At 32.1% G+C, this 57,671-nt stretch carries 53 protein-coding genes (1 of these 53 only partly in view); 21 read left to right on the top strand and 32 right to left on the bottom strand.

Annotated elements, in window-relative coordinates; translation table 11 throughout:
• Nucleotides 1-63: 63 nt before the first annotated feature.
• Complete coding sequence (locus EAH81_RS19130; RefSeq protein WP_140510148.1) at nucleotides 64-618, bottom strand: RNA polymerase sigma factor; 555 nt, start codon at nucleotides 616-618, stop codon at nucleotides 64-66.
• A 179-nt stretch (nucleotides 619-797) separates the two neighbouring features.
• Between EAH81_RS19130 and EAH81_RS19125 the strand changes: the two genes are divergently transcribed.
• The 12 genes from EAH81_RS19125 to EAH81_RS19070 all read left to right on the top strand — a co-directional run bounded on the left by EAH81_RS19125 (nucleotide 798) and on the right by EAH81_RS19070 (nucleotide 16,641).
• The gene (locus tag EAH81_RS19125; protein ID WP_140510146.1) at nucleotides 798-1,808 is read left to right on the top strand and encodes a DUF6252 family protein; all 1,011 of its coding nucleotides are present in this window, start codon (nucleotides 798-800) and stop codon (nucleotides 1,806-1,808) included.
• Between the two features lie 294 nt (nucleotides 1,809-2,102).
• Complete coding sequence (gene lon, locus EAH81_RS19120; RefSeq protein WP_140510144.1) at nucleotides 2,103-4,556, top strand: endopeptidase La; 2,454 nt, start codon at nucleotides 2,103-2,105, stop codon at nucleotides 4,554-4,556.
• Between the two features lie 222 nt (nucleotides 4,557-4,778).
• Nucleotides 4,779-5,798, top strand: a complete 1,020-nt coding sequence (porQ, locus tag EAH81_RS19115) for a type IX secretion system protein PorQ (RefSeq protein ID WP_140510142.1) — start codon at nucleotides 4,779-4,781, stop codon at nucleotides 5,796-5,798.
• Between the two features lie 4 nt (nucleotides 5,799-5,802).
• Nucleotides 5,803-6,405: a murein L,D-transpeptidase catalytic domain-containing protein gene (locus tag EAH81_RS19110; protein ID WP_140510140.1), complete on the top strand. Its 603-nt coding sequence runs from the start codon at nucleotides 5,803-5,805 to the stop codon at nucleotides 6,403-6,405.
• 133 nt (nucleotides 6,406-6,538) lie between these two features.
• Complete coding sequence (locus EAH81_RS19105) at nucleotides 6,539-7,141, top strand: murein L,D-transpeptidase catalytic domain-containing protein (RefSeq protein ID WP_140510137.1); 603 nt, start codon at nucleotides 6,539-6,541, stop codon at nucleotides 7,139-7,141.
• 46 nt (nucleotides 7,142-7,187) lie between these two features.
• On the top strand, nucleotides 7,188-7,880 hold the full coding sequence (gene cmk / locus EAH81_RS19100; protein WP_140510135.1) for a (d)CMP kinase: 693 nt from the start codon (nucleotides 7,188-7,190) through the stop codon (nucleotides 7,878-7,880).
• 68 nt (nucleotides 7,881-7,948) lie between these two features.
• Nucleotides 7,949-9,211 (top strand): nucleoside permease, encoded by a 1,263-nt coding sequence (locus tag EAH81_RS19095; protein WP_140510133.1) that lies wholly within the window; start codon nucleotides 7,949-7,951, stop codon nucleotides 9,209-9,211.
• Nucleotides 9,212-9,323: 112 nt separating this feature from the next.
• Entirely contained in the window at nucleotides 9,324-9,656 is a 333-nt protein-coding gene (locus EAH81_RS19090) for a type II toxin-antitoxin system RelE/ParE family toxin (RefSeq protein WP_140510130.1), read from the top strand.
• 10 nt (nucleotides 9,657-9,666) lie between these two features.
• Complete coding sequence (locus EAH81_RS19085) at nucleotides 9,667-9,993, top strand: helix-turn-helix domain-containing protein (RefSeq protein WP_140510128.1); 327 nt, start codon at nucleotides 9,667-9,669, stop codon at nucleotides 9,991-9,993.
• Between the two features lie 183 nt (nucleotides 9,994-10,176).
• Nucleotides 10,177-11,394, top strand: a complete 1,218-nt coding sequence (locus EAH81_RS19080; RefSeq protein ID WP_140510126.1) for a TPR end-of-group domain-containing protein — start codon at nucleotides 10,177-10,179, stop codon at nucleotides 11,392-11,394.
• Between the two features lie 630 nt (nucleotides 11,395-12,024).
• Nucleotides 12,025-13,803 carry a 30S ribosomal protein S1 gene (gene rpsA / locus EAH81_RS19075; protein WP_089480965.1) on the top strand — a complete coding sequence of 593 codons (1,779 nt, stop codon included), beginning with the start codon at nucleotides 12,025-12,027 and terminating at the stop codon, nucleotides 13,801-13,803.
• A gap of 138 nt (nucleotides 13,804-13,941) precedes the next feature.
• Complete coding sequence (locus EAH81_RS19070; protein WP_140510123.1) at nucleotides 13,942-16,641, top strand: T9SS type A sorting domain-containing protein; 2,700 nt, start codon at nucleotides 13,942-13,944, stop codon at nucleotides 16,639-16,641.
• Nucleotides 16,642-16,933: 292 nt separating this feature from the next.
• Here the strand turns inward: EAH81_RS19070 and EAH81_RS19065 are convergent, their stop codons facing one another.
• On the bottom strand, nucleotides 16,934-17,455 hold the full coding sequence (locus EAH81_RS19065) for an ExbD/TolR family protein (protein ID WP_140510189.1): 522 nt from the start codon (nucleotides 17,453-17,455) through the stop codon (nucleotides 16,934-16,936).
• A 93-nt stretch (nucleotides 17,456-17,548) separates the two neighbouring features.
• Nucleotides 17,549-18,481, bottom strand: coding sequence for a cation diffusion facilitator family transporter (locus EAH81_RS19060; protein ID WP_161595833.1), 933 nt, complete (start codon nucleotides 18,479-18,481; stop codon nucleotides 17,549-17,551).
• Nucleotides 18,482-18,691: 210 nt separating this feature from the next.
• Here EAH81_RS19060 and EAH81_RS19055 point away from each other — a divergent pair, with 210 nt between their 5' ends.
• Nucleotides 18,692-19,246, top strand: a complete 555-nt coding sequence (locus EAH81_RS19055) for a fasciclin domain-containing protein (protein ID WP_140510118.1) — start codon at nucleotides 18,692-18,694, stop codon at nucleotides 19,244-19,246.
• Between the two features lie 434 nt (nucleotides 19,247-19,680).
• Here EAH81_RS19055 and EAH81_RS19050 read toward each other — a convergent pair whose 3' ends face one another.
• The 7 genes from EAH81_RS19050 to EAH81_RS19020 form a co-directional block, all read right to left on the bottom strand.
• Nucleotides 19,681-20,526, bottom strand: coding sequence for an EamA family transporter (locus EAH81_RS19050; protein ID WP_140510116.1), 846 nt, complete (start codon nucleotides 20,524-20,526; stop codon nucleotides 19,681-19,683).
• Nucleotides 20,527-20,639: 113 nt separating this feature from the next.
• Nucleotides 20,640-20,780 (bottom strand): SsrA-binding protein, encoded by a 141-nt coding sequence (locus EAH81_RS19045; protein ID WP_140510114.1) that lies wholly within the window; start codon nucleotides 20,778-20,780, stop codon nucleotides 20,640-20,642.
• Between the two features lie 147 nt (nucleotides 20,781-20,927).
• On the bottom strand, nucleotides 20,928-22,682 hold the full coding sequence (locus EAH81_RS19040; protein WP_140510112.1) for a M56 family metallopeptidase: 1,755 nt from the start codon (nucleotides 22,680-22,682) through the stop codon (nucleotides 20,928-20,930).
• 5 nt (nucleotides 22,683-22,687) lie between these two features.
• The gene (locus EAH81_RS19035) at nucleotides 22,688-23,056 is read right to left on the bottom strand and encodes a BlaI/MecI/CopY family transcriptional regulator (RefSeq protein ID WP_140510110.1); all 369 of its coding nucleotides are present in this window, start codon (nucleotides 23,054-23,056) and stop codon (nucleotides 22,688-22,690) included.
• Between the two features lie 27 nt (nucleotides 23,057-23,083).
• Nucleotides 23,084-24,667, bottom strand: coding sequence for a M56 family metallopeptidase (locus tag EAH81_RS19030; protein WP_140510107.1), 1,584 nt, complete (start codon nucleotides 24,665-24,667; stop codon nucleotides 23,084-23,086).
• Between the two features lie 5 nt (nucleotides 24,668-24,672).
• A complete protein-coding gene (locus EAH81_RS19025) occupies nucleotides 24,673-25,041 on the bottom strand; it encodes a BlaI/MecI/CopY family transcriptional regulator (protein ID WP_140510105.1) in 369 nt (122 codons plus the stop codon).
• A gap of 514 nt (nucleotides 25,042-25,555) precedes the next feature.
• On the bottom strand, nucleotides 25,556-26,773 hold the full coding sequence (locus tag EAH81_RS19020) for an MDR family MFS transporter (protein ID WP_140510103.1): 1,218 nt from the start codon (nucleotides 26,771-26,773) through the stop codon (nucleotides 25,556-25,558).
• A gap of 97 nt (nucleotides 26,774-26,870) precedes the next feature.
• On the opposite strand from EAH81_RS19020, the gene EAH81_RS19015 reads away from it, so the two are divergent.
• From EAH81_RS19015 to EAH81_RS18985, 7 genes are all read left to right on the top strand, one after another.
• Complete coding sequence (locus tag EAH81_RS19015; RefSeq protein ID WP_140510101.1) at nucleotides 26,871-27,470, top strand: DUF1684 domain-containing protein; 600 nt, start codon at nucleotides 26,871-26,873, stop codon at nucleotides 27,468-27,470.
• Nucleotides 27,470-28,117 (top strand): TatD family hydrolase, encoded by a 648-nt coding sequence (locus EAH81_RS19010; protein WP_140510098.1) that lies wholly within the window; start codon nucleotides 27,470-27,472, stop codon nucleotides 28,115-28,117. The genes EAH81_RS19015 and EAH81_RS19010 overlap by 1 nt, the downstream gene beginning before the upstream one ends.
• A 73-nt stretch (nucleotides 28,118-28,190) precedes the next feature.
• Nucleotides 28,191-28,907, top strand: a complete 717-nt coding sequence (locus EAH81_RS19005) for a ThiF family adenylyltransferase (RefSeq protein WP_140510096.1) — start codon at nucleotides 28,191-28,193, stop codon at nucleotides 28,905-28,907.
• Nucleotides 28,908-29,103: 196 nt separating this feature from the next.
• A complete protein-coding gene (locus EAH81_RS19000) occupies nucleotides 29,104-29,766 on the top strand; it encodes an HAD family hydrolase (protein ID WP_140510094.1) in 663 nt (220 codons plus the stop codon).
• A gap of 69 nt (nucleotides 29,767-29,835) precedes the next feature.
• Nucleotides 29,836-30,678 carry a DUF2911 domain-containing protein gene (locus EAH81_RS18995; protein WP_140510092.1) on the top strand — a complete coding sequence of 281 codons (843 nt, stop codon included), beginning with the start codon at nucleotides 29,836-29,838 and terminating at the stop codon, nucleotides 30,676-30,678.
• A gap of 300 nt (nucleotides 30,679-30,978) precedes the next feature.
• Complete coding sequence (locus EAH81_RS18990; protein ID WP_140510090.1) at nucleotides 30,979-31,503, top strand: TetR/AcrR family transcriptional regulator; 525 nt, start codon at nucleotides 30,979-30,981, stop codon at nucleotides 31,501-31,503.
• A 2-nt stretch (nucleotides 31,504-31,505) separates the two neighbouring features.
• Nucleotides 31,506-31,919 (top strand): nuclear transport factor 2 family protein, encoded by a 414-nt coding sequence (locus EAH81_RS18985; RefSeq protein ID WP_140510088.1) that lies wholly within the window; start codon nucleotides 31,506-31,508, stop codon nucleotides 31,917-31,919.
• Here EAH81_RS18985 and EAH81_RS18980 read toward each other — a convergent pair whose 3' ends face one another.
• The 19 genes from EAH81_RS18980 to EAH81_RS18890 form a co-directional block, all read right to left on the bottom strand.
• Entirely contained in the window at nucleotides 31,920-32,549 is a 630-nt protein-coding gene (locus tag EAH81_RS18980; protein ID WP_140510086.1) for a hypothetical protein, read from the bottom strand. It abuts the gene before it with no gap.
• Nucleotides 32,550-32,628: 79 nt separating this feature from the next.
• Nucleotides 32,629-33,108, bottom strand: coding sequence for a hypothetical protein (locus EAH81_RS18975; RefSeq protein WP_241676595.1), 480 nt, complete (start codon nucleotides 33,106-33,108; stop codon nucleotides 32,629-32,631).
• 193 nt (nucleotides 33,109-33,301) lie between these two features.
• Nucleotides 33,302-33,805 carry a hypothetical protein gene (locus tag EAH81_RS18970; RefSeq protein WP_140510082.1) on the bottom strand — a complete coding sequence of 168 codons (504 nt, stop codon included), beginning with the start codon at nucleotides 33,803-33,805 and terminating at the stop codon, nucleotides 33,302-33,304.
• Nucleotides 33,806-34,085: 280 nt separating this feature from the next.
• Nucleotides 34,086-34,574, bottom strand: coding sequence for a hypothetical protein (locus tag EAH81_RS18965; protein WP_140510080.1), 489 nt, complete (start codon nucleotides 34,572-34,574; stop codon nucleotides 34,086-34,088).
• Nucleotides 34,556-35,056 carry a hypothetical protein gene (locus EAH81_RS18960; protein ID WP_140510078.1) on the bottom strand — a complete coding sequence of 167 codons (501 nt, stop codon included), beginning with the start codon at nucleotides 35,054-35,056 and terminating at the stop codon, nucleotides 34,556-34,558. The genes EAH81_RS18965 and EAH81_RS18960 overlap by 19 nt, the downstream gene beginning before the upstream one ends.
• An 8-nt stretch (nucleotides 35,057-35,064) precedes the next feature.
• Nucleotides 35,065-35,376 carry a DUF805 domain-containing protein gene (locus EAH81_RS28140; RefSeq protein ID WP_410501111.1) on the bottom strand — a complete coding sequence of 104 codons (312 nt, stop codon included), beginning with the start codon at nucleotides 35,374-35,376 and terminating at the stop codon, nucleotides 35,065-35,067.
• A 35-nt stretch (nucleotides 35,377-35,411) separates the two neighbouring features.
• A complete protein-coding gene (locus EAH81_RS18950) occupies nucleotides 35,412-36,098 on the bottom strand; it encodes a hypothetical protein (protein WP_140510074.1) in 687 nt (228 codons plus the stop codon).
• 12 nt (nucleotides 36,099-36,110) lie between these two features.
• Complete coding sequence (locus EAH81_RS18945; protein WP_140510072.1) at nucleotides 36,111-37,835, bottom strand: sodium:solute symporter; 1,725 nt, start codon at nucleotides 37,833-37,835, stop codon at nucleotides 36,111-36,113.
• Nucleotides 37,836-37,960: 125 nt separating this feature from the next.
• A complete protein-coding gene (locus EAH81_RS18940) occupies nucleotides 37,961-40,492 on the bottom strand; it encodes a PIG-L family deacetylase (RefSeq protein ID WP_140510070.1) in 2,532 nt (843 codons plus the stop codon).
• Between the two features lie 206 nt (nucleotides 40,493-40,698).
• Nucleotides 40,699-42,336, bottom strand: coding sequence for a hypothetical protein (locus tag EAH81_RS18935; protein ID WP_140510068.1), 1,638 nt, complete (start codon nucleotides 42,334-42,336; stop codon nucleotides 40,699-40,701).
• Between the two features lie 218 nt (nucleotides 42,337-42,554).
• Nucleotides 42,555-43,082 (bottom strand): hypothetical protein, encoded by a 528-nt coding sequence (locus tag EAH81_RS18930; RefSeq protein WP_140510066.1) that lies wholly within the window; start codon nucleotides 43,080-43,082, stop codon nucleotides 42,555-42,557.
• 190 nt (nucleotides 43,083-43,272) lie between these two features.
• Nucleotides 43,273-45,084 carry a hypothetical protein gene (locus tag EAH81_RS18925; protein WP_140510064.1) on the bottom strand — a complete coding sequence of 604 codons (1,812 nt, stop codon included), beginning with the start codon at nucleotides 45,082-45,084 and terminating at the stop codon, nucleotides 43,273-43,275.
• A gap of 85 nt (nucleotides 45,085-45,169) precedes the next feature.
• The gene (locus tag EAH81_RS18920) at nucleotides 45,170-46,270 is read right to left on the bottom strand and encodes an AI-2E family transporter (protein WP_140510062.1); all 1,101 of its coding nucleotides are present in this window, start codon (nucleotides 46,268-46,270) and stop codon (nucleotides 45,170-45,172) included.
• Nucleotides 46,271-46,380: 110 nt separating this feature from the next.
• The gene (locus tag EAH81_RS18915; RefSeq protein ID WP_140510060.1) at nucleotides 46,381-46,911 is read right to left on the bottom strand and encodes a mechanosensitive ion channel family protein; all 531 of its coding nucleotides are present in this window, start codon (nucleotides 46,909-46,911) and stop codon (nucleotides 46,381-46,383) included.
• A gap of 10 nt (nucleotides 46,912-46,921) precedes the next feature.
• The gene (locus EAH81_RS18910; protein ID WP_140510058.1) at nucleotides 46,922-47,506 is read right to left on the bottom strand and encodes a Maf-like protein; all 585 of its coding nucleotides are present in this window, start codon (nucleotides 47,504-47,506) and stop codon (nucleotides 46,922-46,924) included.
• A complete protein-coding gene (locus tag EAH81_RS18905) occupies nucleotides 47,499-48,425 on the bottom strand; it encodes a geranylgeranylglycerol-phosphate geranylgeranyltransferase (RefSeq protein ID WP_140510056.1) in 927 nt (308 codons plus the stop codon). Before EAH81_RS18905 ends, EAH81_RS18910 begins: the two co-directional genes overlap by 8 nt.
• 135 nt (nucleotides 48,426-48,560) lie before the next feature.
• A complete protein-coding gene (locus tag EAH81_RS18900) occupies nucleotides 48,561-49,088 on the bottom strand; it encodes a KdsC family phosphatase (RefSeq protein ID WP_140510054.1) in 528 nt (175 codons plus the stop codon).
• Nucleotides 49,072-49,833, bottom strand: coding sequence for a Rossmann-like and DUF2520 domain-containing protein (locus EAH81_RS18895; protein WP_140510052.1), 762 nt, complete (start codon nucleotides 49,831-49,833; stop codon nucleotides 49,072-49,074). Before EAH81_RS18895 ends, EAH81_RS18900 begins: the two co-directional genes overlap by 17 nt.
• Nucleotides 49,834-50,012: 179 nt before the next feature.
• Entirely contained in the window at nucleotides 50,013-51,701 is a 1,689-nt protein-coding gene (locus tag EAH81_RS18890; RefSeq protein ID WP_140510050.1) for a glycoside hydrolase family 28 protein, read from the bottom strand.
• A gap of 312 nt (nucleotides 51,702-52,013) precedes the next feature.
• On the opposite strand from EAH81_RS18890, the gene ccsA reads away from it, so the two are divergent.
• On the top strand, nucleotides 52,014-55,220 hold the full coding sequence (gene ccsA / locus EAH81_RS18885; protein WP_140510048.1) for a cytochrome c biogenesis protein CcsA: 3,207 nt from the start codon (nucleotides 52,014-52,016) through the stop codon (nucleotides 55,218-55,220).
• Nucleotides 55,221-55,722: 502 nt separating this feature from the next.
• On the opposite strand, the gene EAH81_RS18880 is transcribed toward ccsA, so the two are convergent.
• From EAH81_RS18880 to EAH81_RS18870, 3 genes are all read right to left on the bottom strand, one after another.
• Nucleotides 55,723-56,451, bottom strand: a complete 729-nt coding sequence (locus EAH81_RS18880; RefSeq protein ID WP_140510046.1) for a DUF3667 domain-containing protein — start codon at nucleotides 56,449-56,451, stop codon at nucleotides 55,723-55,725.
• A 40-nt stretch (nucleotides 56,452-56,491) separates the two neighbouring features.
• Entirely contained in the window at nucleotides 56,492-56,875 is a 384-nt protein-coding gene (locus tag EAH81_RS18875; protein WP_140510044.1) for a DoxX family protein, read from the bottom strand.
• A 90-nt stretch (nucleotides 56,876-56,965) separates the two neighbouring features.
• Nucleotides 56,966-57,671: the 3' portion of an anti-sigma factor domain-containing protein gene (locus tag EAH81_RS18870; protein WP_140510042.1), read on the bottom strand. The gene runs 83 nt beyond the window's last position; only the last 706 of its 789 coding nucleotides appear in the window; its start codon lies beyond the right edge, outside the window; it ends in the stop codon at nucleotides 56,966-56,968.

Here is a 57,671-nt window from a genome sequence, read left to right as displayed (position 1 = left end):
TATATAGTATCGTCTTTTTATTTATTGGGGTTTGTTTACACAAACTTTTTTTTAGTGGCGATTTCATATTTCCTCTAGTTTTTTTCTTAAATTCTCTTTAGCTCTGCTTAAAGTTGTTCGGCAATTGGCATAACTAATATTCAAAATTTCGCAAATCTCTTCCTGATCATAACCTTCAATATAAAAGAGCGTCAAAACCATACGATAATTATCCTTTAATGATAAAATGGCGTCCAAAACCTGTTTCACTTTAAGGGAATTCAAATCTATATTCTCAGAAAAAAAGCTGTCATTTTCTTCTATTTTGTAAAGTGTTTTACTCAAATCCTCGACTTGAAAAGCGTTGTTTCTTTTATAAAAATCAATACTGTAATTGATAATTATTTTTTTTAGCCACGCTCCAAATGCAACTTCTTGTTTATAGTCGTTAATTTTTGTAAATGCCTTCAAAAAGCCTTCCTGCATGACGTCTTGTGCAAAATGTTCGTCCTTCACAATACGGTACGCTACGTTATACATAGCTTTACAGTAACGATTGTAAACTTCGAATTGAGCCTTTTGATTGTTTTCTTTACAAAGAGCGATTAATTCTTCGATATTTTGATTGGTTATGTTCAAGTTTTGATTGCTAGTTTTTTATAATGACTTTGCTTTTTTTGGTTTGTTACACTTTTTAGAAAAATTATTTTTTTTAATTTTAATATACGGGTCAGTTTGTTAAAATTACATAAAATGTAAGAATTGTAATTCAAAAATGAATAAAAGACCTTATGTTTGCAATTAATTTAAACCAAATTATGAAAAAATTTAGTATTTTTTTTATTTCAATTTTAACTTTAGCATTATGTTTTAGTTCGTGTACTGATGAGCCTGTTGGTTTTAATCCTGTTATGGATAAGCCGATTGTCGATGTTGACCCTACTCCTGGAGTTGATCCCATTCCAGAAGTTAAACCTAGTGCCGGATCCGGTAAATTGCAGGTCGATTTTGATGGTGAAACTTTTGTTTCTACTTCTGTGCAGTCAATAGTAACGGATGATTACATTTCTATTATTGGCTTAAGATCGTCAAAAGGAGATGTTATTACGCTTACTATACCTTCGAATAAAACAGGAACATATACTTGGAAAAATATAAGTGTAACCCAAATGGGTGTATTAGGATTAGCTTATAATGTTTCATCTGATAAAAATGGTGCTTTTATATCTGGTTCAGATGATGATCCAGATTTTTTGTATCCGGATTATAAAGATACGGCGACTATAACTATTGTATCTATTAACACTACAACAAAAAAAATATCAGGAACTTTCCAATTTACAGGAGGAAGATATAATCCCAGCAATAACAAAAATGAAACAAAAGTTTTCACAAAAGGTTCCTTTACAGATATTAGTTTTGCGGTAGATATACCTACAGATAGTAATAATACTTTTTCTTTAAAATTAGATGGAACAGATTATATTCCTACTTCTGTAACTGCTTTGTCTGTATCTTATGGAAAACTACAGCAAATAAGTATTAGTGGTGCCAGAGGAGGTCTTGAAAGTGTTGGAATTGTAGTACCAAAGAATGTTAAACCGGGCACATACACTGTTGAAACCTTAGGATCAGATTATGTTGTAATTTACAACAAAAGTTTTAAAGCAGAGGACATGTTTAGTGGTAAATCCGGATCTATTACGGTGCTAAGTCATGATATTGCAAAAAAAACAATTAGCGGGACATTTAGTGCCTCACTATGGTGTTATTTATCAACTGATATACCTCAAGTAAGCGAAGGAGCTTTTAATGTTACATATAAATAAAAATCTTTGATTTTACTAAAATCCGCCTTTAGCGGATTTTTTTTATAGATACTAATTCGTAAATTGATTTTAATTATTCTTTTCAGCTTTATAATTATCCTTGTCTAAGAAGTTAAAATATCAAAACTTACATTTCAAAACTTTCTTTTTTGCTTTTGGCATAATCATTGTCTATTTTTACAGCCTATGATGTAAATCAAACACTTAATGAAGTTGTTCCAAAAGCTGCAAAGTGTATGGCTAAATTTAAGGATAGGATTAAAAATTTAATGACAAAACGACTTATATATTATTATGTCAGACCATAAAATACTTACCATTGACAATCTGTCACTTCAAGAATTTGATTCAGAAGCCGAATTAATTCCATTATTAACTCCAGAAGACGAAGAAGAAATGAACAACGAAGAGCTTCCGCTTTCGTTGCCAATTTTACCTTTACGTAATACGGTTCTTTTTCCGGGAGTTGTAATTCCAATTTCAGCAGGAAGAGACAAGTCAATCAAACTAATTAATGATGCTAATGCCGGTGGAAAAATCATTGGAGTAGTTTCGCAAATTAATGAAGAAGACGAAGATCCATCAAAAGATGATATTCATAAAATAGGAACTGTAGCCCGAATTTTGCGCGTTTTGAAAATGCCTGACGGAAACGTTACGGTTATTTTACAAGGAAAAAAACGTTTTGAAATTGATACCGTAGTTTCAGAAGAACCTTATATAACGGCAACAATCAAAGAAGTTGCAGAAGAGCGTCCGGAAGAAGATGATACGGAGTTTACCGCTATTTTAGATTCTGTTAAAGAGTTGGCAATTCAAATTATAAAGGAAAGTCCAAATATTCCATCAGAAGCTACTTTTGCGATTAAAAACATTGAAAGTCAATCGTTTTTAATCAATTTTGTTTCTTCTAATATGAATTTATCCGTAAAAGAGAAGCAAGGTTTGTTATCAATAAACGGATTAAAAGACAGAGCGCTTGAAACCTTACGTTATATGAACGTGGAGTTGCAAAAATTAGAATTGAAAAATGACATTCAGTCAAAAGTTCGTTTTGATTTAGATCAGCAACAACGTGAATATTTCTTACATCAGCAAATGAAAACCATTCAGGAAGAATTGGGAGGCGTTTCGCAAGAGGAAGAAATGGACGAAATGGGACTGAAAGCGAAGACCAAAAAGTGGGACGAAAAAACGCAGAAACATTTCGAAAAAGAATTGTCTAAAATGCGTCGTATGAATCCGCAATCGCCTGATTTTGGAATTCAACGTAACTATTTAGAGTTGTTTTTAGAATTGCCTTGGGGTGAATATTCTAAAGATAAATTTGATTTAAAACATGCTCAGAAAATTTTAGATAAAGATCATTTTGGACTTGAAGAAGTTAAGAAAAGAATGATTGAACATTTGGCAGTATTGAAACTTCGTAACGATATGAAATCGCCAATTATATGTTTGACAGGACCTCCGGGAGTTGGTAAAACATCTATCGGACGTTCAGTTGCTGAAGCTCTAGGACGTGAATATGTACGTATTTCTTTAGGTGGTTTACGTGACGAAGCGGAGATTCGCGGACATAGAAAAACGTATATCGGAGCAATGCCAGGGCGAATCATTCAAAGTTTGAAAAAAGCCGGAACTTCAAATCCTGTTTTTATTCTGGATGAAATCGATAAATTATCAAACGGAAATAGCGGTGATCCGTCATCAGCTTTATTAGAAGTTTTAGATCCGGAGCAAAACAGTTCTTTTTATGATAATTTCCTTGAAATGGGTTATGATTTATCAAAAGTGATGTTTATTGCAACGTCAAACAATATGTCAGCTATTCAGCCTGCATTGCGCGACAGAATGGAAGTAATAAAAATGTCAGGTTATACAATTGAAGAGAAAGTTGAAATTGCAAAAAGACACCTTTTTCCAAAACAATTAGAAGCTCACGGATTAACTAATAAAGATTTGACAATTGGTAAAAAACAATTGGAGAAAATTGTAGAAGGTTATACACGTGAATCCGGTGTACGTAACTTAGAAACTAAAATCGCACAGGTGATTCGTAATGCTGCAAAAGCAGTTGCAATGGAGGAGGAGTACAATAAAAAAGTAACAGACGAAGATATTGTAACCGTTTTGGGTGTGCCAAGATTAGAACGTGATAAATATGAGAATAATGATATTGCAGGAGTTGTAACAGGTCTTGCGTGGACAAGTGTTGGTGGTGATATTTTGTTTATTGAATCTTTAATTTCCGAAGGAAAAGGTTCTTTGACAATCACTGGAAACCTTGGGAATGTCATGAAAGAATCAGCAACAATTGCTTTAGAATACATTAAGGCTAATGCTAAAAAATTAGGTTTAAATGTTGAACTTTTCCAAAAGTATAATATTCATTTACACGTTCCGGAAGGAGCAACGCCAAAAGACGGACCAAGTGCAGGTATTGCAATGTTGACTTCTTTAGTGTCTTTGTTAACTCAAAAGAAAGTAAAGAAAAGCTTAGCAATGACAGGAGAAATCACGCTTCGTGGAAAAGTGTTGCCAGTTGGTGGTATCAAAGAGAAAATCTTAGCTGCAAAAAGAGCCGGTATTAAGGAAATTATTTTATGTCATGAAAATAAAAGTGACATTGATGAAATAAAAGCAGAATATCTGGAAGGCTTAACTTTTCATTATGTAAAAGAAATGAGTGAAGTTTTAGCTTTAGCATTGACAGATCAAAATGTTAAAAACGCAAAGACTTTGAAATAAAATTTCAAAGTTAAATTCCAATCCCGAAGCTTCGGGATAAAATTCCAAATTCCAAAAAACTGATTTTTTTTCAGATTGGAATTTGGAATTTTTGTATTAGAATTTCTATTCTATTGGAATTTGGAATTTTTTTATTGGAATTTAATTTTAATTTTATTTTATCCGTTATATAATTTTATCTTCGCATTTGCGTTATTCCCATATAGGAATCGCCCCAAAAGCATGTTAAAACGATTTGTTTTACTTTTTTTTAGTTTAGTTTGTTCAGTTTCTTTCGGGCAAATTGGAGGTCGATATACTTATCAGTTTTTAAATTTAACGACTTCACCGCGACAAGCTGCTTTGGGAGGTGAAACGATTACAATATATGATGAAGACGTGAATCAGGTAATGTCTAATCCCGCAGCTTTAAATGAAGATATGGATAATCATTTGGCAATGAATTATGGCAGTTACTACGGAGAGGCTTCTTATGGAACCGCTTCGTACGCGTATACTTACGATAGACACGTTCAAACATTTTATGCCGGAATGAGTTATGTAAATTATGGTTCATTTGAAGGATATGATGAAAATGGTCAGGCAACATCCAGTTTTACAGGAAGCGAAGGCGCGCTATCATTGGGATACGCTTATAATATTCCTTTTACAGATTTGCATATTGGTGCTACTGCCAAGCTAATAACTTCAACTTTAGAAAGTTATAATTCAATTGGTGGTGCAATTGATGTGGGAATTATGTATCAAATTGAAAAAAATGATGTAAATTTGGCACTGGTATTTCGTAATATAGGAACACAGTTTACAACATATTCAGGAATACAGGAAAATTTACCGTTTGAAATCATTGCAGGAGTTTCTCAGGAATTAGAACACGTTCCAATTCGTTGGCATCTTTCGTTAGAAAATTTGCAACAATGGAATATTTCTTTTTCAAACCCCGTTCGCGGAGAAACAAATATTGATGGGTCAACAAACAACGAGAAGGTTTCGTTTGTGAATAATGCTTTGCGACATGTTGTTTTCGGTGTGGAGCTTTTCCCCAAAAGAGCATTTAATTTGCGTTTAGGATATAATTTTAGAAGAGGAGAAGAATTAAGAGTGGCAGATCAACGCAATTTTTCAGGAGTTTCATTAGGATTTGGATTAAAAATGAATAAGTTAAAATTTAACTATTCATATTCTAGATATACATTGGCAGCAAATACGAGTCTTTTTGGTCTAATTTTAAATTTTCAATAGTTATATGAAAATATTTAGTATGTTTTTGTTTATGACAGTAGGGTTTTTAACGGGTTCAAAACACTACTACAAAGAAGAAACTTCTATTACCACTATGGAAATAGAAAGGATTAATACAAGAGTTAGCGAAATAAGAAACATGATGAGTATTGATCCCAAATACAATACTAAAATCGCTTTTTTTGTAGACATGAGAATACCTTCTGGTAAAAATCGTTTTTTTGTTTACGATCTGGTAAACAATAAAATAATTGACCAAGGACTTGTGGCTCACGGTTCAGGATCTGAAACCGGAATAAAAGGAAGTTTAAGATTTAGCAATACACCAAACTCAAACTGCACAGCTTTGGGCAGATATTCTGTAGAAAAATGCTATAAAGGATGTTTTGGAAAATCGTATAAGTTAAGCGGTTTAGACGAAACAAATAATAATGCCTTAAAGAGAGCTATAGTTTTACATTATTATTCAGCGGTTCCTTATGAAGAACAAGATTATTATATCAGTAATAGTCACGGTTGTCCAATGGTTAATGAGCAATTCTTTAAACGAATCGAAAAAATAATTGATAGTTCTAAGTCGAATATCATCCTTGATATTTATTACTAGAAAGTTTATAACATACAATTTCAATTGAATTAAAATATTCAGCTGTTGTTAAATTTTTTCAACAGCTTTTTTTTTTGAAATTATTCAGCTTTTTTAACCTTAAATTTTATCTCATCAAAATAAATAATGCCATATGAAGAAGATCTTTTTTGTTTTTCTTGTATTGCTGCTGTTTTTTATTGGTTATAAAACGCTGTGGGAAGAGAAAGAAAACATTTCTTTAGTTGAAGAGAAAATTGATCTGGCAAGAATCAATGAAGTTAAGAAAGTAATAAAAGGTAATTCAAAGTACAATAAAAGAATAGCCTTTTTTATAGATATGAAAATTCCTTCGGGTAAGAATCGCTTTTTCGTTTATGATTTAAAACAGAATAAAATTATTGATAAAGGTTTAGTTGCTCATGGTTCGGGATCTGAAACCGGAATTAAAGGAAAATTAAAATTTAGTAATGTTCCCAATTCGCTTAGTACTTCATTAGGGAAATATGCTATAGGAAATCATTATATTGGAAAGTTTGGAAAAGCGTATAAACTATACGGATTAGACAAAACTAATAGTAATGCATTTAAGCGAGATATTGTTTTTCATCACTATTTTGATGTTCCGTATAAAGAGAAAGATGGTTATATTTGCAACAGCTACGGTTGCCCTATGGTCAATAAAAAATACTTCGATAGGATGGCAGAAATAATTGATAACTCTGAGTCAGATATTGTGATGAGTATTTATTATTAAAATCGGGCTAAAGCATAAAATAAATTAAAATTTAAAAAATAAAAAATTGAAAAAAATTACCATTGCAATTGATGGATTCTCATCAACAGGAAAGAGCACTTTGGCCAAACAATTAGCAAAAGAGTTAGAATATGTTTATGTAGACACTGGTGCAATGTACCGCGCCGTTGCATATTTTGCAATGCAGAATCAATTTATTGGACCTGATTTTTTTGATAAAAAAAGTTTGATTGATTCAATTCCACAAATTCAATTAGAATTTAAATTTAATGCAGATTTGGGTTTTGCTGAGATGTATTTGAATGGTGAAAATGTCGAAAAACCAATCAGAACTATTGAAGTTTCTAATTTTGTAAGTAAAGTAGCCGAAGTTTCAGAAGTGCGTTCCAAACTTGTACAACAACAACAGGAAATGGGAAAAAACAAAGCTATTGTCATGGACGGAAGAGATATAGGAACTGTAGTTTTTCCTGATGCAGAACTTAAAATCTTTATGACTGCCAGCGCCGAAACCCGTGCACAAAGACGTTTTGATGAGTTACAGCAAAAAGGTGACAATGTATCTTATGAAGATGTTTTGAAAAACGTTGTAGAAAGAGATTATATAGATACGCACCGTGAAGATTCTCCTTTGGTAATTGCTGATGATGCAATAGAAATAGATAATTCTTACTTAAATAAAGAGGAACAATTTTCAGCTGTTTTAGAATTAGTAAATGACGTTGTTAAAACTGTTTAATTTTTTGTAGATATCATTTTTAATGGTAGTTTTACCGCTTCATTTTTACTAAAAGACAATTTCATCATATGGGAATTAAATTAAGGCTGACAATTATGAATTTTCTCCAATTTTTTGTTTGGGGAGTATGGTTGATTTCATTGGGAGGTTACATGGGACAGGTTTTTGGCCCATTAGAAGGAGGTAGTGTTGGTTTGTCGATTGGAAGAACATATGGTTCAATGGGCTGGGCAAGTTTATTTATGCCGGCATTGCTAGGTATAATTGCTGATAAGTACTTTAGTGCTCAAAAAGTTTTAGGTATTGCTCATATAATTGCTGGAATAGCAATTTTCTTCGCTACAAAAGCAACTAACTCAACCGAAATGTATTGGGTTATTTTTGCAACTAGTTGTTTCTATATGCCAACTATAGCTTTAAATAATTCTGTTAGTTATGCGGTTTTAAATAAATTCAAATTTAATGTACAAGAAGCATTTACTCCAATTCGTGTTTGGGGTACAGTAGGTTTTATAATAGCAATGTGGGTTACTGATTTAACAGATTGGAAATCAAATACAAATCAATTTGTTTTTGCTTCAGTAGCAATGATTATTACTGGTTTCTTTTCTTTTACAATGCCTGATGTTCCTGCAGAAAATAAAAATTCAAATCAATCTTTGTCAAGTAAATTTGGATTAGATGCTTTTGTATTGTTTAAACAAAAAAAAATGGCGGTATTTTTTGTTTTTGCAATGTTATTAGGCGCGGCACTACAAGTTACAAATATGTTTGGTGATACGTTTATTAGAGATTTTGGTTCTAATCCAGAATACCATGGTACTTTTGGAGTTGAGCATTCTGTTTTTATAATTTCATTGTCTCAAATTTCTGAAACATTATTTATTTTAACTATACCATTTTTCTTAAAGAGATTCGGAATCAAACAAGTGATGGTATTTAGTATGATTGCATGGGTGTTACGTTTTGCTTTATTTGGAATTGGAAATCCTGGCTCGGGAGTAATTTTTCTTATTTTATCAATGATAGTGTACGGAATGGCTTTTGATTTCTTTAATATTTCTGGTTCTTTATTTGTTGAGAGAGAAACTGATAGTAAAATAAGATCAAGTGCGCAAGGACTATTTATGTTGATGACCAATGGAATTGGCGCTATTTTAGGTGGTGAATTTGCAGGAAGAACAGTGAGTTATTTTACTATTGGAAAAAGAGTTCAGTGGCCAGAGGTTTGGTTTTCATTTGCTGGATATGCTTTTGTAATTTTAATTTTATTTATATTTTTATTTAAATACAAACATGATCCAAAGGAAATTGAGAATTTGAGTCATTAAGAAAAAATAATTTACAGAGGTTTTTAAAACCTGCTATAACAATAAACATAAAAATACCACAAAGTTTCTAAATTTGGAAACTTTGTGGTATTTTTGTTATATCAAAATTTGAATGAAATATTTTGAAACAAGGTTTTTAGAAGAAGCAAAAGAATTTGTGTCAAAACTGGATAAGAAAACCATTGCTAAACTTTTGTATAATATTGATTTAACAGAAAGAAATCACGATTCCAGATTATTTAAAAAATTGAAAAATGACATTTGGGAGTTTAGATTGAGATTTGGCGGAGTTCAAATAAGACTTTTAGCATTTTGGGATAAAACCGATAGTAAACAAACTTTTATTTTTGCAACTCATGGTTTTTTAAAAAAGGTAGATAAGGTTCCAATTGACGAAATTGATAGAGCTAATAAAATAAGAATTCGTTATTTCGAAAATAAGTAAAACTAAAATTATGGCAAAAACAGTAATTAAGTCATATTCTCTTTCTGAAATGAAAGACGAATATATAGGTGAAATAGGAACATTGGAAAGAGATAAGTATGAATATGAGCTTAGTATGGATGTTTTAGGAAGAATGATTAAAACAGCAAGAAAAGAAAGAAACTTAACTCAAGAACAACTTGGAGAATTGATTGGTGTTAAAAAAGCTCAGATTTCCAAATTGGAAAGTAGTGCAAATAGCGCTACTATTGATACAATAATTAAAGTTTTTAAAGCATTAAAAGCTGAAATAAGTTTTAAAGTAAAAATTGAAAATAAGAATTTGCTAGTTTCATAAATCTTTGTAAAAGTTTAAAAACTTTGATAAAGGTAATCATGTGCAGTAACTCCGATAGTCTTAAATTCTCTGATAGAATCTGTCGGGCTTATTGTTTTAAGGCTTTTTTGTTTGAATAAAAAAGAATAACTTTAATAATTCATTTTTAAGGTATTAATGATGCTGAAGATTAAAATATTTGTATTGCTTTTATTTGCAATTTCAGGGTTTTCTCAAACTAAAGCCTTGTATGATAAAAGTGTAGAAGCCTATAAGAGCAAAGATTATATTCAGTTTTTGAAATTGGCGAAAGAATTAGATAGTATTCGTCCGATGCATCCCACTTTTACTTACAATTTAGCTTCGGCTTATTCCTTAAATGGTAAAAAGGAGGAATCTTTAAGCGTTTTGAAGACTCTTGTTCTGGCTAATAATACGATAGCTTTTGAAGATGACTCTGATTTTGATCCAATTAAAAAAGACAAAGGTTTTAAAGATTTATTAGAACTTAAGGTTTTCCAATCTAAAACAATTGAAAGCTCTGTTGAAAAATTAAGCCTTTCTGAAAAAGATTTGCATCCTGAAGGTTTAATTTATTTAGATAAGCACAAACTTTGGTTGTCATCAAGTATTCGAAATAAAAAGGTTGTTTCTTTTGATGAAAAGGGTAAATGCACGGATTGGTTTACGGATTGTTCGTATTCAGTATTTGCTTTAAAGACAGATTATGATCAGAAATATTTATGGATTACTTGCTCGGCAATTCCTGAAATGAAAGGTTTTTCGAAAGAGATGGAAGGCAAAAGTGAAGTTTTGAAAATTGACATAACAACCAGAAAATTAATCAAACGTTATACGATCGAGGGAAATCATGTTTTTGGAGATCTTGTAGTAAGTAAAAATAATGATATTTATATTTCGGATAGTGCTGAACCGATAATCTATAAAATAGAAAAAGAGAATTTGGTTTTATGGAAGGATCTTCGAAAAGAAGCTTTTAATCTGCAGGGAATTACATTAAATAAAAAGGAATCAAAAATATTTATCGCTGATTATCTTAAAGGAATTTTAGCAATAGATATAAAGAGTAAAAAAGAAACCTGGTTAGAATTTCCTGATAATGTCTCTAGAAAAGGAATTGATGGATTGGTTTTTTATAAGAATTCATTAATCGTGATTCAGAATGGAGTAGTGCCAATCAGGATTGTGCGTTACAAACTTGACGAAACTGAAAATAAAATGATTGATTTTACGGTTTTAGATAATAATAGAAACGTTTTTAATGAGCCGGCTTTAGCTACGTTAATTAAAAATAAAATGTACTTTTTTGCAAATTCTCCGTGGAAATTTTATGATAAAAATTTTCAATTAGATGAAAGTAGATTTGAAAATCCGAAGTTATTTGAATTGATTTTAAAATAAACCTTTGTCAAAGTTTTGAAAACAAGGGTGTAAGGAACTTTGGAAAAGCTTATATTTAAAGCGGTTCTGCGTATTTTTGTCATTTCGACGGAGGAGAAATCTTCGCAAGTAACTCGACAAAGATTAGCAATTTTGATTACGGAGCTTCTCGCGAAGATTTCTCCTCCGTCGAAATGACAATATTTGGGCTGTTTTGTGTAAAATATTACTTTAAAATCTTTGCCAAAGTTTAATAATTAAAGCTCCTCACATTCTTGGTTTCAAAACTTTGACAAAGGTAATTGCGCGTAGTCAATCTGTCGCGTTTGGCTCTAAAAGTGTTTAATGACTACTAAATCTCTAATATAGCCCCGATAGAGCCGGTATCCTTTTTCTGGCTTTTTCAGACAGAAAAAGATAAAGGTGAAAGCGGGACTGAAGGTCTTGAAAAATCTTACAAGATCTGCTCCTGAACAATTGAATGATAATCATTTTGATTTATTTTGCTATTACAGAAAAATGTATTAATTTTGCAAACCTTTTGGCAGAGAAGAGTTTCCATTAGGTATCAACTATTTATGTAAAACAACTTCTGTTTTTTCTATCGCTTTAAGAAACTCAAGAAAAACAGAATACAAATTTTTTATCAGCATGTCTGAACAATTAAAATCACAAGAAGAGTTTTTAGCAAATTTTAACTGGCATAACTTCGAAGAAGGTATCGATGCAGTAGATGAGAAAAACTTACAAGAATTCGAAGACTTAGTATCAAAAACTTTCATCGCTACAGATCAAGAAGAAGTAGTTGAAGGTGTAGTTGTTAGAATTACAGATAGAGACGTTATCGTTGATATCAATGCAAAATCGGAAGGTGTTATTTCTTTAAACGAATTCCGTTACAACCCAAACTTAAAAGTTGGTGACAAAGTAGAAGTATTAATTGACATCCGTGAGGACAAAACAGGTCAATTAGTATTATCTCACAGAAAAGCACGTACTATTAAATCATGGGATAGAGTTATTTCTGCAAACGAAACAGGAGAAATCGTTAATGGTTTTGTAAAATGCAGAACTAAAGGTGGTATGATCGTTGACGTTTTCGGAATTGAAGCTTTCTTACCTGGTTCTCAAATTGATGTTAAGCCAATTAGAGACTACGATGTATATGTAAACAAAATGATGGAATTCAAAGTGGTAAAAATTAACCACGAATTCAAAAACGTTGTTGTATCTCATAAAGCGCTTATCGAAGCTGATATCGAAGTACAGAAAAAAGAAATCATCGGTCAATTACAAAAAGGACAAGTATTAGAAGGTGTTGTTAAAAACATTACTTCTTATGGTGTGTTCATTGACTTAGGTGGTGTTGATGGATTAATTCACATTACTGACCTTTCTTGGAGTAGAATCAACCACCCAAGTGAAGTTCTTGAATTAGACCAAAAATTAAACGTTGTAATCCTTGATTTCGATGATGAGAAAACAAGAATTCAATTAGGATTGAAACAATTAAACGCTCACCCATGGGATGCTTTAGATGCTAATTTAACTATTGGTGATAAAGTAAAAGGTAAAGTAGTTGTAATCGCTGATTACGGTGCATTTATCGAAGTTGCTGAAGGTGTTGAAGGTTTAATCCACGTTTCTGAAATGTCATGGTCTACTCATTTACGTTCTGCTCAGGATTTCGTAAAAGTTGGAGATGTTGTTGAAGCTGTTATCTTAACTTTAGATAGAGATGACCGTAAAATGTCATTAGGTATCAAACAATTGACTCAAGATCCATGGACTGACATTACTTCTAAATACCCAGTAGGTTCTAAACATACAGGTATCGTTAGAAACTTTACAAACTTTGGTATTTTCGTAGAATTAGAAGAAGGAATTGATGGATTAATTTACATCTCTGACTTATCTTGGACTAAGAAAATCAAACACCCATCTGAATTTGTAAATGTTGGTGAGAAACTTGATGTAGTTGTATTAGAATTAGATGTTGAAGGACGTAAATTATCTTTAGGTCACAAACAAACTACTGCTAATCCTTGGGATCAATACGAAGATTCTTTCGCTGTAGGAACTATCCACAATGGTGAAATTTCTGAAATCGTTGACAAAGGAGCTACTGTAGAATTCGGAGATGATATCGTTGCTTTCATTCCTACTCGTCACCTTGAAAAAGAAGACGGAAAGAAATTGAAAAAAGGTGATACTGCTGATTTCAAAGTAATCGAATTTAACAAAGAATTCAAAAGAGTAGTTGCTTCTCACACTGCTATCTTCCGTGAAGAAGAAGAGAAAAACGTGAAAACTGCAACTGAAAATACTTCATCTAACTCATCTACAAATGCACCAGCTGCAACTTTAGGAGATAACAATGACGTATTAGCTGCATTGAAAGCTAAAATGGAAAAAACTGAGAAAAAATAATTCTTAGTTTCCTCTAAATAGAAAGTCCCACAGCAATGTGGGACTTTTTTTTGCGCTATATTTTTAATTTTAAGAAAATTTAACAAATAAAGTTGTGTTATAGTCTTAAAAACTTATTTTTGTTGAAAATTTATATATATGAAGAAATTCTACTTTTTAGTTCTGGTATTATGTTTATGTAGTTCTTTAAGAGGCCAGAATATAGTTTTTGCAAATTCGACTTTTAAGAGCCGACTGATTACTGCTAATGCAGAAAATGGTTTTGCAAAAGATAAAAATGGTGTTAATATTATAATTGACACTAATGGAGATAAGGAAATTGATGCTTCAGAAGCACTACAAGTTTATTATCTGGACGTTAGCACTAAAAACAATAATGATACACAAATGTTTAATATTATAGGTATTGAATATTTTAAAAATCTTAGATCTTTAAATTATCGATCAAATAGAGTTTCCGGAGCAGATTTAAGACCTTTGGTATATTTAGAAGATTTAGACTGCAGTTATAATACTGATTTTCCGACCGGCATTAATCTTGAAGGACTTAATCTAAAACGGCTTGATGCATCTGGTACAGGTTTAATGAAGCCTTATTTAACAGGAGAAGGAAATGTTGGACTTTCGCAGTTTCCTAATTTGGAAATTTTAATTTGTAATAGTACTACCATAACAGCGATGAATTTCTCAGGCTTAAAAAAACTTAAAACTTTAGACATAAGCCAAAATATGCTGCAAAATATAAATCTAACTGATTTAGTTAGTTTAGAAAAATTAGATTGTGTTCATAATTTATTGTCTGAATTAGACTTTTCAGCTTGTAAAAACCTAATTAGTGTAAATGCTTCACAAAACAAAATCTCTACTTTAGCAATAAAAGATATGCCAAAATTAGAAGATATTGTTATGGATGAAAACAAGCTTCTTAAAGAAGCAAATCTGGAAAATCTTCCTTATTTAAAAAAACTGACCATAAATAATTGTATTCTAAATGTGTTAAATCTTTCAGGTCTTAGTGCATTAGAATCCTTAAATTGCAGTGATAATAAATTATTAAATTTAGATTTAAAAAAATGCTCAGGTTTAAAAAATGTAAGTTGTAATTTTAATTCTTTATTAACTTCTCTAGATATTTCAGGGTCAGAAAGTTTAGAGACATTAAATTGCTCAAACACGTCATTATCAGCTTTAGACTTAAAAAAGAACTTGCATTTACAGATTCTAATAGCTTCTACGACTAAAGTTGAGTTTTTAGATTTGTCGCCATTGAAAGAATTACTTGATGTAAGCCTAACAGGTAATAATTCATTGCTTTATTTGTTGTTAAAAAACGGAAAAACATATAAAACTTATTTCTTAAGTGCACCAAAACTAAAGTATTTATGTGTAGATGAGGAGAATATTAATTATTATAAAGAGATATTAACCCAGAGCGGGATTGATAATTGTGAAATAAATACCTATTGTAATTTTGTTCCGGGTAATTCGTATTATGTTATTAGTGGAGTACATAAATATAATTTTGATAATAAGGGATGTATAGCAAACAATTCAATATTTCCAAATTTAAAATATACAATTACTAATGGAACAAATACGGGCATTTTTTATTCTGCAAATAATTCTTCGTATGCAATTCCGGTTCAGGCAGGCGTGATTTCTATTAGACCATTTGTAGAAAATCCTAATTACTTTACAGTCTCGCCAGAATCAGTAACTGTGAATTTTCCAACCGAAGAAAGTCCTTATACACAAGATTTCTGTATTTCATCAAATGGAAATCAACCGGATTTAGAAGTTGTTTTAATTCCTACAGAAGCCGCACGTCCGGGTTTTGATGCAAAATATAAATTAGTGTATAGAAATAAGGGAAATATTACACAGTCAGGTACTGTTAATTTAACTTTCAATGATGCTGTTTTACATTTAAAAACTTCGGATCCTTCATCAGAAAATCAAACAAGTAATACTTTATCGTGGAGTTTTTCAAATTTAGCGCCATTTGAAACTAAAGAAATAATGTTAACTTTTAAATTAAACAGACCAACAGATATTCCTGCAGTTAAGAACGATGACATATTAAAATATAAAACAACTATTACCTCGCAAGATACAGAAAAAACGCCTCAGGATAATACATTTGAATTAAATCAAACTGTTGTTGGTTCTTACGATCCAAATGATAAAACTTGCTTAGAAGGATCAGTTATTACGCCAAGATTAATAGGAGAGTACGTGCATTACTTAATTCGTTTTGAAAATACAGGAACATATCCTGCACAAAATATTGTAGTAAAAGATATGATTGATTTATCAAAATTCGATATTACAAGTTTGATTCCAACAAGTTCAAGTCATTCTTTTGTAACCAAAATTTCAGAAGAAAATAAAGTAGAGTTTATTTTTGAGAATATTAATTTGCCTTTTGATGATGCTACAAATGACGGTTATATTGCTTTCAAAATAAAAACGAAACCAACATTGGTCACAGGAGATTCTTTTACAAATGATGCAAATATTTATTTTGACTATAATTTTCCAATTTTAACCAATAAAGCAATATCAACGTTTAAAACATTAGGAACACAGGACTTTGAGTTTTCAAATTATGTCACTTTGTTTCCTAATCCTACAAGTGAGGTTTTGAATATTAATGCTAAACATGATATAGAAATACAGTCATTATCTATTTATGATATTTTAGGACAATTGGTTATCGCTATTCCAAATGCAAAATCGGTTTCTAATATTGATATATCAAAGTTAAGAACTGGAAACTATTTTATAAAAGTAAAATCAGATAAAGGAAGTTCGAGTATGAAGTTTATTAAAAATTAGAAATATATAAATAGAAAGTCCCACAGCAATGTGGGACTTTTTTTATGATTTTTTTGTTTCAAGTTTGTAAGTTTGAGTGCCCCGAAGTTCCGGAAGAGAGCTTTTTCTAATTGGAATTTAAAAATTGAAAGTTATTTTTCAGGAGCTATTTCCAGCTATCATTCCAAACGAAGTTCACTGAACTCCGATTAAAATAAATATAATGTGAAGTAATCTTTTATGCCGAACACCGGCACAAAAGGATTTTCCCTTCTATCTGGGCTAGGGCAGTTATCTTCAAAAGAAGCTTTGGTTATTTTAAAGCCAATAATTTTGTTTCTTCGGGAGTAAAATCATCTAAAATAGAATAGGATTTTATTCCTGTTATTTTCATTTCATCAAGAATCTCAACCAAATTACCATAATTGGAGTTTTTACTTGGTTTAATAATTACAATCATACTTCCTGGTTTCACACCTTTAGAAGCATATTGAAGCAAGACATTTTTTCTTTTCAGTAATTCTTTTCGAATACCATCTTTACCGTATTTTATTTCTTTTGGAGCAATTATTGGAGATTCTAAAATACCCATATAATATATTAGCTTATTATTTTCGCCCAACATTACAGTTATTGATCGATTTTCGCCTTCATATCTTGGATAACAGTCACAGCAATCATGATTTGGAAAATCAAGACTTATACTTTTAGGTTTTGCTAACTCAATTGTAACCATAAAAAATATAATCAGCAAGAAAGAAACACTAACCATTGCGGTCAGATCAACTCTTGTACTTAACTTTTTGCTTCTTACTTTTCGATCTATATTTTGCATCATGATAAATAAGTTTTAAGTTAATTAGTGTGTTATCTATTGAAAAAATGTTAAATAAATATAATAAATAAAACAGAATGACAAGATTTAATTTTAAATTGTTTTCCATTCCTGGAAATCTGGTTCGATATAAAGCCATTTTACTTCGGGACGTTTTGTGCGTAGTTCATTTTCAAAAGCATTAATTAATAAGCTAATATCTTGAGTCGTGAGATCGGGAACAATTTTAATTTTTATGCAAACCAAAACTTCTCCCAGACCTTGCTGGACAGTTCTGCAATTTAATACTTCGGTGATATTATTTTCAGCTTTAGCAATTTCGTGTATGATTTCTAAAATTTCAGGATCGGCACTTTCGCCAATCAATAATGATTTTACCTCACTTGCCAAAAAGATGGCAACCGCAATTAAGACGATTCCGATACAAAGCGAACCAATTGCATCATAACGGCTATCACCGGTGTAATGTGAAACTAATAATGCAATTAAAGCTAGGAACAACCCTAAAACTGCAGCTGCGTTTTCTCCAAAAATAATAATCAAATCACTGTCCTTTGTAACGTGTAAATAGCGAAAAAAGGAGATTAATTTTTTACGTTTTCTAATTTCTACAATGTTAGAAATCATGGCGTAACCTTCCATTACAATCGAAAAAAGAATGATTCCAATTGCCCAGCCAATATTATGCACAGGCTCTGGATTATTGTATTTATGTACGCCTTCATAAATTGAAAACATTCCGCCAATAGAAAACAAAAGCATTGCCACCATAAAAGACCAGAAATAAACCGATTTTCCATATCCAAATGGATGTTCATCATCGGCATCTTTTTTAGCCTGCTTTACGCCAAGTAAAAGCAGAAGCTGGTTTGCGCAATCGGCTGTAGAGTGAATAGTTTCGGCCAACATTGCGCCGGATCCGGTCATAAACGCCGCAAATCCTTTTGCTACAGCAATAGCAATATTTACCAGTAAACTTTGAATAATATGTTTTGTTCCGGATTCGGATTGGTTTTGATTTTCCATTAAAATGAATTTTATTCTTAAAATTAGTAATAATAAAAAGACGAAAGTCATTCTGATTTTAAAAATAATTAAAAATAAATTTAATTTTTAAAGTCTTGTTTTACAGTGGTTTTTACGGATTTTATAATGAATTTGAATCTTTTTTGAATTTTTAATAAAACCAAATCGAAAACTATCCCGTAAATGAGCTTATAACTTAAAACATTCATTATGAAAACTACAAAATTTTTAGCCGTAGCAATTTTAGCACTAGGATTTGGATTTACATCATTTGCACAAAAAACTGTAATGGTTGGTGGAGCTGCAATGTACCCAAACAAAAATATTATTGAAAATGCCGTAAACTCAAAAGATCATACAACATTGGTTGCTGCTGTAAAAGCTGCAGGATTAGTAGAAACATTACAAGGTAAAGGACCATTTACTGTTTTTGCTCCAACAAATGCTGCATTTGATAAATTACCTGCAGGAACTGTTGAAACATTATTGAAACCTGAAAACATCAAAACGTTACAAACTATTTTGACCTATCATGTTGTTGCCGGAAAATGGAATGCATCTGATATCGCAAAAGCAATTAAAGCGGGTAAAGGAAAAGCTAGTATTAAAACTGTAAGTGGTGGAACTATAACTGCCTGGATGGACGGGAAAGATTTATATATCAGCGACGAAAGCGGAAACAAAGCTAAAGTTACAATTGCAGATGTGAATCAATCAAATGGTGTAATTCATGTAATTGATACTGTATTACTACCAAAAATGTAATTAGAATCTCCAATAAACAAAAGTCTACAATGCAAAAAAGTCCTGTAAATTACAGGACTTTTTATAAGTATCTATTTTTATAAATATATAAAATTGATAATGTGTTAATAAAGAATATAAAAATCAACGTAGTACTGTCACTTTCTCTACCACTAATTAAAAAAAGTAAATCAATTACTGAGATTAGAATGATCAAACTATATTTAATTTGTTCTTTAATTAAAAGTATATTTTTCGTAAGAAAGTAGAAGGCAATGGAACAAAGTAAAATTATAATTTGAGTACCGAATAAAAAAATTGATACAATTATTAATGTTCTATTATCAGTTTCTTTAATAGATGTAAACCAGAATAAGCCCCAAATTAAAATCGAAATTAAATATATACCGTTAATAATTTTAATAAATTCAATTAAATTTTTTTTCATTTAAAACTTATCGTTTAGTTGTTAATGTCGATCCTACTGACGCAATAATAACACAGCCTACAGCCAGGATTTCATAAAAGTTAAGTTTTTCCTGCAAAAATATAAAAGCACAAACAGAAGCTGCAGCAGGCTCTAAGCTCATTAAAATGCTAAAAGTACGGGGAGGAAGCTGTCCTAAAGCTTTCATTTCTAATGTAAACGGAATGGCACTGGACAAAAGCGCCAATGCAACCCCCATTCCAAGAAGTTTTGGAGTTAGATTTACTAATCCGTTTTCGTAAAAACCAAACGGAAGTATTAAAATAGCACCAAATAACATTCCGGTAGCAACTGCTTGTCCGCCGTGCATGATTTTAGAAACTTTTCCACCTAGAACAATATAAGCCGCCCAAAGTGCTCCCGCCAAAAGTGCAAATAAAACTCCTAATGAATCGATACTATTATTTGACCACGGAGCAATGAGTACAATCCCAATTGCGGCGAGTATAACCCAGCAATAATCTATTAAACGTGTTGAACCGATTATTGCAACCAATAGAGGACCAATAAATTCCAGAGTAACGGCAAGTCCTATTGGGATTCTTTCTATTGCCATATAAAAAATCAAATTCATTGCCCCTAAAGCCAAGCCATATGGAACAACAATTTTCCATTGATCGGGAGTGATTTTTTTTAAATTTGGTCTGTAAGCAATTAGTAAAATTATAGCCGAAACTCCAATTCGTATTGACGCGGTTCCTGCTGCTCCAATTGCAGGAAATAAGGTTTTTGCAATTGCGGCACCACATTGTACACTTATAATAGCCAGAAGGACTGCGTAAACCGGAGGGATATTGAATTCTTTATTTTTCATGAGAACAGTAAAGTGAGATAAATGAGAAATGTATCAGGAAAGAAACATCTTTTATCTCTTAAGAAGAAAGCGTTGTTGAAGCGAAGTTCAACTATTTAAAAGATATTTTTATATTATTGCAAAGCTCGTTTTGTAACAAAAGCCCGGTAACCTATAATTGACATTTGCCATTTTTTTGCTTTCGAAATATCCAAACCTTGCTTGGTAAAACTCGGTAAAAGGAGTTTGTTTATTTTGGCTAAAATTTTATACATAGTAGGTTAATTTTTGGCAAAGATATAAAAAAAGACCTTGCGGTTAGGCAAAGTCTTTTGATTGAGGTTTTAAATGTCTATTGCACATTTAAAACGGAGTTATTATCTAGTTAATTCGCTTTACTTTTATATTGTTTTGATATTGAATTATATCCTTTTAATATCTCTCTCCACTTTTTTCATGTTTTTCTCATGAGCTTTCATATTTTGCTCATACACTTTCATATCTTTTTCAAATTGCTCCATTTTCTTTTCGAAATCTCCTCCAAATTGCTGGTCTACATATGCGCCATATTTATCCATTTCTGCTCCAAATTTTTCCATAGCGATTTCATACTTTTCCATTTCTTTATCATAAACAAGTTCACGTTTTGACATAATATCTTCTACTTGATTTTGATAAACGTCCAATTTTGGTTGAAATGCGTCCATTTTTTTCTGAAATTCTGCCATCTTTTTGTCAAAATTTTCCATAGCCACTTTATCCTTTGTATTTCTTGGCAGAACAGGAGGTTTTGGCATATTTGACATATTAGGCGGAGCCGGCAGCTCTAAATCTTTTGGTAATACAGGCATTACCGGAGCAATTGGTGCTGGCTGTAATTCTGGTGTTGCAGGAGGCGTAGGAGGAACCGGCGGAGCCATTCTGTCCGAGTCATTATAATTTTCGATTTCTGCTACACGACTTTGATAATCAGTTGACTTATCACTTTCTGTATCTGTAACAATACCAATTTTTTTAACACCGTTCTTTTCAGTTGAAACAGAAATTGCAAAGCTGTCTATCGCTTCATCACCATCAATTTGAATGGTTTGAACCTCTTCAGTTCCTTTTTTAATATTGATTTTAATCCCTATTAATTCGTTTTTAGCGTTTCTCTTTATGTTAGAAACGGCAACATCTGCACCATGATTCTTTTTTAGTTTTTCGGCTATTACTTTTATTTCCTGATCAGTTGTGTTTTTATTAATGTTATAAATATCATCTGAATCATTCGTTTTAGAAATTTCCTGAGGTTGATTTTTCTCTTGTGCGATGGTTTTAATTTGAAACAACAGTACAAAAGCGACAAGTGCGGGAATTATTGCATAATACTTCCAATAGTTCCATTTTTTTGATTGATTTTTGTTTAACATGACAATTCGTTTTTTGATTAATGATTGATAAAAATGATTGGTGATTGCAACACATGATTCGTGTGTTGTTATTTTTAAAAGCGTGTATTGATACGCTTTTTTGTCTGATATTTTTTTGGCAGCTTCATAATCAGCAATAAATTCAAGGTTCTGAAGAATAGCTTTTTTATACAGCCAAATAATTGGATTGAACCAAAACAGCACGCAGAATACCCTTGAAATCAGAACATCCATGGTATGATTTTGATCGCTATGCACTTTTTCATGCTCAATAATATTTTCTAATTCCAAAGCCGTATACATTGATGAGTTGTACACGATATAATCAAAATAAGAAAAAGGGGCAATATTCTCGCTTACATCTATAAACTTAAAATCAGCTTGCTGGTGTACTTTTTTCCCTTTTAAGACGGAGTTTAAACTATAAAAATCAAGTGCAAATTTTATTATCAAGGCAAGAAACCCGATACTATAAATAGCAAGTACTACATAATTCCAGTTGATCTCAAAAGATTTTTGCTCGATTATATGCGGAATATAAGCTCTGGAATAATCCATAGTAGATATTGGCATTGGTGTAGGATCGATCCAAACGATTTTGGTATAAACTAAAAACGGCAATACAATTGAAGTTATTAATCCGGCAAGTAAAAACCATCTATTACTATTAAAGAATGTTTCTTTGCGCAGCAAAAAATAATATGCACAGTAAAACAGCAGCAGCAATCCGCTTGATTTTACGATAAAAATGAAAAGTGCTTCCATAATACTTATTTTACTTCTTGAGGAGTTTCTATCATTGCCAGGATTTCGCGTAATTCTGCTGCCGAAATTTTTTCTTCTTTAGCAAAAAAGGAAACCATACTTTTATAAGAACTATCGAAATAATTATCAATTGCAGTACTCATAAATCCTTTACTATAGTCTTCGATAGTTACAATTGGGTAATATTGATGTGTATTTCCAAAAGCATTATGTGCTACATATTCTTTTTCCTCAAGATTACGAACAATAGTTGAAAGCGTATTGTAGTGAGGTTGATCTTCTTTGATTTCCGTTTGAATCTCTTTTACAAAAGCTTTTTTAAGCTTCCATAAAATATGCATGATCTCTTCTTCCTTGTTGGTTAGCTTTTGCATAATTTTAGTTTTTAAATGCAATTCAAATTAGTCTTTTGTTTCAATAATAATTACTCCATTAGCACCTTCTTCTCCGTATTTAACAAGAGTTTCAGCATTGCTTTTTAAAACCGTTACTGATTTGATGTTATTCGGATCAATCAGCTTGGAATCATCTTTGCTAACATTACCGATTACGACTCCATCAACGATATATAGCGGATCGCCATATATTTTTAAAGTGGAATTTGCCTTACCTTTAATAACAACTTTTGTATTTGTTTTTTCGTCTACATTAGTGTTTATAACAGTGTTAGTAGCGGTGCTAACAGTGCAATTAGTTTTTGTGCTAGTATTAGAATTAATGTTAACATCAGTATTAGTTTTAGAGTTTTGAACTTTTATTATTTCAACTTTATGCGCTTTATCACTAGAATCGCCAACTTGATTGTTTGCAACCAGACTGATTTTCTTAGAACCATCATCAGCCGTTGTGATCATAATTCCGCAATCTTTAATTCCTTTGTCACCAAGAACCTCATATTCCTGAACTTGCTCTGAACCTCTTTTTGCGTGTACTTTTATTGCAATTATTTCGTTTTGAGAATTTCGTTTTAATTCCGAAATTGTAAAATCAACATTGTGATTTAGCTTTAATTTTTCTGCAATGATTTTTAAGTCATGATCTGTAGTTGTTTTATTGATTTTGAAAACTTCAACAGATTTACTTTCTTTTTTAGAAACTTCAATAGTAGTACCCTTTTTCTCCTTTGCAATTACTTCAACTTGAAATAAAAGCACAAACACAACAAGAGCAGGAAGTACCGTGCAGTACTTCCAGGAGCTGCTCTTTTTTGATTGATTTTTGTTTAACATAATGATTCGTTTTTTGATTAATGATTGATAAAAATGATTGGTGATTGCAACACATGATTCGTGTGTTGTTATTTTTAAAAGCGTGTATTGATAGGCTTTTTTATCTGATATTTTTTGGGCAGCTTCTTTGTCAGCAATAAATTCGAGATTTTGAACGATTGCTTTTTTATAAAACCACATAATTGGATTGAACCAAAACAACATACAAAACACTCTTGAAACAAGAACATCTACGGTATGATTTTGATCACTGTGAACTTTTTCATGTTCGAGAATACTCTCTAATTCTGATGCTGTGTACATTGATGAGTTGTACACGATATAATCAAAATAAGAGAAAGGCGCAATGTTTTCTTTTACATCTATAAACTTAAAATCAGCTTGTTGTTGTATTTTTTTTCCTTTTATAATGGAGTTTAAGCTGTAAAAATCTATTCCAAATTTGATTAAAAAGCCAATGAAACCAATACTATAAACAGCAATAATGACAAGGTTCCAATTGATTTCTAAAAACTCACTTCCTATATTTTGAGAATTAAGTTGTGTATAATTTATATTTAAAGCAGGAGCAGGGTTAATCCAGACCACTTTGGTGTAAACCAAAAAAGGCAATACAACAGAAGTTATTAAACCCGCCAATAAAAACCATCTGTTACTGTTGAAGAATGTTTCCTTGCGCAACAAAAAATGATAAGCAATAAAAAATAAAATGATCAGTCCGCTTGACTTTGCTATAAATATAAAAAGTGCTTCCATAATGATTATTTTTCTTCTTTAGGAGATTCAATCATTGCCAGGATTTCACGTAATTCTGCTGCCGAAATTTTTTCTTCTTTAGCAAAAAATGAAACCATATTTTTATAAGAACTATTAAAGAAATTATCAATAGCCGTATTCATAAACTTTTTACTGTAAGTTTCCAGAGTAACAGCTGGATAGTACTGATGTGTGTTTCCAAAAGCATTATGTCCCACAAAACCCTTTTCCTCAAGATTACGCACAATAGTCGAAAGTGTATTGTAATGCGGTTGATCTTCAGTTATTTCTGCCTGAATTTCTTTTACAAAAGCTTTTTTAAGCTTCCATAAAATGTGCATGATTTCTTCTTCTTTATTGGTTAACTTTTGCATGTTTTCTAATTTTAATTCAAACCTACAACTATTTTTCTAGTTACACAACTATAAAACTAGTTATTTAACTAAAAAATACGTTTGAATCGATTTTAAAGTGTAGAAAACCCATCTTACGTTGAAATGAGAAAAAAATTTTACCAAAGAGCTATCGTGAGTGACTAAAATTATTTCACGCAGATTTTAAATGGATTTAAGCAGATTGAGCAGATCTTTTTTTATTTAACCGTAATCCTGCAAGGTTTGGTAAACCTTGTAGGTATGCATTTTTTCTGCGTAAAATATTTTTTCACACAGATTTACTTCGCCTGTTGCTATCGCTCGGGTTGCAGATCGAGCAGATTTTTCCTCTTTTTATCCTTTATCCGAGTGCGCAAAGTTTTTTTATGTGTAAGACTTTAAACAAACACAGAGATCGCAAAGCTTTGTGATCTCTGTGTTTGTTTAACCATATAAGTATAAAAACTTTGCGCACTCTGTGGTAAATTAGCTAAACAATTGGTAAGAAAAGATTTTAAGAAACCTTCTCTCTTAGTAATGCCTGCTTAATCCAAAAGCAGCAAAGTGTAGCAAAAACTCCAATACAAGCCATAAACAACCAGTTGATTTGATAACCTAAACGGGAAATAATCTCGAAACCAACCTTCGAACTAATAATATGAGCCAGACTAAAACTCATAGTATAAAGTGCCATGTAACGACCTTCTTGTCCACGTGGGGCACGACTAAGCGCAAAAGCATTCGAAAAAGGAAAGGTCAGAATTTCTCCAATTGAAATGCAAATCATGCTGACTACCAAAATTCCAGCCCAAACATTAATTAGCAATAAGAAGAAACTCAACGCCATTACAAATGATCCCAGAATAATAATTCTTATTTTGGGGAAACCTTTTCTTTCCATAAAACCAACCGTTGGCATTTCTAAAGCAAAGATTAAAAGCCCGTTTAAAGTCATCAATAATCCCGTTTGAAACTCACTCAAACCAAATTTCTCATTATGATATAAAGGCAGCGTTGTAAAAAGTTGAAAGAAAATCATTGCCGTAACAAAACTCACAAACAAAAATACCCAAAAGATTTTATCGTGAAAAACAGATTTGATTTCTGCTGCGCTCTCCATTTTATCTTCATGGACAACTTTTTTCTTTTCCTTAACTAATAGTGCAAATATCGAAATAGAGATAATACAAGACGCTCCGTCAACCCAGAATAAGCCTGAATAACCAATTCCCATAATAATCAAACCTCCCAAAGCAGGTCCAGCAGCAAAACCAAGATTTACCGCCAAACGCACCAAAGTTAGTGCTCGTGTTCTGTTTTCGGGTTTTGCATAAGCACCCAACGAAACAAACATCGCTGGTCTGAACATATCTGCAATCGTCATTAATATAAACATGGCAATACAAAGTGACCAAAATGTTGTGATATACTGTACGAAGAAAAGGGAAACTCCGCTTGTAAATAAGCTAAAAATCATGATTTTGTAAAACCCAATTTTGTCTGATAATTTTCCGCCCAACCAGGAACCTAACATTGATCCAAGACCAAATGCAACCATGATCCAACCGACCTGATTATAAGTAAAATGAAGATCTTCTTTTAAATATTTTGATAAAAAAGGAAGTACCATCGTTCCGGCACGATTGATAAAAGTGACAATTGTAAGAATCCAAATTTCTCTTGAAAAACCTTTAAAATTGTTAATGTAATGGTTAAAAGCAGTTTTGAGCATTATAAATAAGTTATTTGCAACAAAGTTAAGAAACTTTGTACGGATCAACGGTTGCTGCTTTGTTACTTTTAAACTATTTTTGCTGAAAATTTCAAGGATGAAAAATGTTATTGCTTTTTTAGTATTGCTGCTCGTTAATTTCTGTTTCGGACAAAATAAATTTGATCAGAAGGAAACAGAAAAGTTTCAAAAGAAAATAAATTCAGAATATGCTGATGCTAAGACGAGTCCGTTGATGGAAGAAGATTTGAAGAGTTTTAAAACTTTAGATTTTTATCCTATAAACAGCAAATACTTTGTTGTAGCAAAATTCGAAAAAGCGCAAAATGAGAAAGTTTTTGAGATGAAAACAACAGGCGCGAGAACTCCAAAATATATTAAATACGGAACCTTATATTTTACTTTAGATGGTGTTGATTTGAAGTTGAATGTTTACAGAAATATTGAACTTTCGAAAACAAAGGAATATAAAGATCATTTATTTTTGCCATTCTCGGATTTGACTAGCGGAAAAGAAAGTTATATAGGAGGAAGATATATTGACTTAAAAATTCCAAAAGGAAATACGATCGCAGTAGATTTTAATCAGGCTTATAACCCTTATTGCGCTTATAATCATAAATATTCATGTCCGCTTGTTCCTTTAGAAAATGATTTGAAAGTAGAAATCAAAGCGGGAGTGAAAACTTTTCATTAATGGAATTCTTTAATTTTCATACACATCAATTTACAAATCAATCCAATATTTTGGAGTTGGTCAATCAATATCCGCAAGAATTTGATGCTTCAATTCCCTATTATTCGATAGGAATTCATCCTTGGTATATTAAGGAAGAACAAATTGATGCCGATTTGAAAATTATTGAAGAAAAATTGCAAACCAATAATTGTCTTGCTCTTGGCGAATGTGGTTTAGACAAACGAATTGAAATTCCGCTTGAACAGCAAATTATAGTTTTTGAAAAACAATTGGCTTTGGCCGAAAAATATCAAAAACCTGTAGTGATTCACTGCGTTGCGGCTTTTCAGGAAGTAATTGCGATTAGAAAAAAGATGAAAATTTCGGTTCCCATGATTATTCATGGATTTTCAAAAAACAGTCAAATTGCCGAACAACTTATCAAAGCCGGATTTTATATTTCGTTTGGAAAATATTTACTCAGAAATCCCGAATTAAAAACCGTTTTTCAGAACATACCAAATGAGCGCTTTTTTCTGGAAACAGATACAATCGAAGAAGGAATAAGGGAAGTTTATAATCTAGCATCTGAATATAAAAATATAGAAATTAAAGAATTGCAAGAGATTATTTCAAGTAATTTTGCAACTGTATTCGAGAAGTAAGAAGTTAGTTCGCAAACCTGAAACTTGAAACAAATTTAAAAAAGACAATTAAACAAAAATAACAATAGAATATATGGCAGAGTGGACAGAAAGAGCCGAACTTTTATTTACTAAAGAAGGATTACAAAACTTGCAAAACTCAAATGTTTTGGTGGTAGGTTTAGGAGGAGTTGGATCATTTGCAGCTGAATTTTTGGCAAGGGCAGGAGTAGGAAGTATGACAATTGTTGATGGAGATGTGGTAGATATCACTAATATTAACAGGCAATTGCCCGCTTTGCATTCAACAGTTGGTCAGCCAAAAATTACAATTGTAGGAGATCGTTTAATGGATATTAATCCGGAATTAAAGCTGACTCGTGTTAAGGAATTTTTGTCTCCGGAAAGAGCTTTTGAGATTATTTCGCCTGAGTTTGATTATGTTTTGGATTGTATTGATAGTATTACTCCAAAATTAAATCTAATCATTGGCGCAAAACGCAAAAGAGTAAAAATAATCAGTAGCATGGGCGCTGGCGGAAAAATGCTGGCTTCAAAAGTAAAAGTGGCAGATATCTCTAATACAGTAAACTGCTATTTTTCTAAAGCAATTAGGAAACGTTTAAAAGTTGAAAAAATAAACAAATTAAAAGTAGTTTTCTCTTCTGAAATTCAAGATGAAAAAAGCTTAAAATTAACTGACGGAAAAAACTTCAAAAAATCATTTTACGGAACTAATAGTTATATGCCAGGTTTATTTGGTCTTTATTTAGCTGAAACAGTAATCCGCTATTTGCTTAAAAAAGAGTAAAAAATTTTGTTTCAGGTTTCAGGTTTTCTTTGTTTCAAGTTATCACCGATGCGAACTTTGTCAAAGTTTAAAATTTTGACAAAGTTACCCCAAGTAAGAGGAATTTGAAACCAGAAATCCCTAAAAAAAGATGCACTGCGCCTCTACAGAAAAACCTTTGACCCTTTGTAACTTAGAACCTTTGACCCTAAAAAAAATGATTAAAACAGTAATTTTTGACATGGATGGTGTAATTGTTGATACTGAACCAGTTCACCGTTATGCTTATTACAAACAATTCTCAGAATTAAATATTGCAGTGGGCGAGGAAATGTACACTTCGTTTACGGGGTTTTCGACTCGAAATACGTTTCAGGCATTGAAAGGATTTTTTCCAACGATAGAGCATGAAGTAGAAGATTTAATTCAGCGAAAAAGAACCATTTTTAATGATGCTTTTGATACTAAAGAAGATTTGTATTTACTAGAAGGTGTAGAGGATTTAATTAAAGATTTGTACACCAACGGAATACAATTGATTTTGGCTTCTTCGGCGTCCAAAGTAACCATTGAACGTGTTTTTACAAGATTCAATTTGCACCAATATTTTACGGATATTGTAAGTGGTGAAGATTTTCCGCAATCAAAACCAAATCCGGCGATTTTTGTATATGCAGCTTCATTGTCAAAAGCACCAAAAGAAAATTGCATCATCATAGAAGACAGCACAAATGGTGTAAAAGCGGCAAAAGCAGCAGGAATTTATTGTGTAGGTTATAATAGCCATCATTCTAAATTGCAAGATCTGTCTGATGCTAATTTGATAATCAATAATTTTAAGGAATTAGACGCCCAAAAAATATCACAATTAGGCGCTTGAATTATATTAAATTTAACATTTGTTCCCTAATTGAATTTGTAAATTTGAAGGAACAAAATAAACTCACAAATGAAAAAACTACTTATTGCATTAGCCATTATTTTGGCTCCTTTTGCTACAGAAGCACAAATAAAAACACCACAAGCGAGTCCGAAAGGCTATATTAAGCAAACAGTTGGTTTAACTGACGTTGAAGTTACTTACTCAAGACCAGGCGCTAGAGGTAGAGCTGTTTTTGGAAATTTAGTTCCGTTTGGTAAATTATGGAGAACCGGAGCCAATGAAAACACAATCATTAATTTTAGTGATGATGTTGTTATTGATGGCAAGACTTTGAAAAAAGGAAAATATGCAATTTATACGATTCCTAAAATCGAAAGTTGGGAAGTGATTTTTTATCTTTCTACAGACAACTGGGGATTACCGGAAAACTGGAGCGACTCTTATGTTGCTTTAAGAACTACTGTAAAAGAAGATGCTTTACCAACACCAGTTGAGACTTTTACGATTGGAATTAATGGCTTAGACCCAAATTTTGGATACTTAGAAATGGCTTGGGAAAACTCTCATGTTGCTTTAAAATTTGAAGTTCCAACTGCAAAAGTAGCTACGTCAAGTATCGAAAAAGTTTTAGCCGGACCTACTTCAAATGATTATTTTGCTGCAGCTCAATATTTGTTTCAATCAAATGGAAATATAGAAACAGCTAAAAGTTACGTAGACAAATCATTAGATATGAGTACTGAAAAACCATATTTTATCTTAAGATTGAAATCACAGATTCAGGCAAAACAAGGTGATAAAAAAGGAGCTGTTGAAACTGCAAAAGCATCACTTGCCGCTGCAGAAGCTGCTAATAATCAAGATTACGTAAAATTAAATAAAGATAGTATTGCGGAATGGAGCAGATAATAATTCTTTGAATTATTAAATTCCAATCTCAATGGTTTTCGATATAAAAATCCAAATTCCAAAGCTTTAGAAGTTTTGGAATTTGGATTTTTTTTATGGGTTTAAGTTAAGTTTTGTCATTTCGACCGGAGGGAGAAATCACACGAGAAACTCGACAAAGATTGGTGCTTTTAGGCACGGAATTACTCGTGTGATTTCTCCTTGCGTCAAAATGATAATATCGCGTTTATAATTAAACATACAGACTTGTCTGTTTATATTTAAAATTGTATACATTTGTATTTCTAATTCATCATGCAAATGTCACCTAAAGAAAGAATCCTAGACACAGTTTCCCTATTATTCCACAAGCAGGGATATAATGCTACGGGCATCAATCAAATTATTGAAGAGGCAAAAGTAGCAAAGGCGAGTTTTTATCAGCATTTTAAATCAAAAGAAGATTTATGTGTGGCGTTTCTAAATCAGCGTCATGATTTTTGGTTCAATGAATTGGAAAAATTTACTTTAGATGAAAAAGATTCGAAATTGAAGATTCTAACTTCTTTTGACTTTCTGATCGCTATGAACCAGAAGGAGGATTTTAGAGGTTGTAGTTTTTTAAACCTTCTTTCTGAAATTCCTTCTGATAATATAAAAGTGCTTAAGGTAATTCAAAGTCATAAATTGGATCTCCGAAAATATTTTAAAAATATTCTCAAAGACGAGATTCTCGCAGATCATGTTTATTTACTTTTTGAAAGCTGCATTGTAGAAAGTCAGTTGTTTAAGTCAAACGATCTTATCGAACAATCTAAAAAAATCATTCAAACTTTAATTTTATAAAAATGGAACAGAAATTACCATTGCCGCCTTTCACCTATGAAACGGCATTAGAAAAAATTCAGTTAGCAGAAAACGCCTGGAACAGCCAAGATCCGGAAAAAGTCTCAAAAGCTTATACAGTAGACAGTGAATGGCGAAATAGAGATCAATTTGTAAATGGAAGAGAAGAAATCATTCGTTTTTTATCCCAAAAATGGGAGAAAGAAAAGAACTATAAATTAAAAAAAGAATATTGGGCGCATACTGAAAACAGAATTGCTGTAAGATTTGAATATGAATATCAAAATCTTGAAGGGAACTGGTTTAGAGCGTACGGAAATGAAAATTGGGAATTTGATTCAAACGGATTAATGCAAAAAAGATTTGCCAGTATAAACGATCTTCCAATAAAAGAAGAGGATAGAAAGTTTAAATAATTAGTTCAGACTTGGCGGTTCCGGAATTCTGATACTTCTTTTGATTTTCTTTACGATTAAGAGATAAAACGTGATTCCGCCTAAAATGATAAGAAGCGCAATTTGCAATTGCCCAAGACTATTATTTTTGTTATACATTGCATTTGCGCTTGCCAATTTTGCTTTTCCTTCCTGAATCTGAATTTGAGATAATGATTCTAATGTTGTCAAGGCTTGTTGGCTCAAAGCCACAATTTTGCCCCAATTTTTACTGGCGACGTGATTGTTTATTTCTTTGCAGGAGATTAAAAAAATATCAAAATATTGTTTCTCTTTATTGGTTAAAACTGTTTTTGCATACAAATCATCAATATTATGAATGATATTTAAAGTATGAATGATCTCATTTTTTTTGGTATTATCACTTAAATCAAGTTTTTCAGCTTCGGATTTTATGAAATGAAGTTCTTTCGAATATTGAAAAATATAATGTGCTACAACCAAACGATCATTGAAAATTGCATTGATATTTTCGTTTACATTTTTCGAATTTTGAAGCGTATTAAAATTACCTAATAAAATGATTAACATCACAACAAGCAAAATATAAGCAGCTTTAGTTTTATTGCTGTATTTTTTTAAATCTTTCATAGTGATGCGTTTTAAATTGATTTGTAAACCAGATTATCAGTTTTTTTGAAGAAATATAATCTTTAAAAAGACTTGACTTTTATTTTGAAAGCATTCCAACATCTAAGCTTTTCTCTATATTTTTTATGGCACCAATTGGCGCAATTTTTATAGATTTATTTCCTTTTTGAACATAGAAATAATAAATACTATTGGAGTTAATGAGAAAAATTTGTTCTGATTCGCCACTATTGTAGTTTAATGTGTTATTATATTTTACTTTATTATCCTTGATACGCTGCATAGTTATGTAACCGCCTGCAACTCCGGTTCCAATAAAAAAGGATAATAATATCAAAGCAAACATTTTAAAAGAAGCAAAAATGTAATATTTATTAATTTCCTCTTCTGATAATTCTTCTGTAGTTTTCAATTCAAAGATTTTCTGAAGTGTTTTATTCTCTTTGTGCTTTAGGTATAATTTCGGCAAATAATAATGAAGTACAAAAAGTGATACTACAAAGCCCAGTGTTATCGGATTTGAAGTAAACTCTGCAATTGGACTAATTAAGATGTCCATAATGGTAGAGTATTTTAGGATATTAATTCCTAATTGATAATAAAAAATACTCTCTTTAAGTATCCCTAATATGACAAGGTAAAGGTAACCTAGGGGAAGTAGTTTTTGTATTTCCTCTGAATATTTCATTAAATGGTTTGTTTTGGCGAATACTAAAATAGTACTTTTTATTACAAATATTCAATAAAGGAAGCTATATGTTTTTAATAAGTTTACCATTTTCAAAAACGCATTCTTTCTTTTCTCCTTTTTTATCTATTGAAAAAAGCTTTCCATTTTTTTTATTATTGGTATAAGGACAACTGTAAACTAAAATCCCATCTTTCAACTCTTCCTCTAGTTTTTTATTTCCGTTTTTTTCGTAATAAGTTGTAGACATTATTTTATGGTCAAATGAATACCTAACTTTCTTTTTTATTTGAGGGCTTTTCTCATAGTAGTAATCTTCATCCAAAATTATTACTTCTTTTCCATTAGCATAAACAGAGGTTTTGTTTAAAATTCCGTCAACAAATTCAATTTCAGAAACTAAATGGGTTTTGTGCTTAAAGTTTTGAACTTTACCAGTAAAAAGTTTATTGTCTTGTACCTTATATGCGATACTATCTTTTGCATAAATATCATTTCTGGATACTATTTCCTGAGAATAAATTTTTAAACTAAAAAGTATAATTATTAAGAGTAGATGTTTTGACATATAGTTTAATTAGTAGTTTTTTTGCTAAAGATCTTATGAAAGCAATATTCAAGATTGGAATAAAACTAAAAATTGAAAAAACAGTATTTGCTTTCAAATCTCTTCATGTTCTTGTAGTAATTACTTGCACAGAAACAAATGTAACAAGATAATAAGACAAGTATAAAATATAATTAGGAAGCTTCTTATTATTTAAACTTAAATTTACATTACCTTAAAATATAACAGAATTTCCTTCGCAATACCGTAAACAGTACTAAAGATATTTTTTCATTTATAACTAGTTGGATTTATTCTGATTGATCAAAGACATCGTTTGTTTGTTTACGATTTCGGCAGCTTTATTTAGAAACAACGGATTTGTACACTCGCCGTAACTAATATAAACAATATGATCATCGTCCTCGAGATTTTGATTTCTCTTTTTTGCTTCCAGAGAACTTTCCATTCCCATAATTAGAATAACAGGGTTTCCTTCGCGATATAGTTGCGTCGCAATTCCTATCAATCGATCTTCGCCAATTAGCTGCGCTTCTTTCTCCTGAAACCCTAAAAGCATCATACAATACATTAGAGAACAAAGTTTAGTATCTTTCCATTGTGGATATTTTTCTAAAATTTCTGCTCCATGATTTAAGTTCTCAAAACACTTCGTATAAAGTTGTGTAGAAATTGAATTGTCTACCGTTTCTTCATCCTCAATAGAACTTTGGCTTTGAGCCTGAAGACAAAAGCAAAGAAATGCAATTACTAAGGATTTTTGAAGCATAATCGTTTTATTTTAAAATACATCAGATGCCATTTTCGTAGATAGATGCTCTTGTTTAAGTTGAATTTTTCACCTTCTTTATAACCTATTGGAAATGTTGGGCTTTTAATGCCAAATGGTCCTGACTTACTATCATTATAATAAAACTCTTCTTCATTATTGCTATATCTTCCCGCACATAAAAGATCAAAAGTTGTAATTTTTCTGCTTGATTTTAGAACACATATATCTATCCAAACCGGAATTTTATTTTTTCGACAAAGCAAATCAATTACTTCTATTTCGGTTAAGTTTAATTTTATGATTCCATCATCTTCAGGGTAAACGTCAAATTTATTAAAATCTTCCTCGTCGTTTCCGGGAGTGAAAATTACATTGTATTTGAAATCATTCGTGAGTTTATCCGTAATATAACGTTCTGCAAACTTAACTGCTTCTATACTGGAATTTTTTAGACGGAATGAAAATTCTTGTTTTGTCATATTATAGTTTATTCAGCTATTATCGGCTTTTTTGCCAGCAATAAGAATATTACAAAGACTATATTCAATAGAGGAACAAAATTGAAAACAACAAAAGTACCATTTGCATTCAAAGCTCGTAATCTTCTTGTAGTGACAGCTTGCATAGGAACAAAAGTCAATAAGAGAATCAGGCAACTATAAAATATATTAAGAATTTTTTCATTGTTTAAATTAACATTTTTATATAAATTAAGAGCGAGATAACACATCAAAATATTAAACAAAAAATAAATTCCATATTCGATTCTTCCGGATTTCCCCGAAAAAGACGAATACATAAATATTACATTTTTTAAGTCTGCCATAAAATATTTTAAAAGCCGTAAGCTTCAATTCTGGTTTTATATTTCTTTTTTTCAACAACCCAAATGATCTCATATCCGCCAGCACCATCACTATTTGAAGATTGGATGTATAAAATATCATTTATTTTATCATAATTTATTTTAGAGTTGTATAAACTGGGTTCGTATAGATTTCTTAAAGCCTCGTTTGGTAATTGGACTTTTATATTATTTATTTGAACTTCTATACTTTTATATTGTCTTTTAGGGATTTCTCCATCTGTTCCTAAAAAATCTAAATCATCAATTTTTTTAAGCAGACCTGAATTTCCTTTTTGAAATTGTAATTTATGTTTTTCTTTAACAAAAGCACTTTCGGTTATTTTAACTTTTACATTTGCACTATCAAATAAAACTTCTTTGACTTGATTTAATTTTAAAGGGATATTTGTAAAATCGCTTATGAATTTAATTTTGCTTTTATAAATATATCCGTTTAATTCTTTTCCATTTTTTTTATAATCAATATTTGCCCAATTTCCTTTTGGTTCAAAATAATAAACTATAAATCCATTGTCGAGTTTGTCAGAAATATTGTTGGCTATTTCTCCTGAATTTCGAACATTCACATAACCATCAGAATCATTAATAATTGCAAATTGCGAATAGCAAAAGCTCAGATTTAGTAAAAGTAGAATACACAAGACGTTTTTCATAAAAACTTTAATTTACTCCAAAACAACTTCTTCAGAATCCTGTTCATTTCTAAAAAACGCAACCTGCATAAGCAACGCAAGTATAATAGTTAACATCGCTCCAATAAAATTCAGCCATAAATAACCCAGTTTTTCCTCTTTGTAAATCATAAAATAGTAGATAATAAAAATGGTTGTCTGGCTAATAATAGCGCTATAAAACATCGCTTTTGCTTTTACTCTACGTAAATAAAATCCCACTAAGAAGATTCCTAAAACGGTTCCGTAGAAAATAGATCCAATGATATTTACCAACTGAATTAAATTTTCAAACAAAGTTCCAACGCAGGCAAAAAGTATCGCTACAATTCCCCAGAATAAGGTGAAAAATTTCGTAGCATTTAGATAATGTTTCTCTGATTTTACGGTTTTTAAGTTTCGTTTATAAATATCTATTGCAGTTGTAGAAGCCAAAGCATTTAAGCCTGAAGCTGTCGATGACATTGCTGCAGAAAGAATCACGGCTAATAATAAACCAATCAATCCTTTTGGTAAATAATGTAAGATGAAGTGAAAAAAGACATAATCTTTATCGTTTGTTTCACTGGTTGGATCGGCTTTTAGAATAATTTCTTTGGCGCGATCTCTTAAGTCTTTTTCTTTGTTTGATAATGTAACCAGTTCTTTTCGTAGAATAGGATTGTCAAAATCCTGATTCAGCTGATCGATGTACAATAAATTGATTACTTTTTTATCTTCTGAAAGGGCAGTTAATTTCTTTTCTAAAACATGATATTCTTCTTTAAATGCTGATTTTTCAATGACAATTTTATTATTCGGATTAAAATTTAACGGAACTGGATTGAATTGGAAAAATACAAAAACCATAACTCCGGTTAATAGAATAAAAAACTGCATTGGCACTTTTAAAAGTCCGTTCATAATCAAACCCATTTGGCTTTCGCGAACTGATTTTCCGGATAAATAACGACCAACCTGAGATTGATCTGTCCCAAAATAGGCGAGGGCAAGGAAAAAACCTCCCGTAATTCCGCTCCAGAAAGTATATTTTTCTTCGGGATTAAAAGAGAAATCTACAATATTCATTTTATCATTTGCACCGGCAATATGCAAGGCACTTGTAAAAGTCATATCGTTTGGCAGATAATGCAATATCAGAAAAAATGTAATAAACATTCCAGACATGATTACAAACATTTGTTGTTTTTGCGTAACGTTTACTGCTTTTGTTCCTCCTGAAAAGGTGTAAATAATTACAAGAAGACCAATTATAATGTTCATTAAAGTTAAATTCCAACCCAAAAGTGCGGATAAAATAATAGCAGGAGCATAAATAGTCAATCCGGTTCCTAAACCTCTCTGAACTAGAAACAGAATCGCTGCCAATGAACGTGTTTTTAGATCGAATCGCTTTTCGAGAAATTCGTAAGCGGTAAATACTTTATTTTTATGATATAATGGGATAAATGTCACGCAGATCACAATCATGGCTATTGGCAATCCAAAATAGAATTGCACAAAACCCATTCCGTCATGATACGCTTGTCCCGGTGTTGATAGAAAAGTAATAGCACTGGCTTGTGTTGCCATAACCGAAAGCCCAACGGTATACCAAGGTGTTTCGTTGTTTCCTAAGATAAAGTCTTCGACATTTTTACTTCCTTTGGTTTTCCAGGAGCCGTACCCAACAATGAATAAAAGTGTAACAATTAGTACGATCCAATCAAATAGTTGCATAGGTTATGAGTATAATTGCATGATTAAGAAAAAAATCAAAATGTAAATTGCATTCGCTACCAAAACATAGGTGTAGCTTTTTTTCCATTTCTTTACTTTTTTAGCTTCCATTTTCGTGAATGTTTTTATTTCTTTAATTCTGGTTTTGGAGCTTCTATTGGCTGTTTTAAGGAAATCATATTAGACAATAGTCGATATGCGCCTGCAACTCCTTCGGGTAATTCTCTAAAAAAGCTTAAACCTGTGTAAATATAGTATCCTTTTCCGTATGGCGCTACCAATAATGCTCCGTTTTTAGGAGATTCACCTTTGTCATGCGAAGATAGGATAGGAGTGAAGGCAGGATCGTATTGATCCGGATAATATAAACCTTGTTCTTGTGTCCAGCCTTCAAAATCTTTCGTACTAATTTTATTGGGCGTGTTCAAAATAGGATGTGTTGGTGCCAGAAAAGTAACTTTAGCGTTTTCTTCGGTGACACGATCGTTGGAGATTCTTAATGGATATGGTGCAATTTGATCTGTTACGGTTTTACCATACGTATTGTATTGTACAATCATATTTTTACCGCTTTTTACAAAATTAAAAAGGATATTTTGTTTGTTTGCCAACGCGTTAACGGTATTATAAGCACGGATTCCGGTAATGACAACATTAAAAGAATCGAGTTTTTCTGGCGTGATTTCCTCCGGTTTTATAATCGAAACTTTATATCCCATTTGCGTCAGGCTTTCCGGAACTTCGTCGCCCGCACCCATGATGTAAGCAATAGCATCTCCATTTGTTTTTAAATCAATTCTTATGCATTTTGATTCTGCCGGTTTCAAAACCATTTGTTTGGTAATATGCGGATAATCAATAATAATTTCGTCTTTATCAAAACGTTTGTTGTCTACAATAGCAATGCTTTTTGCTACAACTTCTTCGGGATTTACGGGCGATGTAACTTCAAAATAAAAGATTTGCTCGTTTCCTTTTTTCTCCAGCGTAAACGGGATTTCTTTTGGAGAAACATTCCAACTTTTAGGCAATTCCAGTTGTAAATTTCCTTTAATGCCGTCTTTTCCTGCGCGAACTTTTACAGGAACCATTTTACTTTTTGTACTTCCAAAAATTAAAACTTTTTCGAGAACAGAAGTTGTAACTTCCGGAACTATATCCAGGAAATTATACATTTCGCCTTTTACACCATCGTTGTATTTGTAAACTACAGTACGCTCAAACGGAATTTCAACCCCACTAATTTTAATATTAAAAATAACTTTTACTTGTCTGATAATATCCGGAATTCCAATATTTTCCTGATTAGAAACCGTATACATTCCTACACTTGCTTTTTCTTTTAACCAATACGGTTGTGTATATTCAATATCATTTGGAAGTTGAATCTGCAGGTTTATTTTCTGATCGTTATTATTCTTTAATAGAACATTTTGAGCTGTATTTTTATTATCCGGTAATGAAGTTACGCTGGTCAATTGCATTTCGGCAGAAGATCTGTTAATCGCTTCAAGGCTCAGTTTTATTGTACTTCCCGGAGTAGCTTCCTGCTCAGACGCAACAGCTTCAAGATATAAACCTGAACAAGATGCGATTATATTTTTTATAGCAGCAGATTTTAAAGGTTTATAATGATCCTCGTCTAAAGCTTCAATCATAGTATAAGCTTTTACCAAATCCGGAATACTTGCTGATGGATTGCTAAAATCATATTTTGCGATAATTTTCGTAATTAAATCTCCAATAGGTTTTCCGTTTTTAACGCGGTTCCATGAAGTGTCAATTCCATCAAATAAATTATCACGTTCTACAGGACTATCCCCTTTAATTAATTCAAGATATTCGGTTTCTGCGCCACGAGCTCCGGTGCTTCCAAATCCTTGTGACTGATGACGGCTTCGGCTTAAGGCAGCAATTTCCTGATTTGATTTTCCGATTCCGGTATAATAAACTCCGGTTTCTAGTTTGGTGAATTTTGATTTATCAGCGGCATCAAATCTTTCCTGACTTCCATAAAACCACCACGACGGATTGAAAAACAAGCGTTTTACCTGCCATGGTTTTACATATTTCAATTGTTCAGGATATATTTTAGAATCGTTTGTAAGGTTAAAACTTTCAACGCTCAATATTGCCGACGATGTATGGTGTCCGTGCGTTGTGCCTGGTGAGCGATGATCAAATCGATTTATAATTACGTCCGGCTGAAATTTTCTAATGGTCCAGACAACATCTGCAAGGACTTTATCTTTATCCCAAATTACTAAGGTTTCGTCCGGATTTTTTGAGTAACCAAAATCATTGGCACGCGAAAAAAACTGTTCTCCTCCATCAATTTTTCTGGCTTCAATTAATTCCTGAGTTCTTATAACGCCTAATAATTCACGCAACTGTGGACCAATTAAATTTTGACCTCCATCACCACGGGTTAGGGATAAATAACCAGTTCTTGCATTCATTTCGTTTGCCATATAAGAGATCAAACGGGTGTTTTCATCATCCGGATGAGCTGCTAAATACAGAACAGAACCTAAGAAGTTCAGTTTTTTGATTTGATTGTAAATTTCGACAGAACTTGGTTTTTGTGGTTGTTGTGCAAAAGAAATTGAAATTCCTGTTAGAAAAATAAGAAGAATTTGTACCTGAATTTTTCGCATAGCGTAGTTAAGTGTTTTTTGATAGAGGCTCAAAAATACTAATTATATCTTTGAACACTATTTAAATGAAATGTTAATGTTTGGTTATTGATTTTCTTTTTTAAGAAAAAGGATAAATAAAAAAGCTGCCAGATAGAATCTGACAGCTTTCAAGAGTTTTGATTTAATGATTTAAATCAAGTGGTATTTCTTAGGATTACAGAAAATTATTTCAATTTGTTCTCTGTGTCTTTATAGTTTCCTGTAATTGTTACATTGCTGTTTTTGGTTACTTTTCCATAAATAGTAATAGACGAATCGTTACCAATAAAATTGATTTTCGCGCCACTATTTAATCTCAAATCTCCCCAAATTACTACCGTACCTTCAATTTGCAATACGGCATTACTATTTATGATTAATTCTGTTGGATTTTGTTGTTGGTATTTCCCCTGAGCCATAGTTCCTCTCATGTTGAAAGTTCCGCCGCTATTTAAGGTTAAACCGTTTTGAATCGTAATTGAACCACAATGTGTCAATATCGCGCCAGAGTTTATCATAGCCGAACTAATTGCTGTAGAACCATTATAAGATTTAACTTCATTTGAATTTAAAATCAGGTTTTGTCCCTGATTGTAAGTTCCGTATTCTGTACAGCTTGCAAAAGTGGTGGTATTTGGTTTCTCCATTTTAATGATTTTCAAACCACCTTTTCCACTGGCAACATAAATAAAGTCACCGCTTGATTTTACATAGTTTGATGAACCTTCGATACCAACTGTTCCTAATAAATTAAGTTGAGAACCTGTTTTGTAAACATTTAAACCTGCAGCTCCATTGGCTACAAATGCATATCCGTCATTTACAGAAACGGCATTGGTAACATTATCTTCACCCGCAGCAGCCAATGGAATATTTTGAAGTTTAGAACCACTATTAATGTCATAAACTCCTAAACCATTATATCCTTCTGATACTAATAATTTTGTACCATCAAAATCCATTGTTCTTTTTGCTCCGCTAACATCTGTAGATGTTGTAAAGTTTTTTTGTAAAGAAAGTGTAGCTTCGTTATAAATATTTACGCCTTTTGTTCCGCTTAAAGTAACAATTTTATCCCCGCTGATAGCAACTGAACGTAAATCGTCTACAGTTATTTTTGCTGAAATTGCTTTAGATGAACTATTAATTTTGAATAGACTTCCTGCATCACCTGTTACGGCAAAATAAGAGCTTGAATTTGCAGCAACATCTGTAGTTACTTTTCCTTCAAGATTGGTGATCGTATATTTATCGGTAAGTAAACCTGAACTTAATTGCATGTTAATCACAATTGAAGGATTTGTTAACTCCGGTTTTTTGTCAATATCTGTTGCAGCTCCAATAATCAAACTTCCGTTTGAGTACGTAAGTGATGTAATATCAGTATTTGCAATCAATGCTGATGTAATTAATTTTGGCTTATATGGATCCGAAACGTCAATAACATCTATTGCACCTGAGTAAGCTTCACCTTGCATTGTATAAGCAACATAAGCGAAATTACCATTTACGGCCACATGATTTGCTTGCAAAGTTCTTCCGTTACTATCTTTTGGCGGATTTACTTCGGCAATTTGCACTAATGGTAAAGTATTAGCCGCAGATTGAATATTTGATAATCTTGCTGTTGAAGATGATGAATTCGAAATAGAAAGTACTCCTGAATTGGTAAAATCAAGTCTTTTGCTTAAAGATGTAACATCATTGTTAATTTGAATGTTGTTGTCTTTTGCCTGACTATCTGTATTTGATTCGTCATTATTGGTGCAAAATGTAAAAAGTGACATTGCAACTAACGAAAATAAATAAACTCTCTTTTTCATAATTCTATCTTTTGTCTAATTTTGTGCAAAGATAAGACATATTTATATTATAATAGGGTAATAGTTGTGAATAGTTTAACTAATTGTTAATTTATTGCTGTATATTTAATGAATTACTAATAAGTTAACATATAATCAAAGTATTATGCGTGCATAAAAAAAGAGTATCAAATTATTGATACTCTTTTATGCTGAAAGCTAGCTATTTAGCAATTCTATTATCTTCTTCCGTGGCCACGGTGATCATCATGATCATGGTCATCATCGTGTCTGTCGTCTCTATCGTGTTTATCATAACGTTTTTTGTCATAATGTTTGTAATCTCTACGATTATCATGACGATCGTTATAACCATATGCTACTGGTCTTGGTTGGTAACATCTTTGTGGTGTTCCATGATATCCTTTATAATATCTTGCTCTGTGACGATCAAAATAAGCGTAAGGAGTTCTACCGTGGTAATCGTTCAAAACTACTTTATAACCTCCGTACAAATCATAGTTTCTATATTGTCTTGGCAAATAAGTTGTTCTAACCCATCTTCCATCTCCAAAATAAATAAACTGAGAAGCTCTTACATCATAATACGCTTCGATATCCGGTAAATAGTAATATTCCATTTCTGCATATCCTGCAGGTCCCCATGATGGAGGAGTTCCTATATTTACATTTATTGATACTTGGGCTTGTGTGGCACTTGCAACCAAAAGGAATAATCCGGCGATTGCTAATCTTATTGTTTTCATTTTTGTTAGTTTTAATATTCTTCTGTATAGTGATATTCATATACTGTGCCAAAAATGAAAATGAAATGTATTTCGTCGGATAAATGTTGCGCTTTAACGAGTGTTGTTGTGTTACTGTATTTGTAATTTATTGATTTTTAATTAGTTTTAAAAACTATAGAATTTATAAAATAATTAAAGTTTTTTCTAATTATTTATATTCGACAATTCTTGGTTTTGCCAGCTCAAAACTTTGCAAACCAAAATCAGTAGTTTCAAACGTATTGGTTTTAAATACATTATCTCCCTGATAAGGAATTGTCGGATAATATGACAAGGAAAGCTGAAACGAACTAAATACCAAGTAATCATTACTGATCAATAAACCTAAAGTCACTTTTGAGTATCCTTTGTTTCGTCCCATAGCATTGTTTGGACTTCCCAATACAGCAATAGAATAGTTGAAAAATGGATTCATACGAAATCCCCAAAGCGCATGGGGCGAATAGGTCTGCGTTTGCAAGGACAAAACCATTTTGTTAGTTCCATAAACAGGACTATTAAAACCTGCTAAACCATTTTGTTCATTGATATTAAGCTGGTCCGAAATTACATTTTCACGATTTGCGCCTATAACTATTTCAGGATTAACAAATTGTCTTAATCTCCATTTTCCTATAGTAAAGAGTTTTGTAAAATAATTTGACTCAAATAAAAAGGCCGTTTGATACGTTTTTGAATCATGAAAGAAAGTTCCCGCTTCAAAATTGGTACTTAAAAATCCCCATTTATAATAATTTCCAAATGAAAACTGAGCACCTACATAAGGCCTCCACATCGTATTCTTATATTGATAACCAAGCGTAATTCCGTAAATCCTTCCTATTGGAACGTCTTCAGTCTGACCATTTCTAAAAATATAGCTGTCTTTTATAAATTTACGGGTATTGATTCCAATTCCGCTTAGAATTAGTTTTTCATCCGAATAATAATGAGTAGGATCGTAGACCTCAGAAGGAGCTTCACTATAATTCACATTCATAAATCGCGCAGAAACAATCAGGTTTGTAATTCCGTTTGTTTCGTCCTGAAAAACCTTTGACGCTTTTCCTGCCCAAAAATCCTGGAAATTATATTTAAACGGTTGATAAGCATAAGTCAAATCGGGAGCTTGCAAAGTATCCTGTCTGAAATTTTGCCCCACATAAATACCGCCGCCCCATTTTGTTAAAGGAGAATAAAAATCTCTTTCTATATTGACACTTTTGGTATAATTATTATCAAGATCTATTTTATAATTTAATATGGTCTTGATGTACGTATTTTTGATATTTGGGACTGTATAAGTTGCTTCATTGGCATTTCGACCATCATCAAATCTATTTGTAAATCGATATTCCAGTTGTTGACCGCTGCCAAAAAAGTCTTTTTCTTTAAAACCAACCGAAACCTGATTACTCGATATAGAAAATTTAGGAATCGTACTCCAGGAATCTAAAACCCGAATCGTAACATCTACAGAATCTGATGCTGTACTGACAAGCTGATTCGAAATTCGAACCGCTGTAACGTATTTTTGAGCACGAATTAAACGTTCAGATTCCTGTACTTTATAACTATTATAAGTCGTATTTCTTTTAAATAGCAGAAGATTATAAATAGCTATTTTTTTTGTTTTTAAGTGCAATCGGTTTCCCGTTCTTTCTCCCCAGTTTTTAGGTACCTGAGTCGTATCTGTAATAGAATGACCAAAAGGATCTAAGGTTATGATCGTTATTTTTCGGATAATCTTTCCGTTATAATTTGTCGTATCAGTAACCAGTAATTCCTCTTTTTTTCGAGGTTTATTTGCTTTGAAAAAAAGTTTATGAAGGGTTTGGGTAAATTTATTTTTTTTAGAATAATTTCTAATTCTCTTGTAAATTTCGGTACTGTCTTTTTTCTCCTCTTTAACCTGAGCATACGTGCTTTGTAAGCAAAAGCATAATATAATGAAGACAACTATTTTTCGGTTTATAAACATTTAGGAGTTTTTTGACAGGCTTACAAATGATTCTAAGATCAAGGTAAGAAAATTATATGCTTAAATTTAATAAATGATTCTATTTTTAATTTTCGGCTTTAACTTTCCTTATTCTCCAAGTAAATCTTTTGGGCATATGATTGCCCATCACATAACCCCAGGCTTCTAAGGATTCTATTCTGTCAAAAATAATTTTTGAAATGGCTAAAAGCGGAATTGCTAAAAACATCCCTGAAATTCCCGCAGAAGCGCCACCAATTATAATTCCGATGATCGATACAAAAGCATTAATTTCGACTTTAGAATTGATAATTAATGGTACAATCAGATTATTATCAATTAATTGTACAATGATATTTACAATAAGAATTCCAAGAATAATAGAGGTTTCTGCAGAACCTGTTAAAGAAGCCAAAACAGTAATAATACCAGCAATCAATATCCCGATATAAGGAATAACATTTAGAATTCCTGTTATTAATCCTAACAGAATAAAGTATTTTACACCAATAATCCAAAGCCCTAAACTCGTTAATACGGAGACAACTATCATTTCAATAATTAAACTGACGATGTAATTGTTTATAGATACTTTTATTTGAGATAAAATGTCTTTAAGAATGCCGTGGTTTTCCTTATCAATTAATTTTGCAAGAAACAGTATAAAGTGATCTTTATATAATAAAAACAAAAAAGTATAAATTGGTATAATGGTACAATCCAAAAGCAAGTCGCTAATCGAAACAATTGCAGAACCTATTGTAGCTTTTCCGTTTTGGACAGAATCTTTCGTCACATTATCCAGATATTTTTTTTGCTCACCAATGCTTACATGAAAATTATCTTTAATAAATTTATGAATATCAGTGATAAAAGTATTTGCATTTTTCTTTATGGTATCAAAATCATTCGCCATATCCGTTACTTCATAAGATATAAAAACCAATATCCCAACAATACAAGCAGCAAATATCAGAACACAGCTTATTGCAGCGAGATGTCTTGGAAACTTGAATTTTGTTTTCAGAAATGTAAATACCGGAAGCAATAAAACAGCAAATAGAAAAGCCATTAATACTGGTGTAATAATATCTTTTGCAATGCAAAAGATATAGGCAAAAGAAATCAAACTTATGAGTATGCAGGAAATTTTTGCATAGAAAGGCAACTTAATTGGCTGAATCATTTTTTAAAGAGTTTTTGGTAAACTAAAATTGTCTAAACAAATATTATACTTTATTTCAGTAATAACGTTTTAGCTTTTTTCTTTTAGCTTATAAAATTCCCATTCAGAAATTAGTCAAAAAACTCCTTGTCTTCGTAATGTGCCGGCATAATTGAAATGCCTTTCTGTAATAATAAATTGTTTGGAAAAATAATTTTTTCGCCTTCCTTAGTTTTTAAGTTCACATGAAAAGCGCTAATGTCTTCAATTTCTGCTTCAATAGGGAAGTCTTTGTCATGAATTTTTATAGTATCTCCAATTCTAAATGGAAACGAAAAAAACAAAATCATTCCCGAAGTAATATTGCTCAGAATAGACCATTGTGCAAACATTGCAACGCCAATAACGGTTGCAATCGATGAAACAGTTATAAAAATATCCTTCGTTTCAACGCCCCAAATCACGATCAGACTAATCGTAACCAATATATTCATTAAGACATGAATGTACTTTATTACCAAATTAGTTCGATGTTCTAATAATTGACTTGAGCTGGCATAGCGGCGGATTAATTTAGCAATGATAACTCTTAATGCGACTAAAGCAAATAGAATAATTACGGTGCTAAGTATTTCCTGGCTATATTCTTTGAAAGAAAACATAAATAAATTTTTACACTAAAGTACTCAAATATTCGTAAACTTTAGCTGTTGGCAATCCCATAACATTGGTATAAGAACCTTCAACTTTTGCAACTGCCATGAAACCAAACCATTCCTGAATTCCGTAAGCACCGGCTTTATCATAAGGTTTGTAGTTTTCTATATAATATAAAATAGCTTCATCTGATAAATCATTAAAAGTAACTTTTGTAATATCATGCAAAAGGGTAGAAGCAGTGCTTGTTTTAAAACAAACCGATGTAATTACATCGTGTGTTGCATTCGACATTGATTTAATCATCTCAAAAGCTTCTTCAGCATTTTTTGGTTTTCCTAACGCTTTATTTTGGTGCCAGACAATCGTGTCGCTAGTCACTAAAATTTCGTTTTCTTTTAGTTCTCCTTCAAATGCATTTGCTTTCAATTCGGCCAGATAATCGGTGATTTCTACACCTTTTAATTCAGGAGGATATATTTCTTCGATGTCTTTTAATCTAATTTTAAAATCAAGATTTAAGTCTTTAAAAAACTGTTGTCTTCTTGGAGATCCGGAAGCTAGAATTATCGTGTATTTTTTTAGTTTTTCTTTAAGCATTGTAACGAATATTTAAGGTGATAACCAGAATTGATAAAATTCCGAAAAACAAAATTAGTTTTAAAACGGTACTCAAATGATGAAATTCTTTTGGCGTTTTTGCTCCAAATATCTTAACGATAAAGTACAATAACGGAGCTAGAACAAAAGCAAAAGCATATAGTGTAACGAAAATAAGATTGTTCTGTAGAAAATAAGTATTGATGTAAAGCAAACATAAAATAAACGGAATAATAGCAAATCCTAAAGCTATTTTTGCGGCTCTGCTAATTCCAATTGCAATTGGTAATGTGTTCATCCCTTGGTTATAATCGCCGTTTACATCTTCGATATCTTTAACTATTTCCCGAATAAAATTTATCATAAAAGCAAACAAAGCATAATCAGTCAGAATCGAAAATAAGCTAGCCATTTGTGCCTGATTTTCAGAATTGGTTGCCGGAAAAATATCAAAAACACCAATAATAATAACGCTTAATGCTAAAGTTAAAGCCACCACAAAATTACCCAATATCATAATTTGCTTTAAAGTTGTAGAATAAAAATAAAGCATGGAAGCAATCAGAATAAAAATAGTTGCAAAACCGGGCCTTAAAATCACATTTGATAAATAAAAACCAATAGCAACACCCGTAATATTCAGCCCAATATAGATATTATACCCAACGGTTTCAGAAATCCCTTTACCAATTACAACATCTTGCGGTTTGTTGATTGTATCACTTGCAACATCATAAATATTGTTGATTACATAACCCGCGGCAGCCAATAAAACAGTGCTTAGAACCAATAATCCATATTGAAGATCTGATAGTGCCAACGGAATATTTTGCTGTTTTAAAAAGGCGTAACGAAACAAAACCTGCATAAAAGCAAGCATCAGTAAGTTTTTATAACGAATAAGTTTGAGAAAGTTCATTTTTTTTGAGGCTTTTTTTAGTTTTCAGTCACAGTCGCAGTATTCAGTATTCAGTATTCAGTATTCAGTATTCCGTTTTCAGTCGCGATATGCAGTCTCGTTTTACGACTGAAAACTGCGACTGAAAACTGAAAACTAATCGTGTTTCCCACTAAAATGTTCCATCCATTTCCCTTGCACTTTCATTACTTGCTCGATTACATCACGTGCAGCACCTTTTCCACCTTTTACATGCGAAATATAACGGCAAATATTCTTGATTTCAGGACTTGAATCTTGTGGGCAAGTTGGTAAACCTACTAATTTCATTACATGAAAATCAGGAATATCGTCTCCCATATATAATACTTGCTCAGGATTTATATTGTAAGTATCGGTATATTCTTTAAAGGTCGCAACTTTGTCCGGAGTTCCCAAATGAATGTCTTTTATTCCCAGATTGCGCAGTCTTATGCGAACGCCTTCATTGCTTCCACCAGAAATAATGCAAACATTATAGCCACTTTCTACAGCTGCTTTCATTGCATAACCATCACGAATATTCATCGTGCGAAGAATTTCTCCTTCATTGGTTACAAAAACCGAACTGTCTGTTAGTACGCCATCAACATCAAAAACAAATGTTGTAATATCATTCATTATTTCTTTATAACTTTTTGCCATTATCTTGTATAGATTGCGTTAGTAGTTTGTATATATTCTTTTGATTTTCATTTGTTAAATACTCCAAATGCGCTTCAATTGTAGTTGAATCATTGCGTTTTGCAGGTCCGGTTTGGGCATCAATTGGATCGAGAGTTTTTATTTTTTCAGCCGTTTCCTGAATCAAAGGTCTTAAAACTTCAAATGGAACCTGATGTTCCGTGCAAATTTCCTGTCCAATTTGGTATAAATGATTCGTAAAATTATTCACAAAAACAGCCGAAACGTGCAAAGCTTTTCTTTGATCTGAATTAATTGGAAAAACAGCATTTGAAATACTTTTAGCCACAGTTTCTAAAACACGAAAATCAAAGGTGTTTTCAGCCTCCAAACACATTGGAACCGTTGAAAAATCGATCGCTTTACTTTTAGAAAATGTTTGCAGGGGATAAAAAACTCCCTTTCTGTTTTTTGGATCTAAAGTTTCAATTGAAGCTGCTCCCGAAGTATGCACCACAATTCGGTTTTGAAAAGGTAATTGCTTGGAAACTTCCGAAATAGCTTTGTCAGAAACCGCGATAATGTATAAATCGGCTTCGATTATTTCCTCAAAATCGCTTACAATTTTTTCGAAATTAATTACGGAAGCCAGCGCTTCTTTTTTTCTCGAGAAAACCTGAACAATTTCAATAGCATCACTTTTAGTGAAAGCTTTTATCAAATGCTGTGCAACATTTCCGGAACCAATTATCGTTATTCGAGTCATAGCGCAAAATTAGCATTATTTTTTTTAATGTAGATTGCTTTTGATTCGTTTGTCTTTGGCTTAAAATCTGTTTTTGACAGGAAATTTATTTTAAATTTAATAGAAATTCAAAACCCATTGCAGTTAATTAATTCCGATTAATTGCAAACAACGGGTTTAGAGTATTGATTCTTATTTCTTTAGAATTTCACAGCATCTTTTGGCACAACTTGATTAATCACAGTAATTTTCGGAAAATCTAATTTTGGAGACGAAATAAATTCAATATTTCTAGAATACTCTCCATTAATAGAAATCGCTTTATCTGAAGTCGAATTAAATTGGATGTTTTTAAACGACATATTTTTTCCGTTATAAATATCAAATACCATTGGTTTTTCGATGTCTAGTTTGATATTGCTAATTTTAATTCCGTCAGCGTCAATAATAGAAAAGCCATTTTCTGCTTTTGCAATCAAATTGGAAATTTCAATGTTTTGAAGATTCATTTCAGGCAAACCTTGTAGAAAAACAGCCTGATACGCGCCTCTTATCGTAATATTTTTTATCGAAATATTCTTGAATTGTGGTGTTTCTTCATTTACAGGAACCATTTTGGTATTAATTTTATTTCCGCCTTCTGCCAGGGTTTCTGCAATAGATTTTCCTCCATAATAAAGATCAAAAGAAATTGCCTGCGACGGAATATCAGTCATAAAAATATCCGAGATATAGATGTTTTCCACAATTCCTCCGCGTCCGCGTGTGCTTTTAAAGCGTAAACCAACATCAGTTCCCATAAAAGTGCAATTGGAAACATGAAGGTTTTTTACACCTCCAGACATTTCACTGCCAACGGTTACGCCGCCATGTCCGTGATAAACAATATTATTTCTCACGATAATATTTTCACACGGAACAGCACGATCGCGACCGTCTTTATCTTTTCCTGATTTAATACAAATCGCATCGTCACCAACATCAAAACTGGAATTTTCTATAATCACATTTTTGCAGGATTCTACGTCAAGACCATCGCCGTTTTGAGAATACCAAGGATTTCTGACGGTTATATTTCGAACAATTAAATCCTCAACCATCAAAGGATGAATATTCCACGCAGGTGAATTCTGGAATACTGGTCCGTCAAATAGTACCCTTTTACTATTTTGAATACTCACCAATACCGGACGCAGAAAATCATGAATGGCTTCAAAATCTTCTTTGGTTTTCAGATCTAAACGAATATTTTGATCTGCGCCTTTAGAACCTTTTAAATATTGTTCAGATGGATACCAAGAATCTTTTTTTTCATTAAGAATGCCACCGGAAGCCACAAAATTTTTCCATTGTTCGTCTGTTAGTTTGCTTTTTTTAACTTGTCTCCAGGCTTCGCCCGAACCGTCCCAAACACCTTTTCCTGTAAAAGCAATGTTCTCCAGATTTTTGCCATAAATAGGAGAGATGCAGCGCCAGGTATTCAAGCCTTCAAAACTAGTTTCTATAATAGGATATAAGGTTTTATCTGTCGAGAATTTTATTAAAGAACCCGTTTCAGCATGCAATTCGATATTACTTTTTAAGATAATTGGACCCGTAAGCCAGATTCCCGGTGGAATAATTACTTTTCCGCCGCCTTTTTTTGTAAGTGCATCTATGGCATCGGCGAAAGCCTTTGTATTTAAAACATAACCACCATTTACAGCACCAAAATCTTTAATATTTACGGTGTTTTTCGGGATAATTGGTTCTTTTACTTTGTTCATCTTAAACTCAATGCCCTGATAATTAGCTGCAGAATTTTGAGCAATCAAAACATCTGAACAGTTTAATAATAAAGCTGTCAGAATAAGATATAATAGGTTTGCCGACTTAGTTTTTAGATTCATTATTTAGGTTCTATAATATTGTTAATTATGTCTTTTACTTAAATTCTAGCTTTGATTTCTATTAACATTTCAATAACAAAGCTGTAAAAACGATAAATTGATATTGTAATCGATTACACAAACATATAAAAATATATTGAAAAACAAAAAGATCAACCAATTGAATTTTATTTGTAAATATATTCCTGTCATTACTGGAACTTCTAGCAAAAAACCATTCCGTTTTTAGTTTTTATTAACAAATTACAAATATTGGAACTCAACATTTTTAAGTACTTTTGTGGCACTTTTATACAATGTAATTCCCTAAAAATGGATAAAAAAATATTCTCTTTTTTGTTTTCTACACGTTTAATGTCTGTTCTTTTTTTAACATTTGCAATCGCAATGGGTGTTGGAACTTTTATCGAAAGTAAGTACAATACTGATACAGCCAGAATTTTAATTTACAATACTTGGTGGTTTGAAGCGATAATGGTCTTTTTTATGATCAATTTCTTCGGAAACATCAAACGTTATCAGCTACATAAAAAAGAAAAATGGGCAACGTTAATACTTCATATTGCTTTTATTTTTATTCTTTTAGGAGCATTTATTACACGTTATATCAGCTACGAAGGCATGATGCCAATTCGTGAGGGTGCTGCCGAAAATCAAATTTTTTCAGATAAAACATTCTTAACTGTTTTTGCAGACGGAGAATACAAAGGCGAAATGAAACGTAGAGTTTTTGAGAAAAACCTATTGTTTTCGCCAGTTACCAATAACGATTTTACGCTTTCAGGCAAATTTGATGAAACTCCTTTTGAAGTGACTTACGTTAACTATATCATGGGAGCAAAAGAAACAATAAAACCAGCTGCAAACGGAACTTTATACTTAAAATTAGTGGAAGCCGGCGCTGGCGGGCGTGAAGAACATTTCCTGAAAGAGGGTGAAGTTCAAAATATCCATAATGTTTTATTTGCCTTAAATAAAGAAACAGCCGGAGCGATAAATATCAATACAACAGGTGATAAATATACCATTCAAACTCCTTTTGAAGGGGAATTTATGCGAATGGCAGATAAATTAAAAGGAGTTGTAACCAAAGATAATGTGCAGCCGCTTATGATGCGTTCGTTATACAGTATTGGCGATATTAGAATTGTATTTCCAGATCCTGCCGTAAAAGGAATTGTTGATTATGAATCGAATAACGATTATAAAGCCAAATCTCATCACGATGCCTTAATTGTAAAAGTTAAAGCTGACGGACAGGAAAAAGAGGTAAGACTTTTAGGTTCTAAAGGAAGCGTAGGCGAGCCTCAAACCGTAAAAATTGGTAATATAGAATATAGTTTATTCTACGGAAGTAAGGCTTATATTTTACCATTTAAAGTAAAATTGAACGATTTTATCGCAACAAAATATCCCGGAACAGAAAAAAGTTATTCTTCTTTTGAAAGCAAAGTAACCGTTCAGGATTCTACAGAAACATTTGATGCCCGTATTTACATGAACCACGTATTAGACTATAAAGGATACAGATTTTTTCAATCTTCATTTGATCCGGACGAAAAAGGAACTGTATTGTCTGTGAACCATGATTTCTGGGGAACATCAATCACTTATTTAGGTTATTTCATGTTGTTTTTTGGATTAATGGCAATTATGTTCACAAAACATTCTCGCTTTGCAGATTTGAAACGCAAGTTAGAAGTTGTAAAAAAGAAAAAAGAAAAATTAATTACCATTTTGGTGTTAATGATCGGTTTGAGCGGTTTTGCTCAGGCGCCACACGTTCATACGCCGGGTCACGATCATACAGCAGATCCTAACGATCACGCTAATCACGTAACTGCCGCGCCAAGCCAGAAACAATTAGACTCTTTATTGACTATTTATAAAGCCCCGGAAGCGCACGCTGCCAAATTTGGACGTTTGATTATTCAGGATGCCGGAGGTAGAATGAAGCCTATTAATACGTTCTCATCTGAATTGCTTCGTAAAGTAAGTCAAAGCGATACATACAACGGAATGAATTCTGATCAGGTATTTTTGTCTATGACGCAATATGCTCAGGTTTGGATACAGGTTCCGCTTATTTATCTTAATACAAAAGATGATAGTATTCGTAAAATTATTGGTATTGAAAAGGGGATGAAATTAGCACCTTTTGTAAAGTTCTTTGATGAAAACGGAAATTACAAACTTGCACCTTATTTAGATGCTGCTTACAAAGCAGGAAATCCAAATAGTTTTGAGAAAGATTTTATTGAAGCAGATAAAAAAGTAAACTTAATGGAATCGGCATTGAGCGGAAGTATTTTGAGAATTTTCCCAATTCCAAACGATCCAAACAACAAATGGATTTCTTATTTAGAGTTAGATCACGCGGGATTAAAAGGAATGGATTCTACTTATGTAAAGCAAATTCTGCCTTTATATTTCAGCGCATTAAACAATGGTTCTATTTCTAAAGATTTTAAAACCGCAGATCAATTAGTAGAAAGTATCAACGGTTTCCAAAAGAAATTTGGAAGTAAAGTACGTCCAAGTGAGCAAAAAATTGACCTTGAAATTGCTTATAATACCTATAATATTTTACCAAAAATGTTTTACTGGTATTCTCTTTCAGGAATCTTTATGTTGATTTTTACACTTTTCAGTATCTTTTTCGATAAAAAATGGCTACGGATCACGGTAAATGGTTTCCATATATTGATAGGTTTAATATTCGCACTTCATACAGTAACATTAATCGCACGTTGGTACATTTCAGGTCACGCACCTTGGAGTAACGCTTATGAAGCAATTGTATATGTGGCTTGGTCAACGATGTTCTTTGGATTGGCTTTTGATAGAAAATCAAAACTTACAGTGGCATCTGCGGCATTTGTGACGGCGATGATTTTCATGGCAGCAAACGCCAACTGGATTGATCCCGAAATTGCAAACTTGCAGCCAGTTCTTAACTCATATTGGTTAATGATTCACGTTGCCGTTATTGTGGCAAGTTACGGGCCTACCGCACTTGGAATGATTTTAGGTTTTGTGTCCCTGATATTGATTTTCTTTACCAATGAGAAAAACAAAGCCAAAATGGAACTAAACATTAAAGAGATTACTTATATCAACGAAATGTCAATTACGATTGGTTTGATCATGTTAACTATTGGTAACTTCCTTGGAGGACAATGGGCAAACGAAAGCTGGGGACGTTACTGGGGATGGGATCCAAAGGAAACTTGGGCTTTAATCTCTATTATGATTTATGCGTTTGTAATTCACGCTCGTTTTGTTCCTTCATTAAGAGGAAAATGGTTCTTCAACTTGATGACTATGTATGCTTTTGTATCGATTTTGTTTACGTATTACGGAGTAAACTTCCACTTAGTTGGACTGCATTCTTACGCAAGCGGAGAAGCACATTCATTAAGCTGGGTTTATTATTCATTAGGAACAATTTCGTTAATTGGAATAGTAACATATCCAAAATACCGCAAATATTATAAAACTAAAAAGGTTAAAAAATAGATAGTTACAAGTAATTATTAATTCACAAAAAAGGTTCAACGTCATGTTGAACCTTTTTTATTTATATAAATTTCGATAACAATAAATATCAGGAGCTATTTCCTGCTGTTCACTATATCTTTTATGGCTCGCGAAACCCAATGTCATTAAGTTAAGGGAGAAAACCATAAAATTACTTAACAGTTTAATCAGAAAGTAATTAGAAAAATCCGTTTTTATCAGCGTTTTCGCTTTAGCGAATCAGTAACATCAGCGTCTAATTTTGACGCGGATAAAATAGATATACTTTGTAAAAACGCGGATAAAAACGGATTTGATCTGTAATAATTTTATTTTTTAAAGGCTTAACTTAACGACTTGCCCGATCCCGAAACTTCGGGACGGGACGCCATAAAAGGATGCCCGTTTTCATCAGGGTTAGGACACTCGTTTCTAAAAGAAGTTGTAGAATAAAAAAAAACCTGAAACCTGAAACAAAGAAAACTTAAAATCCTTTAAAATATTACAGTAATAATTTTATTCCAAAAACCAGAATGAAAACCAGACTCAAACAAATTAAAAACAAGACGTGACTTAACAGCGTTAAAAAGAACACCTTGGTTTTTGAGATTTTATTAAAGAACTGCATATTGGTCCAAAATATCAATATCATGCCAATTGCATAAGTTAGATTTGAATACATCTGAAGATGCGATGCACTATTTGAATAAAATAAAATAGGAAACATCACGATTTGTGCAAAGATTCTTTGCGAAGCCTTAAAAGTATTCAGCACAAAATATTCAATAAAATTATAACCTTGTTTTCTAAAAGCAATATAAGTTCCAATGGTATAAAGAGGTATGGTCGCTATTGTTGTCCACGAAAAATGTGTCGCCATCCATTCATTAAATTTATCGTAATCAAAATCTGTTTTGTCAGAATCTGCAAATATATTAATGTGAAAATAGTGGTATAACAAACCATATAATGTTGCCAGAACCACAACTAAAGACAGAGGTTTAAAATGTTTAACACGTTTTCCTTCAATAAATTCTCTTATCGAATGTCCGGGTCTGGTAAATAACTGTTTTATAGAATACGGAATTCCGGCATCAAAGTGCAATAATCCGTGTTGAATATCATGCCACAAAAAGTGGGTATTTATTTTGTGAGTATCAGCCGTTTGTCCACAATTGTTGCAGAATTGTCCATGAAAAACATGTTTACAGTTTTTGCAAATTATTTCCATTTTTGTGGTATTTCAATATTAATTATTACAATGAGAAAATCTAAACAGTATCTTTTTTAATTCCATTAGGATACATAATCGCCAACAAAACAATAATAAGCAAAAAGTTATATTCAACACCATTTCGTCCGCCGCCAACAACAAACCAACCTTCCTTAAAGTGAACTAAAATAATACCCATAATCAGAACGAAAATCGTTACAAATCCAGCCAACTTAATATATTTATTCCAGATTAAAAGCACAGCGGCAATGACATGCGATAATTTAATACTCCAGGCAAGAAAAACGCCAAAAGGAGCAAAGCCAATTTGGTTGAGATATAAATTTCCAAAATCATTAATTCCATTATCAAAAATCCCGAAAAGAGAATGAGTCAAAAGAATAATTGCCACTGCAATTCTCAAAAGTAAAGTTCCGTTCATAGTTTGTTTTGGTGTTAGTTGAACTAAAAATAACAAAAAAACGCATATTAAAATATAATATGCGTTTTAAGTTTTATGAACAGCTTAGTTTTAAACTTTCCCTAAAGTATATAATTGTGTCATTGTAGGTGTTAAACTTCCACCGGCAGGCTCTAATGTAATTCCAAATGCCTCAGCAGATTGTGTTTGATCTACAGCAAATATTTTTTGCGAATTTCCTTCAAAGTCAGCCAGTAAACCAATGCTTGTTGGCGTCAATACAGGACTTAATTTTAAAGCCCAAACCTGATAAACCATTCCTTTTGGAGGTTTTGGTAAACCCGCAGCATCGATATATGTCGTTTTGGTATCTTTATTCCAATACACTTTTGCAAATGAATTTGGAGAAACCGCTTGTCCGCCCAGCGTTACACCCGTATTTTTGATGTCCCTCACAATGGTTAAACTCTTCTCAGTTTGCTTATTTTGTTGATCTAAGAAAGCATAATCTTTTTCGATTTTACTTTTTTCAGTTCCAACAGTAGCGATTGCGTCTTTTGTTTTTGTCAGTTCCAATGTTTGGTAACCCAGACCTAAAAGTAATAGTACGGCAGCTGCCCAGCCCACATATTGTGCCCAGCTCGAAGCTGGTTTCATGTCGACAACTTTGCCATGCTTCAAATCTAAACGAGCTTTTATCTTCTCGAAATTTGCTACTGAGTGAAAAGGTGAGAAGCTCGATGATAAAGCTACAATAGCTTTTTCGATCGCAATAATTTCCTGATCCATTTCTGGATGCTTTTTCGCCATTTCGGCT

Origin of the sequence: Flavobacterium pectinovorum (assembly GCF_006438875.1) — a bacterium.
Lineage (GTDB): Bacteria > Bacteroidota > Bacteroidia > Flavobacteriales > Flavobacteriaceae > Flavobacterium > Flavobacterium pectinovorum_A.
The sequence above is the reverse complement of the archived record's forward strand: the minus strand, read 5'-3'. Positions and strand labels throughout refer to the sequence as shown.

Coding starts and splice junctions, on each gene's coding strand:
- EAH81_RS19000 (WP_140510094.1), top strand. CDS start 29,104: ATGATTAAAACAGTAATTTTTGACATGGATGGTGTAATTGTTGATACT.
- EAH81_RS19055 (WP_140510118.1), top strand. CDS start 18,692: ATGAAAACTACAAAATTTTTAGCCGTAGCAATTTTAGCACTAGGATTT.
- EAH81_RS19040 (WP_140510112.1), bottom strand. CDS start 22,682: ATGGAAGCACTTTTCATTTTTATCGTAAAATCAAGCGGATTGCTGCTG.
- EAH81_RS18970 (WP_140510082.1), bottom strand. CDS start 33,805: ATGTCAAAACATCTACTCTTAATAATTATACTTTTTAGTTTAAAAATT.
- EAH81_RS18975 (WP_241676595.1), bottom strand. CDS start 33,108: ATGGACATCTTAATTAGTCCAATTGCAGAGTTTACTTCAAATCCGATA.
- EAH81_RS19070 (WP_140510123.1), top strand. CDS start 13,942: ATGAAGAAATTCTACTTTTTAGTTCTGGTATTATGTTTATGTAGTTCT.
- EAH81_RS18940 (WP_140510070.1), bottom strand. CDS start 40,492: ATGCGAAAAATTCAGGTACAAATTCTTCTTATTTTTCTAACAGGAATT.
- EAH81_RS18935 (WP_140510068.1), bottom strand. CDS start 42,336: ATGAAAAAGAGAGTTTATTTATTTTCGTTAGTTGCAATGTCACTTTTT.
- EAH81_RS19005 (WP_140510096.1), top strand. CDS start 28,191: ATGGCAGAGTGGACAGAAAGAGCCGAACTTTTATTTACTAAAGAAGGA.
- EAH81_RS18910 (WP_140510058.1), bottom strand. CDS start 47,506: ATGCTTAAAGAAAAACTAAAAAAATACACGATAATTCTAGCTTCCGGA.
- EAH81_RS18930 (WP_140510066.1), bottom strand. CDS start 43,082: ATGAAAACAATAAGATTAGCAATCGCCGGATTATTCCTTTTGGTTGCA.
- EAH81_RS18985 (WP_140510088.1), top strand. CDS start 31,506: ATGGAACAGAAATTACCATTGCCGCCTTTCACCTATGAAACGGCATTA.
- EAH81_RS18905 (WP_140510056.1), bottom strand. CDS start 48,425: ATGAACTTTCTCAAACTTATTCGTTATAAAAACTTACTGATGCTTGCT.
- EAH81_RS18950 (WP_140510074.1), bottom strand. CDS start 36,098: ATGAAAAACGTCTTGTGTATTCTACTTTTACTAAATCTGAGCTTTTGC.
- EAH81_RS18945 (WP_140510072.1), bottom strand. CDS start 37,835: ATGCAACTATTTGATTGGATCGTACTAATTGTTACACTTTTATTCATT.
- EAH81_RS18875 (WP_140510044.1), bottom strand. CDS start 56,875: ATGAACGGAACTTTACTTTTGAGAATTGCAGTGGCAATTATTCTTTTG.
- EAH81_RS19060 (WP_161595833.1), bottom strand. CDS start 18,481: ATGGAAAATCAAAACCAATCCGAATCCGGAACAAAACATATTATTCAA.
- EAH81_RS18960 (WP_140510078.1), bottom strand. CDS start 35,056: ATGACAAAACAAGAATTTTCATTCCGTCTAAAAAATTCCAGTATAGAA.
- EAH81_RS18895 (WP_140510052.1), bottom strand. CDS start 49,833: ATGACTCGAATAACGATAATTGGTTCCGGAAATGTTGCACAGCATTTG.
- EAH81_RS18925 (WP_140510064.1), bottom strand. CDS start 45,084: ATGTTTATAAACCGAAAAATAGTTGTCTTCATTATATTATGCTTTTGC.
- EAH81_RS19085 (WP_140510128.1), top strand. CDS start 9,667: ATGGCAAAAACAGTAATTAAGTCATATTCTCTTTCTGAAATGAAAGAC.
- EAH81_RS19030 (WP_140510107.1), bottom strand. CDS start 24,667: ATGGAAGCACTTTTTATATTTATAGCAAAGTCAAGCGGACTGATCATT.
- EAH81_RS18900 (WP_140510054.1), bottom strand. CDS start 49,088: ATGGCAAAAAGTTATAAAGAAATAATGAATGATATTACAACATTTGTT.
- EAH81_RS18980 (WP_140510086.1), bottom strand. CDS start 32,549: ATGAAAGATTTAAAAAAATACAGCAATAAAACTAAAGCTGCTTATATT.
- porQ (WP_140510142.1), top strand. CDS start 4,779: ATGTTAAAACGATTTGTTTTACTTTTTTTTAGTTTAGTTTGTTCAGTT.
- EAH81_RS18880 (WP_140510046.1), bottom strand. CDS start 56,451: ATGGAAATAATTTGCAAAAACTGTAAACATGTTTTTCATGGACAATTC.
- EAH81_RS19025 (WP_140510105.1), bottom strand. CDS start 25,041: ATGCAAAAGTTAACCAATAAAGAAGAAGAAATCATGCACATTTTATGG.
- EAH81_RS18995 (WP_140510092.1), top strand. CDS start 29,836: ATGAAAAAACTACTTATTGCATTAGCCATTATTTTGGCTCCTTTTGCT.
- EAH81_RS19105 (WP_140510137.1), top strand. CDS start 6,539: ATGAAGAAGATCTTTTTTGTTTTTCTTGTATTGCTGCTGTTTTTTATT.
- EAH81_RS19045 (WP_140510114.1), bottom strand. CDS start 20,780: ATGTATAAAATTTTAGCCAAAATAAACAAACTCCTTTTACCGAGTTTT.
- ccsA (WP_140510048.1), top strand. CDS start 52,014: ATGGATAAAAAAATATTCTCTTTTTTGTTTTCTACACGTTTAATGTCT.
- EAH81_RS18965 (WP_140510080.1), bottom strand. CDS start 34,574: ATGCTTCAAAAATCCTTAGTAATTGCATTTCTTTGCTTTTGTCTTCAG.
- EAH81_RS18915 (WP_140510060.1), bottom strand. CDS start 46,911: ATGTTTTCTTTCAAAGAATATAGCCAGGAAATACTTAGCACCGTAATT.
- EAH81_RS19010 (WP_140510098.1), top strand. CDS start 27,470: ATGGAATTCTTTAATTTTCATACACATCAATTTACAAATCAATCCAAT.
- EAH81_RS19065 (WP_140510189.1), bottom strand. CDS start 17,455: ATGCAAAATATAGATCGAAAAGTAAGAAGCAAAAAGTTAAGTACAAGA.
- EAH81_RS18920 (WP_140510062.1), bottom strand. CDS start 46,270: ATGATTCAGCCAATTAAGTTGCCTTTCTATGCAAAAATTTCCTGCATA.
- EAH81_RS19095 (WP_140510133.1), top strand. CDS start 7,949: ATGGGAATTAAATTAAGGCTGACAATTATGAATTTTCTCCAATTTTTT.
- EAH81_RS19050 (WP_140510116.1), bottom strand. CDS start 20,526: ATGAAAAATAAAGAATTCAATATCCCTCCGGTTTACGCAGTCCTTCTG.
- EAH81_RS19015 (WP_140510101.1), top strand. CDS start 26,871: ATGAAAAATGTTATTGCTTTTTTAGTATTGCTGCTCGTTAATTTCTGT.
- EAH81_RS19125 (WP_140510146.1), top strand. CDS start 798: ATGAAAAAATTTAGTATTTTTTTTATTTCAATTTTAACTTTAGCATTA.
- lon (WP_140510144.1), top strand. CDS start 2,103: ATGTCAGACCATAAAATACTTACCATTGACAATCTGTCACTTCAAGAA.
- EAH81_RS28140 (WP_410501111.1), bottom strand. CDS start 35,376: ATGTATTCGTCTTTTTCGGGGAAATCCGGAAGAATCGAATATGGAATT.
- EAH81_RS19035 (WP_140510110.1), bottom strand. CDS start 23,056: ATGCAAAAGCTAACCAACAAGGAAGAAGAGATCATGCATATTTTATGG.
- EAH81_RS18890 (WP_140510050.1), bottom strand. CDS start 51,701: ATGAATCTAAAAACTAAGTCGGCAAACCTATTATATCTTATTCTGACA.
- EAH81_RS19020 (WP_140510103.1), bottom strand. CDS start 26,773: ATGCTCAAAACTGCTTTTAACCATTACATTAACAATTTTAAAGGTTTT.
- EAH81_RS19110 (WP_140510140.1), top strand. CDS start 5,803: ATGAAAATATTTAGTATGTTTTTGTTTATGACAGTAGGGTTTTTAACG.
- EAH81_RS19090 (WP_140510130.1), top strand. CDS start 9,324: ATGAAATATTTTGAAACAAGGTTTTTAGAAGAAGCAAAAGAATTTGTG.
- EAH81_RS18990 (WP_140510090.1), top strand. CDS start 30,979: ATGTCACCTAAAGAAAGAATCCTAGACACAGTTTCCCTATTATTCCAC.
- rpsA (WP_089480965.1), top strand. CDS start 12,025: ATGTCTGAACAATTAAAATCACAAGAAGAGTTTTTAGCAAATTTTAAC.